This window comes from Methylomonas fluvii, assembly GCF_014850975.1.
Taxonomy (GTDB): domain Bacteria; phylum Pseudomonadota; class Gammaproteobacteria; order Methylococcales; family Methylomonadaceae; genus Methylomonas; species Methylomonas fluvii.
Window position 1 is genome coordinate 1,900,434 of the sequence record NZ_JACXST010000001.1, and the last position, 57,671, is coordinate 1,958,104.

General features: G+C 47.2%; 47 protein-coding genes (2 of these 47 cut by a window edge). 37 read left to right on the plus strand and 10 right to left on the minus strand.

What is annotated here, in order from left to right:
- Together EBB_RS08930 and EBB_RS08935 are read left to right on the plus strand one after the other, a co-directional pair.
- On the plus strand, window positions 1-683 hold the 3' portion of the coding sequence (locus EBB_RS08930; protein WP_225587286.1) for an HlyD family secretion protein. 478 nt of this gene lie to the left of the window's left edge; 683 of the gene's 1,161 nt are visible here — the last part of the coding sequence; the start codon falls outside the window, past its left edge; the stop codon is at window positions 681-683.
- 168 nt (window positions 684-851) lie between these two features.
- The gene (locus EBB_RS08935) at window positions 852-1,586 is read left to right on the plus strand and encodes a DUF5765 domain-containing protein (RefSeq protein ID WP_192393380.1); all 735 of its coding nucleotides are present in this window, start codon (window positions 852-854) and stop codon (window positions 1,584-1,586) included.
- 35 nt (window positions 1,587-1,621) lie between these two features.
- Here EBB_RS08935 and EBB_RS08940 read toward each other — a convergent pair whose 3' ends face one another.
- Window positions 1,622-2,503, minus strand: coding sequence for a PfkB family carbohydrate kinase (locus tag EBB_RS08940; RefSeq protein ID WP_192393381.1), 882 nt, complete (start codon window positions 2,501-2,503; stop codon window positions 1,622-1,624).
- 215 nt (window positions 2,504-2,718) lie between these two features.
- On the opposite strand from EBB_RS08940, the gene EBB_RS08945 reads away from it, so the two are divergent.
- From EBB_RS08945 to EBB_RS08965, 5 genes are all read left to right on the plus strand, one after another.
- Window positions 2,719-4,152 carry a circularly permuted type 2 ATP-grasp protein gene (locus tag EBB_RS08945; protein ID WP_192393382.1) on the plus strand — a complete coding sequence of 478 codons (1,434 nt, stop codon included), beginning with the start codon at window positions 2,719-2,721 and terminating at the stop codon, window positions 4,150-4,152.
- Window positions 4,146-5,090 carry an alpha-E domain-containing protein gene (locus tag EBB_RS08950; protein ID WP_192393383.1) on the plus strand — a complete coding sequence of 315 codons (945 nt, stop codon included), beginning with the start codon at window positions 4,146-4,148 and terminating at the stop codon, window positions 5,088-5,090. Before EBB_RS08945 ends, EBB_RS08950 begins: the two co-directional genes overlap by 7 nt.
- A 94-nt stretch (window positions 5,091-5,184) precedes the next feature.
- Window positions 5,185-6,438: a hypothetical protein gene (locus EBB_RS08955; protein WP_192393384.1), complete on the plus strand. Its 1,254-nt coding sequence runs from the start codon at window positions 5,185-5,187 to the stop codon at window positions 6,436-6,438.
- Window positions 6,435-9,746, plus strand: a complete 3,312-nt coding sequence (locus EBB_RS08960) for a transglutaminase family protein (RefSeq protein ID WP_192393385.1) — start codon at window positions 6,435-6,437, stop codon at window positions 9,744-9,746. Before EBB_RS08955 ends, EBB_RS08960 begins: the two co-directional genes overlap by 4 nt.
- A 153-nt stretch (window positions 9,747-9,899) precedes the next feature.
- Window positions 9,900-10,682: a PEP-CTERM/exosortase system-associated acyltransferase gene (locus EBB_RS08965; RefSeq protein WP_371741544.1), complete on the plus strand. Its 783-nt coding sequence runs from the start codon at window positions 9,900-9,902 to the stop codon at window positions 10,680-10,682.
- Between the two features lie 73 nt (window positions 10,683-10,755).
- On the opposite strand, the gene prsR is transcribed toward EBB_RS08965, so the two are convergent.
- The gene (gene prsR / locus EBB_RS08970; RefSeq protein WP_192393387.1) at window positions 10,756-12,132 is read right to left on the minus strand and encodes a PEP-CTERM-box response regulator transcription factor; all 1,377 of its coding nucleotides are present in this window, start codon (window positions 12,130-12,132) and stop codon (window positions 10,756-10,758) included.
- A complete protein-coding gene (gene prsK / locus EBB_RS08975; protein ID WP_192393388.1) occupies window positions 12,119-14,218 on the minus strand; it encodes an XrtA/PEP-CTERM system histidine kinase PrsK in 2,100 nt (699 codons plus the stop codon). The genes prsR and prsK overlap by 14 nt, the downstream gene beginning before the upstream one ends.
- A 97-nt stretch (window positions 14,219-14,315) precedes the next feature.
- On the opposite strand from prsK, the gene EBB_RS08980 reads away from it, so the two are divergent.
- From EBB_RS08980 to EBB_RS09100, 25 genes are all read left to right on the plus strand, one after another.
- Window positions 14,316-14,789 (plus strand): Crp/Fnr family transcriptional regulator, encoded by a 474-nt coding sequence (locus tag EBB_RS08980; protein ID WP_033155694.1) that lies wholly within the window; start codon window positions 14,316-14,318, stop codon window positions 14,787-14,789.
- 32 nt (window positions 14,790-14,821) lie between these two features.
- Window positions 14,822-15,559, plus strand: a complete 738-nt coding sequence (locus EBB_RS08985; RefSeq protein ID WP_192393389.1) for a PEP-CTERM/exosortase system-associated acyltransferase — start codon at window positions 14,822-14,824, stop codon at window positions 15,557-15,559.
- A gap of 80 nt (window positions 15,560-15,639) precedes the next feature.
- Window positions 15,640-18,039, plus strand: coding sequence for a tetratricopeptide repeat protein (locus EBB_RS08990; RefSeq protein ID WP_192393390.1), 2,400 nt, complete (start codon window positions 15,640-15,642; stop codon window positions 18,037-18,039).
- A 27-nt stretch (window positions 18,040-18,066) separates the two neighbouring features.
- On the plus strand, window positions 18,067-18,735 hold the full coding sequence (locus tag EBB_RS08995; RefSeq protein WP_192393391.1) for a polysaccharide biosynthesis/export family protein: 669 nt from the start codon (window positions 18,067-18,069) through the stop codon (window positions 18,733-18,735).
- 76 nt (window positions 18,736-18,811) lie between these two features.
- Window positions 18,812-20,359, plus strand: a complete 1,548-nt coding sequence (locus tag EBB_RS09000) for an XrtA system polysaccharide chain length determinant (RefSeq protein WP_192393392.1) — start codon at window positions 18,812-18,814, stop codon at window positions 20,357-20,359.
- A gap of 23 nt (window positions 20,360-20,382) precedes the next feature.
- Complete coding sequence (locus EBB_RS09005) at window positions 20,383-21,282, plus strand: XrtA-associated tyrosine autokinase (protein ID WP_192393393.1); 900 nt, start codon at window positions 20,383-20,385, stop codon at window positions 21,280-21,282.
- On the plus strand, window positions 21,260-22,939 hold the full coding sequence (locus EBB_RS09010; protein ID WP_225587288.1) for a TIGR03016 family PEP-CTERM system-associated outer membrane protein: 1,680 nt from the start codon (window positions 21,260-21,262) through the stop codon (window positions 22,937-22,939). The genes EBB_RS09005 and EBB_RS09010 overlap by 23 nt, the downstream gene beginning before the upstream one ends.
- An 11-nt stretch (window positions 22,940-22,950) precedes the next feature.
- Complete coding sequence (locus EBB_RS09015; RefSeq protein ID WP_192393394.1) at window positions 22,951-23,985, plus strand: XrtA/PEP-CTERM system-associated ATPase; 1,035 nt, start codon at window positions 22,951-22,953, stop codon at window positions 23,983-23,985.
- 2 nt (window positions 23,986-23,987) lie between these two features.
- Window positions 23,988-25,115 carry a non-hydrolyzing UDP-N-acetylglucosamine 2-epimerase gene (gene wecB, locus EBB_RS09020; protein ID WP_192393395.1) on the plus strand — a complete coding sequence of 376 codons (1,128 nt, stop codon included), beginning with the start codon at window positions 23,988-23,990 and terminating at the stop codon, window positions 25,113-25,115.
- A gap of 6 nt (window positions 25,116-25,121) precedes the next feature.
- The gene (locus EBB_RS09025; RefSeq protein ID WP_192393396.1) at window positions 25,122-25,985 is read left to right on the plus strand and encodes an XrtA system polysaccharide deacetylase; all 864 of its coding nucleotides are present in this window, start codon (window positions 25,122-25,124) and stop codon (window positions 25,983-25,985) included.
- 6 nt (window positions 25,986-25,991) lie between these two features.
- On the plus strand, window positions 25,992-27,011 hold the full coding sequence (locus tag EBB_RS09030) for a FemAB family XrtA/PEP-CTERM system-associated protein (RefSeq protein ID WP_192393397.1): 1,020 nt from the start codon (window positions 25,992-25,994) through the stop codon (window positions 27,009-27,011).
- Entirely contained in the window at window positions 27,011-28,216 is a 1,206-nt protein-coding gene (locus EBB_RS09035; protein ID WP_192393398.1) for a TIGR03087 family PEP-CTERM/XrtA system glycosyltransferase, read from the plus strand. The genes EBB_RS09030 and EBB_RS09035 overlap by 1 nt, the downstream gene beginning before the upstream one ends.
- Window positions 28,217-29,353 (plus strand): TIGR03088 family PEP-CTERM/XrtA system glycosyltransferase, encoded by a 1,137-nt coding sequence (locus tag EBB_RS09040; protein WP_192393399.1) that lies wholly within the window; start codon window positions 28,217-28,219, stop codon window positions 29,351-29,353.
- Window positions 29,354-29,373: 20 nt separating this feature from the next.
- Window positions 29,374-31,257, plus strand: coding sequence for an XrtA/PEP-CTERM system amidotransferase (locus tag EBB_RS09045; RefSeq protein WP_192393400.1), 1,884 nt, complete (start codon window positions 29,374-29,376; stop codon window positions 31,255-31,257).
- A gap of 106 nt (window positions 31,258-31,363) precedes the next feature.
- On the plus strand, window positions 31,364-32,152 hold the full coding sequence (locus EBB_RS09050; protein WP_192393401.1) for a hypothetical protein: 789 nt from the start codon (window positions 31,364-31,366) through the stop codon (window positions 32,150-32,152).
- A gap of 3 nt (window positions 32,153-32,155) precedes the next feature.
- Window positions 32,156-32,425 carry an HPr-rel-A system PqqD family peptide chaperone gene (locus EBB_RS09055; protein WP_192393402.1) on the plus strand — a complete coding sequence of 90 codons (270 nt, stop codon included), beginning with the start codon at window positions 32,156-32,158 and terminating at the stop codon, window positions 32,423-32,425.
- 5 nt (window positions 32,426-32,430) lie between these two features.
- A complete protein-coding gene (locus tag EBB_RS09060) occupies window positions 32,431-33,336 on the plus strand; it encodes an HprK-related kinase A (RefSeq protein ID WP_225587289.1) in 906 nt (301 codons plus the stop codon).
- Window positions 33,337-33,344: 8 nt separating this feature from the next.
- The gene (locus tag EBB_RS09065) at window positions 33,345-34,424 is read left to right on the plus strand and encodes a nucleotidyltransferase domain-containing protein (RefSeq protein WP_225587290.1); all 1,080 of its coding nucleotides are present in this window, start codon (window positions 33,345-33,347) and stop codon (window positions 34,422-34,424) included.
- Window positions 34,425-34,488: 64 nt separating this feature from the next.
- Window positions 34,489-35,706, plus strand: a complete 1,218-nt coding sequence (locus EBB_RS09070) for a TIGR04063 family PEP-CTERM/XrtA system glycosyltransferase (RefSeq protein WP_192393403.1) — start codon at window positions 34,489-34,491, stop codon at window positions 35,704-35,706.
- A 79-nt stretch (window positions 35,707-35,785) separates the two neighbouring features.
- Window positions 35,786-36,901: a glycosyltransferase gene (locus EBB_RS09075; protein WP_225587291.1), complete on the plus strand. Its 1,116-nt coding sequence runs from the start codon at window positions 35,786-35,788 to the stop codon at window positions 36,899-36,901.
- The gene (locus EBB_RS09080; protein ID WP_192393405.1) at window positions 36,898-38,247 is read left to right on the plus strand and encodes a phenylacetate--CoA ligase family protein; all 1,350 of its coding nucleotides are present in this window, start codon (window positions 36,898-36,900) and stop codon (window positions 38,245-38,247) included. Before EBB_RS09075 ends, EBB_RS09080 begins: the two co-directional genes overlap by 4 nt.
- A 14-nt stretch (window positions 38,248-38,261) precedes the next feature.
- Window positions 38,262-40,046, plus strand: a complete 1,785-nt coding sequence (locus EBB_RS09085) for an asparagine synthetase B family protein (RefSeq protein ID WP_225587292.1) — start codon at window positions 38,262-38,264, stop codon at window positions 40,044-40,046.
- A gap of 261 nt (window positions 40,047-40,307) precedes the next feature.
- Window positions 40,308-40,778 (plus strand): pilin, encoded by a 471-nt coding sequence (locus EBB_RS26440; protein WP_192393406.1) that lies wholly within the window; start codon window positions 40,308-40,310, stop codon window positions 40,776-40,778.
- 74 nt (window positions 40,779-40,852) lie between these two features.
- Entirely contained in the window at window positions 40,853-42,913 is a 2,061-nt protein-coding gene (locus EBB_RS09095; RefSeq protein ID WP_192393407.1) for a hypothetical protein, read from the plus strand.
- A 111-nt stretch (window positions 42,914-43,024) separates the two neighbouring features.
- On the plus strand, window positions 43,025-46,471 hold the full coding sequence (locus EBB_RS09100; protein WP_192393408.1) for an AAA family ATPase: 3,447 nt from the start codon (window positions 43,025-43,027) through the stop codon (window positions 46,469-46,471).
- A 44-nt stretch (window positions 46,472-46,515) separates the two neighbouring features.
- On the opposite strand, the gene EBB_RS09105 is transcribed toward EBB_RS09100, so the two are convergent.
- The 3 genes from EBB_RS09105 to EBB_RS09115 all read right to left on the minus strand — a co-directional run bounded on the left by EBB_RS09105 (window position 46,516) and on the right by EBB_RS09115 (window position 49,625).
- Window positions 46,516-46,896, minus strand: a complete 381-nt coding sequence (locus EBB_RS09105) for an exosortase system-associated protein, TIGR04073 family (RefSeq protein ID WP_192393409.1) — start codon at window positions 46,894-46,896, stop codon at window positions 46,516-46,518.
- 103 nt (window positions 46,897-46,999) lie between these two features.
- Window positions 47,000-49,276, minus strand: a complete 2,277-nt coding sequence (locus EBB_RS09110) for a Tex family protein (RefSeq protein ID WP_192393410.1) — start codon at window positions 49,274-49,276, stop codon at window positions 47,000-47,002.
- Between the two features lie 151 nt (window positions 49,277-49,427).
- A complete protein-coding gene (locus tag EBB_RS09115) occupies window positions 49,428-49,625 on the minus strand; it encodes a hypothetical protein (protein WP_020485057.1) in 198 nt (65 codons plus the stop codon).
- Between the two features lie 522 nt (window positions 49,626-50,147).
- On the opposite strand from EBB_RS09115, the gene EBB_RS09120 reads away from it, so the two are divergent.
- Entirely contained in the window at window positions 50,148-50,510 is a 363-nt protein-coding gene (locus EBB_RS09120) for a SirB2 family protein (RefSeq protein ID WP_192393620.1), read from the plus strand.
- 189 nt (window positions 50,511-50,699) lie between these two features.
- On the plus strand, window positions 50,700-51,104 hold the full coding sequence (locus EBB_RS09125; RefSeq protein WP_064010231.1) for a septal ring lytic transglycosylase RlpA family protein: 405 nt from the start codon (window positions 50,700-50,702) through the stop codon (window positions 51,102-51,104).
- A gap of 79 nt (window positions 51,105-51,183) precedes the next feature.
- Here the strand turns inward: EBB_RS09125 and purD are convergent, their stop codons facing one another.
- The 4 genes from purD to dusB are packed head-to-tail and all read right to left on the minus strand — an operon-like array spanning window position 51,184 to window position 55,343.
- Window positions 51,184-52,467 carry a phosphoribosylamine--glycine ligase gene (gene purD / locus EBB_RS09130; protein WP_192393411.1) on the minus strand — a complete coding sequence of 428 codons (1,284 nt, stop codon included), beginning with the start codon at window positions 52,465-52,467 and terminating at the stop codon, window positions 51,184-51,186.
- Between the two features lie 16 nt (window positions 52,468-52,483).
- Window positions 52,484-54,064 carry a bifunctional phosphoribosylaminoimidazolecarboxamide formyltransferase/IMP cyclohydrolase gene (gene purH, locus EBB_RS09135; protein ID WP_192393412.1) on the minus strand — a complete coding sequence of 527 codons (1,581 nt, stop codon included), beginning with the start codon at window positions 54,062-54,064 and terminating at the stop codon, window positions 52,484-52,486.
- A 37-nt stretch (window positions 54,065-54,101) separates the two neighbouring features.
- Complete coding sequence (locus EBB_RS09140) at window positions 54,102-54,365, minus strand: helix-turn-helix domain-containing protein (RefSeq protein WP_020485063.1); 264 nt, start codon at window positions 54,363-54,365, stop codon at window positions 54,102-54,104.
- Window positions 54,366-55,343: a tRNA dihydrouridine synthase DusB gene (gene dusB, locus EBB_RS09145; RefSeq protein ID WP_192393413.1), complete on the minus strand. Its 978-nt coding sequence runs from the start codon at window positions 55,341-55,343 to the stop codon at window positions 54,366-54,368. It lies immediately after the preceding gene.
- Between the two features lie 282 nt (window positions 55,344-55,625).
- Here dusB and cysC point away from each other — a divergent pair, with 282 nt between their 5' ends.
- The 3 genes in view from cysC to EBB_RS26665 are tightly spaced (at most 12 nt apart) and all read left to right on the plus strand, a layout consistent with a single transcriptional unit that may run on beyond the window.
- The gene (gene cysC, locus EBB_RS09150; RefSeq protein WP_192393414.1) at window positions 55,626-56,249 is read left to right on the plus strand and encodes an adenylyl-sulfate kinase; all 624 of its coding nucleotides are present in this window, start codon (window positions 55,626-55,628) and stop codon (window positions 56,247-56,249) included.
- Between the two features lies 1 nt (window position 56,250).
- Window positions 56,251-57,204 (plus strand): DHH family phosphoesterase, encoded by a 954-nt coding sequence (locus tag EBB_RS09155; RefSeq protein WP_192393415.1) that lies wholly within the window; start codon window positions 56,251-56,253, stop codon window positions 57,202-57,204.
- Between the two features lie 12 nt (window positions 57,205-57,216).
- On the plus strand, window positions 57,217-57,671 hold the beginning of the coding sequence (locus tag EBB_RS26665) for a VanZ family protein (RefSeq protein WP_192393416.1). Its footprint extends 1,942 nt past the window's final position; the window shows 455 of its 2,397 coding nt (coding positions 1-455); it begins with the start codon at window positions 57,217-57,219; its stop codon lies off the right edge, out of view.

Here is a 57,671-nt window from a genome sequence, read left to right on the forward strand (position 1 = left end):
AAAGCCACGAACTGGAGGCGGCGATTAAAGAAATTCGCGCCGAACAAAGCGGCGTCGAGGCGCAATTGCTGGATTCGGGTATCGATAATCATCCTGCGGTGGAAAAGGCTAAGAGCCGCTTGCGCCAGGCGTTTCTGGATTTTCAACGTCGGAATCTGGTGGCGCCGGTGTCCGGTTGCGTGGCCAAACGCAAGGTACAAGTCGGCGATATGCTCAAAGCCGGCGCACCGCTGCTGGCTATCGTGCCGCTGGACGATCTATGGATAGAAGCCAACTTTCTGGAAAGCCAGATCGCCGGGGTCAGGCCGGGGCAGGCGGCGGAAGTGCGCGTCGCGGCGTATGGTGACGACCGGGTTTATCACGGCCGGGTGCAAGGCATCAACCCAGGCACCGGCAGTATCTTTGCTGTGTTGCCGACCGATAATGCCACCGGCAACTTCATTCATATCGCCGAGCGTTTGCAGGTGCGTATCGCGCTGGATGCCGGGGAACTCAGGGCCAATCCCTTGCAGCCCGGTCTGTCTACGTTAACCCGAATCAACATAGAAAAAGCCGACGGTTTAGTATCGGCATCCTCGGTTACGCTGAATGGCAAGGCTTATCGCACCGATGTTTATGATCGAGAGTTGGATGGCGCCGAACAGTTGATAGAACAGATCGAGTTGGCCAATCGGCCGCACTAGTTCAGCGGCATTAAGGCGGCTAGCGATTAATTCCCACAAAATTGCTGCAATAAAGCGCCGCTCCGTGTATCTTTGCCTTCCGGCAAAAATGGCCGGCACTCATAAATCAAACCGGCGACTGCGATAAGGTTCGCGCCGCTTCTAAAAAATTTAAATGACGGATTAACCATGTGTTTTAGCGCCAATATGTCTTTGGGCCTGGGAGTGGCGGGGCTCGTTGCCTCCACGGTAACTTTCCTGGATAAGGACGAAACCTTTTGGGTGAAACTGGCTCGGGCTTACGCCATTTTTCACTTCTCGTTGATGGAGTTTATTCAGTATTTTGCTTATCCGGTAGCCGATCAGTGTGGCTATGGCAGCAATCTTTTTTTAAGCGAATTGTCGTCGGTGCATATCAGCCTGCAAGCCTTTGCCATCATGCCGGCTTTGGCGACGTATTCGTCGGACCCTAAAGCTTTGAAAAAAGCGTTTATTGTCGGCAGCTCTTTGAGCGGTTTGTTTTTGATTTTGACCCGTTTGCCGAACGACTGGCAGATGTTTGATATAGACCCTAACTTCATCGGCCGGATGAACTCCTGCCTGTTCATGGGGATTTACCACATCGGGTATGCGATCTCCAGCGCCTTTGGTTTGTTGGTGACTCATGGCTCTTTGTTTGCCCTGGCCTTCAGCGCGTTTGTTTGGAAAAACAATTGGCGTATCGGTATCTACCATTGCTTTGGGGCGTTGATGACCTTATTCATGCCGCAATGGTTGTTTGGGGTGAGTACTGGCGAGGCGGCGGCTATGTACTGTTTTTATTCGATTCCGATCACCGCCAGCTTTATGCCGCCATTTAAGAAGTTTTTCTCCGCCCAATCCGGCGATTGGTCGGACGGCGTGCCCGCCAGACAACAGTCTTGACGAGTGCGGCAGAGGCACAAGACATTACGCTTCTGCTATCGCCAGGCTTCAATAAATCCTTGATAAAACGCGGGGTCAGCGACGGTAGCGCCGCGCTGGCCTACCAACGCCGATGCAAAATCCTGCGCTCGTTTTAGTATCACAGGCATAGGCCAGTTTTCGGCAATCCCCAATAACAAAACCGCCGCAAAGGCGTCGCCGGCGCCGACCGTATCGATTATTTCAATCTGGCCTTCTGGGACGATATTGAACAATTCCCCCGACGAATTCAGCGCCAGCGCGCCTTGACTGCCGCGCGTAAGCACCACGCCTTTTAAATGATAGGTCTGCTGCAATAAACGCATTTTGGTGTCTATGCTCTGCTGGTCAGGCAGCAATAATTCCAACTCGTCATCGTTCAGTTTCAACCAATCCGCGCCGCCTATCCATCCCAAGACCTCATCCGCTTGCCACCAGGGTGCGCGCAGATTCACATCCAGAAACACCGGGCCATTCCAGGTTTGCTGCAAATCAAGACAGGCTTGCCTGGAAACGCTGTTTCGTAAGGCCAGGCTGCCATGATAGAGCAGGCCCTGTTTGCGGAGATGATGGAACGCCTCGGCATCAATGTAGTCGTAAGCTTGCCGGTCCAGAATCCGGTAGCTGGGCTGCCCATCTGTTATGCTGACCGCTACGCTGCCGGTTGGATGAGCAGCGTCGATCTGCATGGCAGATCGAGTCATGCCGACACTTTGCATGGCCGCGAGGATCTCGCGGCCGGCGTCATCTTCCCCTACACGGCTGATAAACAGGGCTGGCCGGCCCAAAGCTTGCAGATGCCAGGCGACATTAAACGGCGCGCCACCGAGTATTCGGCTGCCGTCCGGAAAGTTGTCGAATAGTATTTCGCCGAATATCGTGAAAAAATCTGTGTGCATTGGTCTTGCCTCGCCGCAATTGCTGGTTTAGAGCGATCACAATAATCAACGCGTACGGAAATGACAATGGCGTTTGAACGGCTGTGGTCGTTTTCAGGGCGCAGGCCGATGTGTGCTGCACTGATGTGGTGCGTAATGCGGTTTAGGAGATGCTGCGGCAATTTAACTTTTTGATAAATAGACATTAATAAGATTGGCATGTGGATTGCTGAAGGATGGTCATGAATATAAATACTTTTTTCGATGAAATGCGTACCTCAACCGGTAGTGTGCGGCGCCTGTACCAACCATTCGCGGAGTGGCTGAGCGGCACCGATCACGCCCAGTTGATGCAAAAGTCCCGCGAAGCGGAAATGTTGTTTCGGCGGGTAGGAATTACTTTTAATGTCTACGGTGACGAGGCAGGGGCCGAGCGCTTGATTCCGTTCGATGTGGTGCCGCGAATACTAGCCGCCACGGAATGGCGGGTGTTGTCGGCCGGCGTGATTCAGCGGGTCACCGCGCTGAATGCGTTTTTGAACGATCTGTATCACGATCAGGAAATCATCAAAGCCGGTATCGTTCCCGCCAGCATTCTGGAAAACGAGATGTATCGGCCGGAAATGCAGGGCGTGGACGTGCCGGGCGGGATTTATGCGCATATCGCTGGCGTCGACATCGTGCGCACTGCCGAGAACGAATTTTATGTGCTGGAAGACAATCTGCGCACGCCGTCCGGGGTTTCCTACATGCTGGAAGACCGCAAGATGATGATGCGTCTGTTTCCGGAGCTGTTCCGCCGTTATGCGGTAGCGCCGGTCGAGCATTATCCGCAGGTGTTGCTGAACAATTTGCGGGCAGTGGCGCAGCCGGGCGTTTACGATCCGACCGTGGTGCTGCTAACCCCTGGTGCCTACAACAGCGCGTATTTCGAACACGCGTTTTTGGCGCAGCAAATGGGTATAGAGCTGGTGGAAGGCCAGGATTTGTTTTGCAAGGACAATGGAGTGTTCATGCGCACCACGGAAGGCCCAAAGCGCATTGATGTGATTTATCGGCGCATCGACGACGATTTTCTCGATCCGCTGGCGTTTCGCGAAGACTCGATGCTCGGTGTGCCGGGCTTGGTCTCGGTGTATCGCAATGGCGGCGTCACGCTGGCTAACGCGATTGGCACGGGGGTTGCTGACGACAAAGCCACGTATACCTATGTACCCGAGATGGTGCGTTTTTATCTGGGTGAGGAGCCTATTCTGTCCAATGTGCCCACGTATAAGCTGGAAAATCCTGACGATTTGAAATATGTGTTAGAGCATCTGGAGGAATTGGTGGTCAAGGAGGTACAGGGTTCCGGCGGTTACGGCATGTTGGTGGGGCCGACCTCATCCAAACAGCAGATAGAGGATTTTCGGGCGCGGATTTTGGCTGAACCGGACAATTACATCGCCCAGCCGACTCTGGCTTTATCGACTTGCCCAACCTTGGTGGAACAAGGCGTTGCCCCAAGACACGTCGATTTACGGCCGTTCGTGCTGTCCGGCAAAACCACCACACTAGTGCCAGGTGGTTTGTGCCGAGTGGCGATGCGGGAAGGTTCGCTAGTGGTGAACTCCTCGCAAGGGGGCGGCACAAAGGACACCTGGGTATTGCACGGAGACTCAACATGCTAAGCCGCACCGCCGACCATCTTTACTGGATGGCCCGTTATATCGAGCGCGCCGAGAATATGGCGCGGGTGCTGGACGTCACCTATCGGATGTCACTGGTTGCCAATAGCGCTTATGACGAAACCGCACGCTGGAAGCCCCCGGTGCAGATTGCCGACGATATCGAGGCTTTCGAGAAAAACTACTCTGGTTATACTGCGGCCAATGTGATTCAGTTCATGGCGCTGGATGAACGTAATCCGTCCAGCATCGTCAGCGCCCTTAACTCTGCGCGAGAAAATGCGCGTGCGGTGCGGGTGGCGATGTCTTCGGAAATGTGGGAGACCGTCAATGCGTTGTGGTTGGAACTTAGGCAACGGATTCGACAAGGTTTACGGGAAGCAGAGATCAGCGAATTTTGCGATTGGGTTAAATCGCGTTCGCACCTGTTTCGCGGTGTTACCTTTGGCACCATGTTACGCGACGACAGTTACAAGTTCGTGCGTTTGGGCAGCTTTGTCGAACGGGCCGACAATACCGCTAGACTCCTGGATGCCAAGTATCAATTGCTGTTGCCGGCCGTGGAGGCGCCCGAGGGCCAGGTCGACTATTACGAATGGAGTTCCTTGCTGCGCTCGGTATCGGCATTTGAGGCCTATCAAAAAGTGTTTCGGGATACCATCGAGCCCTGGAAAGTGGCCGAGTTATTGGTGTTACGCGACGACATGCCGCGTTCCTTGCATGCCTGTTACGACGAACTAGCGCCTATCTTGGAGCAACTGTGTCGGCAGCGGGGGCGGGAGTGTCTGCGGTTGGCCGGCGAAAATCATGCGCGGCTGCATTACGGGCGGATGGCCGACATTTTTAAGATGGGCTTACATCAGTTTTTGCAGGATTTCATTTTGCGCAACAATGCGCTCGGCGTTGAAATTCAGCGGGCCTTTCTTAATGGGCCGGAATAAGTCCTTGCTTAAAAGGCGCCGTAAGTCATTGCCGCACCGACTGTTTAAGCAAAATTTTGGCGATTCAGCCTAACGGACAATTAGAGGAAAACGGATGATAAATTCACTGATCCACCCCAAACAGGGCGACAAGGCCAATTCCCCCTGGTTTGACGAGTTTCTGGTCAAATTGCTGGAAAACCGGGACCGTACTGGCTTGACCGAAATGATCCGCGAAATAGACGCGTTAATGTTGACGGTGGAGCCGGGCTGTTCGGCGGCCTATGTTAGCGAATTGGCCTTGATGACGCCTTACCACTATCTGGTTACCTTGGAGTCCGAGAGCCATTGGACTCACGTGCTGCGGATTGATATGAATTCGCCGGACCTGTTGGTGCGGGAAGTGCGGGTACCCGGCCGCGGCGACATTTTCCGTAGTCTGAACGAGGTGTATCCGATCGGCGCGCATAAGCCCAATTCGCGCTATATGGGTGAGATTTTTCGGGTCAGCAATCTGCATGAGGTGGTCGAGCAGCAAAAAGCCAGGGAAATTCGCTTTTTTAATCAGGATCAAATTCGCAAACTGGAATTGCCGGGCAATATGGCCATCGTCAAACCATCGCCGTATACGCACAATATTGTTGCATATTGGGAGCGGCCGCCGGAGGACATAAGAGTATATGCCTTGGGAAATAGCATCATTCTTGATGACGTCAATCGCGGCTATCTGCAAGCGAAGGAAATTCAGGAAGAACTGGGGCTGGATAAACTGATCCGCCCCATCGATCATCTAGCCACCCGGGTTTATAGTCAGAATCGGGAAGTGGCGATTTTGGAATATTTGACCCTCTCCAGTTATTACTATTGGGGGTCTTACGACATTGCCAATCAGAATTCATCGACCAACGTGACCAAAAGCATCCATTATCCCGAGGAACGCATTAGTCCGGCCAAAGTGTTTACCGCTGCCAATCATCCGTATTTTGTTAATCACCTGGTGGGCTTACCTTCGCCGACCGAGAGTTTCGTGCGTAATTATGGCCCGCGCTTGCATCATGTGGCTTTGGAAGTCGCGGACGGAGAGATCAACGGTCTAGCCAACATCGATTATGTAGTGCAGGCTATTCGGGCCAGAGGCAAGGACTTTCTGCTGGATGTGATCGGGTCGCGCGAAGAAGGCTTGAAGCAAATATTTTCCAGCGCGTCCGAGCATTCTTCGTTGATTGTGGAATACGTGCAGCGTTTTGGTAATTTTGATGGCTTTTTCACGAAGCAGAACGTTGCTGAATTAACGCATGCGGCCGGGGTAGAGGAAAATCTACGCTTGTTGCAGGCAGAGAGTGAAGCAGCCAGTCCGGTGTCAGCATGAGTATCAGAGTCGCGATCAATCACAAAACCAGTTACCACTACGATCATCCAGTCCAGTTGACGCCGCATGTACTGCGGCTGCGGCCGGCTTCACACTCGCGGACGGCGGTCAGTGCCTATTCATTGACTATCAAGCCGGATAAGCACTTCATTAATTGGCAGCAGGATCCGTTCGGCAATTATTTGGCGCGCTTGGTGTTTCCGGAAAAAACCACCGAGTTTTCGATAGAAGTGGATTTGATCGCCGATATGACGGTGATCAACCCCTTCGATTTTTTTCTGGAAGAGTACGCCGAACATTATCCGTTTGCTTATCCGGAGCAATTGGCCAAGGAACTGGCGCCGTACCTGGAAATTCGCGAGCAGGGGCCTTTGCTGCAAACCTTTTTGGCCGGCTTGAAGCGGGATAAGCAAGGCATCGTTGATTTTCTGGTAGGCATCAATCAAGCGGTGAACCAGGTCGTCAACTATGCAATCCGCATGGAGCCGGGTGTGCAAAGTTGCGAGGAAACCCTGGAAAAAAAGCTGGGTTCTTGTCGAGATTCCGGTTGGTTATTAGTACAGGTATTGCGGCACATGGGTTTGGCCGCGCGCTTTGTATCGGGGTATTTGGTGCAGCTGGTCGCAGATGTTAAATCGCTGGACGGCCCATCCGGTACCGATCACGATTTCACCGATCTGCACGCCTGGGCCGAGGTATATATTCCCGGTGCTGGCTGGATAGGTATGGATCCGACGTCCGGACTTTTTGCCGGAGAGGGTCATATTCCCTTAGCCTGTACCGCCGATTATGTCAGCGCGGCGCCTGTCAGCGGCGGCTTTATCGGCAAGGCAGAGACTACCTTCGATTTTTCCAATCGTGTCAGCCGCATCCATGAAGACCCACGGGTTACCAAACCATACACCGATAAGCAATGGACAGACATTGAACGGCTGGGAGAAAAGGTCGATGCCGAGCTGAAAGCTGGGGATGTGCGTTTAACCATGGGCGGCGAGCCGACTTTTGTGTCCATCGATAATATGGATGCGCCGGAATGGAACACCGATGCTGATGGTGAGGAAAAGCGCAAGTTGGCCGGAAAATTGGTCAGACGTTTGCGCGACAGCTTTGCGCCGGGCGGTTTGTTGTATTTCGGCCAGGGCAAATGGTATCCGGGCGAGCCGTTGCCGCGCTGGCAGTTGGCGTGTTTCTGGCGCAAGGATGGTAAACCGATCTGGAAGAATCCGGCCCTATTGGCGGATGAGACTCGCGATTATGGATTCGACCTCAAGCAGGCGGAAGCTTTTATCCGTGATTTGGTGAAACGGCTGGGCGTGGCCGGCGAATTCATTCTACCGGGTTTCGAAGATCCTCTTTACTATCTGTTACAGGAGGGATTGGTACCGAAAAACCTGGATCCTTTGCAAGTCGATTTGAAAGACGACTTAGAGCGTCGGCGCTTGGCCAAATTGCTCAGCGCGGATCTCGGTGCGCCGGTCGGTTATGTTTTGCCGCTGCACTGGAGCTATCAGGCCAGCGCTTGGAGCAGCAGTGCTTGGGAATTTCGGCGCGGGGCGATGTTCCTGGTGCCTGGCGATTCGGCGATGGGTTTGCGTTTACCTCTGAACAGTTTACCTTGGGTGCCGTTCGAAAAGCGCGATCACCCCCATGAACGTAGCCTTTACGAACCGGTGGAGCCTTTGGGCGATATTGATTCGGAAGTTAGCCGTCGTTACAGTCAAATGGCCAAGCAGGAACTGCATCCGACCGAAATGGACGCGGCCGACGATGAGAGACCGCGCGACCCGGAATGGGTGCCGCATACCGCTTTGTCGGTGCAAACCCGTGACGGCCGATTATATGTATTTGTGCCACCCACTACCGAGTTGGAACACTACCTGGACATTATCGCGTCGGTGGAAGCCACGGCAGCGGCTTTGAAAATGCCGGTGGTGATAGAGGGCTATCAGCCGCCGCACGATTTGCGTTTGGTCCGTCTGCCGGTGACACCCGATCCTGGCGTGATAGAAGTCAACATTCATCCGGCCGCCAGTTGGCAAGAGCTGGTGCATAACACCACCACTTTGTACGAGCTGGCCCGGTTGACACGACTCGGCACCGAGAAATTCATGTTGGATGGCCGGCATACCGGTACCGGTGGCGGCAATCATGTGACCTTAGGTGGCATTACGCCGGCCGATAGTCCGATTTTACGGCGACCGGATTTGTTGCGCAGCTTGGTTACTTATTGGCAGCATCATCCGGCCCTATCCTATTTGTTTTCCGGTTTGTTTCTCGGTCCAACCAGCCAGGCGCCACGCGTCGACGAAGCGCGCAATGACAGTCTATACGAGCTGGAAATTGCTTTCCAGCAGATGCCGGAGGGTGAGGTAGCCGCGCCTTGGTTGGTCGATAGGCTGTTCCGTAATTTACTGGTGGATATGACCGGCAATACCCATCGCAGCGAGTTTTGTATCGACAAGCTCTATGCGCCGGGTACTGACGCCGGGCGTCTTGGTCTGCTGGAGTTGCGTGCCTTCGAAATGCCGCCGCATGCCAGGATGAGCCTGATGCAAATGCTGTTGCTGAGAACCCTGGTGGCCTGGTTTTGGCGCGAACCCTACAAGAAGCCTTTGGTGCGCTGGGGAACGCAATTGCATGACCGGTTTATGTTGCCGCATTTTATTGCCAGCGACATTTACGATGTGGCGCGCGATCTGCAAGCCGCGGGGTACGAATTCAAGACAGAATGGTTCGCACCGTTTTTGGAATTCCGCTTTCCTAGGATCGGTAGTCTGCGGGTTAACGATCTGCAATTGGATCTGTATCAGGCTATTGAGCCATGGCACGTGTTAGGCGAAGAAATCACCAGCAGCGGTACTGCCCGCTATGTAGATTCCTCGGTGGAGCGCTTGCAAGTGTCGCTTAGTGGCGCAATGGGTGAACGTTATGCCTTAACCTGCAATGGTCGCAGGGTGCCGTTAAAGGCTACCGGCAAGCAAGGAGAGCTAGTGGCGGGCATCCGCTATCGGGCTTGGAATCCACCGTCGGCCTTGCATCCCTCCATCGGTGTGCAGGCGCCGCTGGTATTTGATTTGGTCGATACCTGGAACGGTCGGTCTATCGGCGGTTGCACATATCATGTCTCTCACCCCGGCGGCCGCAACTACGACACGCTGCCGGTTAATGCTTATGAGGCTGAAGGACGCAGAGTTAGTCGTTTTTGGCAGCACGGTCATACACCAACAGATACCGTGTTGGAATTACCTAGCGAAGAGCTAAATAAAGACTATCCGTTTACACTGGATTTACGTTGGAATGCGCGCTAATCAGAGTGGGGAAATTAAAAAATCTAATCAGTGAGTGTCGGTTTTTTTTACAAGTTATCTTGAAATTAACGCGATTTGCTATACCATCCTTGCCTGAGGGGCGAGGCAAATTGGCTATAGCTATTTGAACTTGTTAGAAATATTTTTTATAGGGTGGGGTGTCTCTTGAATCGACAGAAGCAGTATTTCGATAATTGTTTCGAGGTATTTTTAGCTGATACGCGGGAAAGTAAAAAAATTCATTATCAACTCAGATACCGGGTTTATTGTGATGAAATGGGCTTCGACGATAAGGAGCGGTTTCCGGCGCAGCAAGAAATCGACGAATGGGATAAAAGCGCGGTTCATTTTTTAGTTAGGCATAAATATACTCAACAGTGGTTGGGCGGGTTGAGGATGGTCACGCCCAAAGGTCACGTTTTTCCGTTTCAAGAAAGCAGTAGTTCACATCAACGGCTACCACGCGGCGGATACAAAAATTCCGTTGAAATTTCCAGGCTATGCGTTACTAAGGAAGCAAGGCGCTTTGCCTTCAGAAACCCGGCTATAGACCTAGCTGAAGAAAATCGCAAAATTAGTTTTCTGCACGATTATCGCAATATCAATAGAGACATAATGTGGGGGCTGTATCGGGCTGCAGCGGTTTATTCCGTCCGGCAGGGCATTAAGCATTGGTATATGTTAGCCAATCCGGCACTGGCATATAGTGTTAAAAAACAAGGCTTCGATATACAGCAAATAGGCGATGCCAGCCGTCAAAGTACACGTATGCTGTATTATTTGAGTACAAGGCAAGTGTTGGAAAATTCGTTATTGATTGAGGACTACCGACACGATTTCCGCTTATATTCGGATATTGCAACTGACGTTTCTGTTGATATGGGCGGGCGCCAGGTAAAGCAAATCGGGGTTATTTCTTATGTATCGAGAATCTGATTTATCCGTTTAAATCCGCCGAGCAAAACCCTCGCCTGCAATTTCAACCATTCTCGCTGGTAGGCCCTCTATGTCATTCCTGGTGTTCATCAGTATGATTACGCAGCAAAGCTTGCAGTCCGTATTTTTCAAATAAACCGTACAAGGTTGGTCTGGTAACACCTAACAATTTAGCTGCTTCGGATATGTTATTGTCGGCGTAGGTCAGCGCGCGTTTGATGGCGATGGTTTCTGCCGCTTCTCGTACCGACTTGAGATTCAGCGGCATAGACTTGTCGCTATCGGTACCAATTTCCAGCTCTTCGGCAGTGACGAAATTGTTGTCGGATAAAATGACCGCACGTTTGATTTTGTTCTCCATCTCCCGAATGTTGCCAGGCCAGTTATAAGCTTCAAGAGCACGAGCGGCGTCGTGGGAAAAATGTTTTTCTTTGGAGTTGTTTTCGCGGCAATACCGTTGCAGCAAAGCATTGGCTATCGTGATGATGTCGCCGTCGCGTTCGCGTAGCGGGGGAATGTCAACGACGATCTCACTGAGCCGGTAATATAAGTCGCCCCGGAAATTACCTTGCGCAATAAGGTCGGGTAAATGGCGATGTGTCGCACATATGATGCGCACATCCACGGCAATTTCCTTTCTACCCCCTAACCGTTCTATGACGCGTTCCTGAATAAATCGCAGCAATTTTGCTTGCAAGGCAAAAGGTAGGTCGCCGATCTCGTCCAAAAAGAATGTGCCACCTTGCGCATATTCGATTTTGCCTTTGGTTTGCGCTACTGCGCCGGTGAATGCACCTTTCTCGTAGCCGAATAATTCGCTCTCTAACAATGTTTCCGGTATGGCCGCGCAGTTTACCGCCACAAACGGTTGTGAGGCGCGTGCGCTCAGGCGATGTAAGGCTTTTGCCATTAGCTCCTTACCGGTGCCGCTTTCGCCGATTAGCAATACGGTTGCTTGAGTCGGTGCAATTTTTTCAATTATCCGCATGACCGCCTGCATTTGCGGGCTGGTGGCGATCACGCCGGTCAGGGGCTTTTGTTGCTGCAATATTTGGTAGTCGCGCTCCAATGCGTCGAGTTGAAACGCTCTTTCTATGATTAGCCCCAAGACGTCCGGGTCTACCGGCTTTTGATAAAAGTCATAAGCACCTAAGGCTACTGCATGAATCGCATTTGCTCGATCATCATTGCCGGTTACCACGATTATCTTGGTGGCCGGTGCTAATGCGAGAATTTCCTTGAGAGTGGCGAGTCCTTCAGTGGCGTTGGAGGGGTCGGGTGGTAAACCGAGATCCAAGGTAACGACGCTTGGCGTATATCGTCTAAGTGCTGCTATTGCTTCATCTCTATTGCTTGCTATTACTACTTCGTATTGTTCGAAGGCCCATTTCAGTTGTTTTTGCAAGCCTAGGTCGTCCTCGATAATTAACAGTACTTTAGAAGTGATCATTATTTCCTTGGTTTGCGGAAACTCGCTGAGCTAGTGGTAATTGAATGGTGAAAGCGGTGCCTTGGCCTGGATTGCTATCGACCCGTATGTTTCCAGACTGCTTTAGAATGTAATCGCGGGCTTCGTAGGCGCCGATGCCCATTCCGGCATTGCCTTTTGTCGTATCGAACGGCTTGAATAGGCGTTCCGCAATGAACTGTTGGTCCATACCTATACCGTTATCTATAATTTTGATGACAGCATAGTCTTGGTTTTTTGTTAATTCAAGCTTAACCCATCCATCGCTTGTCGCTATGGCGTCTTGAGCGTTTTGAACCAAATTAGTCAAGATATTGGTAAGTTTGATTTTGTCGGCCGTCACGAAGCACTCGCTGAGTGTTGTGTCCAGCTGCAATGGCGGAGTACCGAGATGCTGTTGAACGATGTTTTTAACCAATTCCACCAAATTGATGAAGGTATTGGCGGTGGTTGTGTGGGTCTCGCCTTGTTTTAACTGTTCGACAATATGGTGCATTTTTTTGACCACATTATTTAGCGTGTCTATGGTGTCGTCGAAGAAGTCCGGGTTATGTTTATGCTTTTCCGCGTTTTTTACGATCAAGGAGATCTGGGCTACCAGATTTTTGAGGTCATGTACCAAATATGCTGAAAGGCGGTGATAGGTTTCAAATTGACGATTATTGGCGAGTTCTTCACTTGTCCGGTTCAGAGCGAGGGCGTTGGCAAGTTGCATTCCCACCGTTTTTAAAAGATCGTGATCTTCCCAGTCAAGCTTTCGTGGCGCGCGCGCCTGAGTTAACACCACAAAAGCTTCAAGCTTGTTTAGGTGAAATAGCGGCACTATAAGCCACACTTGGCTATCCTCGTAGCACCAAGGCGATAGATCTATGTCGTCGTACACTTCCGGAGCATGAGCTAGTTCGAAAAAATCGATGACCCATTGCTTGTTCGCTAAATATTGAGGTAGGTCGCCTATGTTGTGCAAATATTCAATTTCTTGTGGAGTAAGTTTGAGGTTTTGTTCTGCAGCTAGAAAAAAATGGCCTTGATCGTTTTTTAACCACAAACCGCCCCCTGCGCTTTCTACTAAGTCCGTCAAAGTAGTTATGATGAATCCTTTCAGTTCCTCAAGCGACTCAAGTTTTGCCAATGATTTGCTGATCTTGAGCCACTCTTCGCGGTAATCGTAGCTATAGTGGAAAAAGTGCTTACTAAAATACACCTTGGAGATAGCCCTTATTTTTCCAGATGTAAACGGGATAATCAGCAGGAGAATGGCAAGGAAAATAAACAGAGTTTGTGCGGCCTCACCCCATTCGGTATTTGCGCGTTTGATATAAAAACCGGCAAATGACATAAGTATTAAATAGATGCCGCAACCGAGCAGGATCGTTGAGTAAAAAATAGTTTTGCGAGGTGTTGTCAGTTCCGTACTTTGGCTGTTAAGCTTTAGTCGGGTCAATGTGACTGCTAAAAGTGGTGTCATGAGTGCGTTAATGACACCTCGTGACTGCCAGAGCTCGAAGTCTAGGCTGCTGAATAGCAGTGATTTGCTGTAAACGAGCAAATCGAACGCAAATAGTGAACCAAGGCTTATGCACAGAAATTTGAGATTCCACCTTTGCTTCAGGGGGGTGCTGCGGTAAAGCTGCTCAACCAGGATGAGGCCAAATACAGCGGATACAACGTGCGATGCGAAACGGGGGTCGACGTTCAGATGTTCTCGGATTAGGGTTAGGTAGCCAGGGAAAATCTCAATACCTAAAACCAGCACTAAAGTCAGGGTAACGACCACGCTAACATTCGACTTAAATATTTGCTTGTGATCGTTGTATATCTGTTTGGACAGCAGTGTTCCAAGTTGAAGAAACCAAGATGCATTCCGGAGAGTTTCGTACGGTAGCGTGTCAGCGAAGAAGAAATGGCTGTTTTTTGTGGCGACTATCACGCTTGTGCACCATGCTAACGAGCACAAAACTGCTATTATGAAAGGCAGATGCCAGTTTTTCCTAAAGCAAGCGTATAAAAGTAAAAGACCATAAGCGATGGTTGCGCTCAAGTAGCTGTAATAAATGTAGCTTTGCATTTAGTGTCGATGTTTAAGTGTTTTTTACAATACATATAATTATTATACGACCTTATAAGCAGTAGGCAGGATCATTACTTTGCAGATTCAGGCTGACATGAAAGAATTATTTAGTGACGTACTAGCTAATGCGCAATTCTCCGACGGTTCCGGCTGGAAACGATATCGCCTAAATGCGGGTGAGACCATCGTAAAAAAAGGCCAGCAAGGAAATACATTATTTCTCATAGAAGAAGGTGTTGTTAGAGTGTTGGGCGGTGCAGAGCTGGATGGGAATCGGCGAATAAGCCCCGGGCTCTGCGATTTAGATGCTGGGGCGGTATTTGGGGATGTCTGTTTGTACGAGCCTAGGGAGAGAACGGCCTCTGTTGTTTCATTGACTGATGTGTGTTTACTTGAGGTTCGTAGTGATATGTTGAGCGTTTACTTGGACGATCATCCGGTGCAGGGTTATTTATTTTTGAAGGGCTTGTTTCAAGCTATGTCCAATCGTTTGGGGTTAGCAAATGATCGAATAGAGCATTTGCTAGCGTGGGGAATTAAAGCACATGACATCGATAAATATTTGTAGGTGGATGATGCTCGTGAAAATGAGAGGGCAAGATGGATGTGGGGCCTAAGTTATCACTGGCAGAAAGTTTTAGTCGTTACTTCAAGGTGGGGCTTGCTGAAAGTGACGCCCAAAAGGAATTTGTTTTTCAAGTAAGGTATCGTGTCTATTGTGAAGAGTTTAAATATGAACCTGTTGAACGTTTTGCTGATCACCTTGAAGTAGACGAATACGATCAATATTCCCGCCACTGTTTGATTACGCATTTGCAAACAGGTATCCCGGCCGGTTGTGTAAGAATGGTTCCTGCTATCGGAGAGCGACAGACTGAGCCATTGCCTTTAGAAAAGTACTGTGGAGTTAGTTTAGACAGCAAGCTTATAGATAATTTAAAGCTTCAAAGAAATACAGTATGCGAGATATCCAGATTAGCTGTGGATGGGGCGTTTCGTAGACGTACCGGCGAGACTCTAACGCGTTTCGGTGAAATTAACGGCTTACAGTTTTCGCCTCAAGAGCAGAGGACTTTTTCTTCAATAGCAGTTGCTTGCTTTTTTGCTGCCACAGTCCTAACAGAGGTTGATGGACGTACAAATGTGTTTGCGATGATGGAGCCGTTCTTGCCGAGGTTGATGCATCGGTCAGGTATAGATTTTCAACGAGTTGGTAAGGATATTGACTATCATGGTATACGTGCACCTTATTTCATTACTACTCAGGCTGTTTTGGAAAATATGCATCCCGATTTGCTAGAGTTATATTCCTGGATAAAAGAAAATATTGTTAATTAATATGATCGGATCGAATGTAGTTATATATTTCTCTGCGGTTAGTAGGTAGCCAGATAAAATATTGGGGTTTTGGTAATAGGATGAAAAAAAAAATAATCAGTTCCGTAGTACTCGTATGTACGTTTTTATTGCAAACGGCAGCATGTTCCTCGCCGGAGGAATCTGCTCGGAGTCATTTGCAAAAAGGTAAGGAGCTTTTTGAAAAAGGGGAATTTGATAAGGCCTTGCTTGAGTTGAAGACATCCAGTCAAAGCAGCGATAAGTTTGGTGAGACCTATCTCTATATGGCCCTATTGGACGAAAAAAATAATAATTTCAAGTCGATGCGGCAAAACCTGATTAGAGCCTTAGAATTAGAGCCAAGTTTGACTTCCGCAAAAATAAAACTAGGTAAGCTCGATATTGTTTTCGGAGATTTGGAAAAAGCATTGGAGCAAGCGGAGTCGGTTTTGGCAAGTGACTCAGGCAATATTGATGCAAAAATGATCAAGGCATCGGTTTATATTAAGCAGTTGAAAAAAGATCAAGCAACAGAAATAGTTGATTTCGTTTTAAAGGACAGCCCAGATAATGTTGAGGCTTTGTCATTGCAAGCGGCTTTATTTGCTGAAAAGAATGAAATAGATCAAGCTTTGGGGTCAGTAAATAAAGCGTTAGGAGTACAGCCCACAAACCTTCCTTTGCGCTTATTTAAAATAAAACTGGATGCAGGGCTGAATAACATAGATAGTGTAATAAAAGGGTATCAGGAACTCATTCAATTATACCCAGATGCCGGTAACTTTAAACTGAGCTTGGCTTCCATTTACTCGATGACTGATAAGCTTGAGGAGGCGGAGAGACTATTAAGGGAAATGGTCGAAAAATCAAATGATAAAGTTGAACCTGAAATAGTTTTGATCGAATTTCTAAATGCTCGTGCTAAAGATCGAGTTATACCAGAGTACAAGGCTATGCTTAACCGGCATCAAGGGCAGTCTAAGGTGCTGTTAGAACTCTCGAAATGGATGGTTGCGTCAGGATATGCTGAGACTGGTAAGGAAGGATTGGAGCAAGTTGTTCAGTTAGAAAAGAATAACGAAGCAGGCTTGTCAGCCCAAGTCATTCTTGCGGAAATTGCTCTAACGGAAAAGCAGTTTAGTGCTGTAGAAAGCTCTTTGAGAGATATTCTTAGTGTTAATTCAGAATTGATTCAGGCAAACTTGCTCAAAGGTCGCTTTTTGCTGGCCCAAAATAAAACGGATGAAGCCATTGAGTTTCTTAACAGGCTTATATGGAACAAAACTAATGTAGACGATGTTTTTTCCTTGTTAGGTGATGCCTATTTAATGAAGCAAGATCGGAAGCAAGCCGAGAAAAGTTTTAAGCAGGCGTTAGAATCTAATCCGGCTAATTTAGCTGCCTTTTCTCGGATATATGGTAATTACATACAGGCTGGGCAAAACGATAATGCTAGACAATATCTTGAAAAGGCATTGTCGATAAAACAAAACGATATTTTACTGCTTACCAGTAAGGCTGAGTTGGATATTTTAGAGAAAAAATGGGATGGTGCCCGAGAGGCTATTCAGCGACTAGCGCTTTTTTCTAAAGATAAGGCTATGCCTATATATCTTCAAGCTAATATGTTGCAGGGTAAAGGTAAGTATGCCGAGGCAATCAGCTTGTATGACAAGTTAATACAGCAGCATCCTAATAATCTCAATTCGCTGATAAATTTAGTTAGATCTTACGAGGCTCTTGGGCAAAGAGATAAGGCCGTTGCTTATTTAGAAAACCACCATGTTAAGTACCCTGATCAATTAAATACTGTCGGTGCCCTGAGTGATATATATATTGCAAGTAATGATTTTGTAAAAACTAAAAAACTGCTGACCGATCAGATTAAACGCACTCCAAAAGTAGTGTCGCTTTACCTTGCCCTAGCAAGGGTTGAAGCAATGATGAATAAAAATATTTCTTCATCTAAGGATGTATATTTGCGAGGTTTGGAAGTCAATCCAGACGATCCTCAATTAGCTATGGCTCTAGCTGCTTTGTATGAGCAATTAAAGGAAAAGGAAAATGCAATAAGGATATATAAATCAGTACTTGATAAGAATCCTGGCAATAACTTGGCTATTAACAATTTGGCTTCATTATTGGTAGAGTCAAACAGTCGCGACGAGATTAATCAGGGTATGGAGTTGGCAAAAATATTTAAATATTCCGATAATTCCTATTTTCAAGATACATACGCTTGGACATTAATTAAAACTGGTAGCAATGAGGAGGGACTTAAGTTATTGCAGTCCTTGATTCTAAAAGAGCCCAAACTGCCTGAGTTTAGATATCATTTAGGAATTGCACACATGAATGCTGGTAATAAAGCAACTGCAATAAGTGAGCTTAAACAAGCTATTAGTATGTCTGAAAAGCAAAAGCGCAATTTTTCAGGTAAAGATGTTGCAAAAAAGATCCTTGAAGAAATAGAGAATTGAGCAGGTAATTGGGTAACTACTTAGATTATGATTATGCCGATATTTAAAAAAAAGTTGTTGTATTGTTTGATAGCATTTGTCCTTGTTTCTAGTGTTGTTGGTTGCTCCCAGCCTCTACTTGAGGATGTGCAACAGACTGCTGACTATACTTATCAGATAGGACCTGGCGATAGTGTCAATATTTTTGTTTGGGGTAATCCAGAGTTATCTACATCAGCACCAGTGCGTCCGGATGGAAAGATAACTGTTCCTCTAGTAGAAGAATTGTTGGCCAGTGGTAAAACTCCATTTGAACTTGCTCGGGACATTGAGAAGGTGCTTTCGACTTATATTAAGAGTCCACAGGTAGTTGTTATGGTGAGCGGATTCAAAGGGATTAGCACTCAGCAAATCAGAGTCATTGGGAGAATTGGCGGTGGCGGTGGTGGAGCCGGTGGTGGAGCCGGTGGTGGTGTAGGACGTTACCAGGGTAAATCCATTCCATACGAGAGGGGAATGACGCTATTGGATGTTATTATTCAAATTGGTCTGAACCAATATGCTGATGGCAATAGAGCTAGTGTTATCAGGGATGTGAATGGAGAATTGAAGCCGTTTGGCGTAAGGATTGACGACCTGATTGATGATACAGATTTGTCAGCTAATGTCTTGATGATGCCGGGGGATATTTTAATTATTCCCGACGCCTATTTTTAGGTTTTTGTAAGAAGGTAGACTTTTTCTGTAGATAGTATGTCCATTAATTTTAGATTGAAAACAACGGCTAGTTAATATGCAGCAAGATCTTTCTGAAGTTTATTTTTATTTGAAAGGTACTTTAAAGTACAAGCGCCTTGCCATCGTTTTCGCTTTGGTTGTTTGTTCGGCTGCTTGGGTGTACATTTTTATGATGCCTGATAAATTTGAATCGAAAGCCAAAGTTCATATTGATTCAGCTACAGTGATTAGGCCTCTTATGAGAGGCATGGTTATAGAGCCTGATATATCTGCGCTGATCAGAATAATTCAGCAGCTAATGTTTACGAGGCCTAATCTGGAAAAAATTATTTCGTTATCTCAGCTAAGTAGATCGCAGGATAGCTCAGGATCTGCTACGGAATTGATTGAGAAACTTAAGAAGGACATAACAATTGCGGGAGGCAGAGGAGATATATTTGATATTGCTTATACTTCCCAAGATCCTGAAGTTGCGAAGAGTGTGGTCCAGGCTGTTCTTACTGTATTTTCTGAACAAACAGAGGGGAAAGCACTGGCTGACGCGAGTGATGCGCAGCGTTTCATCGAGCAGCAGATACGAGAATACGAGATTAGGCTGCAAGATGCTGAAAAAGCGAAAGAAGAATTTAAACGCGCAAACATTGATTTACTTAACGGCTCAGATCAATTTCAGAGTTTACAGAAAATGAAGGAGCAGTATCTAGATGCCAACACGGCTCTAGATCAAGCTATTTCTCGACGAAATGTTTTGGCGGAGCAAGTTGCTGAAATCCAAGAGTCTGAGGAAGACTGGGGTCTACCGACATCCACTCAGGAAGTATCTGCGGATAATGCAAGGATAGAATCTCTGAAAGATAAGCGCACTGAATTGTTGCTTAAATATACCGAACGCCATCCGGAAATAATTGAAATCGATAAGTTGATTGACACGCTGAAAACTCAAGAGAACCAAGCTAAGACGAGTCAGTCACAAGTAAATGGAGATATACAGGCAGGGCTTTCCGAAAGTATTGGTGCAGAGAAAATGGCGAATCCCTATGTTCAGGCGTTAAAAATGGGGTTTGACAATGCTCAGGCTGAAGTTGCTTCTAGTCAAACTTTAGTTGAGTCAATTCGAAGCAGGATAGCAAAACTTGAAGAAGGTTTGAATGAAAGATTGACCATAGAAACGGAAATGAAAAATCTTAACCGGGACTATGAAACGATAAGTGGCAAGTACGCCGAGTTGCTGGATCGGCGTGAACAGGCTCATATTACCGAACGCGTTGATGACCAGACATCTCGTTTGAAATTCAAAATTGCTGATCCCCCTAGTAAGCCCAACAAGCCTAGCTCCCCTAATAGAAAATTATTTTATTCTTTCGCGCTTTTGGTTGGGGTGATTTTAGGATTTGGTGTCGCGTTTTTGGTTTATTTTATACGGCCAGTGTTCATGTCAACGAGACAAGTAAGGATTGTGACCGGCCTACCATCTTTAGGTAGTGTGTCTCTTACTTCACAAGGCATAAGTCAGACTAATAATATTGACTGGTTACTTATTTCGACTTTTGCAATATTGCTAAGTGGTTATATCGGTATCATGATATTTGAGATACTTAAGTAAAGTCGTATTAAACAGGTAAACATATGAGCATTATAGAGAATGCGCTGAAAAAGGCAGGGAGCCAAGGGTTAGTTGTGGACAATAATAGTCAAGAGTCGGCTACCACAGCTAAGCTTGATAGGGGTTTCAGTGAAACCAATTTAGAATCGGCTGGGTTACGAGAATCTTCCAGCGCATTTTCGCCCGAGCAACAAGTTGTTGTTGATTGGGCTGGTTTGGCGGAAAATGGTTTTATAGATAATAATAACGCAAAATCTCAGCTAGCTGAAGAGTTTAGGGTTATTAAGAGGCCTTTGGTAAATAATATACAGGGCGCGGAAAATAATGGTATTAATCGTTCTAATTTAATTCTTATCTGTAGCAGTTTACCTGGAGAAGGGAAGACATTCGTTTCAATTAACTTGGCTTTGAGCATCGCTAACGAAAGAGATAAAAAAGTGTTGCTTATAGATGCCGATGTAGAAAAGCCAAGTATATCCAAACAATTAGGGATCAATAGCCCTCGCGGCTTAATAGAGTATTTAGAAGATGATAAGGTCACTTTTTCAGATATTTTGCTAAAGACAGATCTTCCAAATTTTAGTTTGATTACAGCGGGTAAAAGACATAAATACTCAACAGAGTTGTTATCAAGTCAACGGATGTATTTGTTTGCGGAAGAAGTGAGTCGGCGATACAAAGATCGAATAGTGATTTTTGATTCACCACCGTTATTAGTTGCTACTCAGGCTCAAATACTTGCAGAGCTTGTAGGTCAAGTGGTGCTGGTGATTGCGGCGGAAGTAACTCCTCAGAGCGTGGTTAATGAGTCGGTTGCAAAGCTTAGTAATTGCGATGTTGTTATGACTCTTCTGAACAAAACAAGAAAAGAGATAGATATATACGGTCACAATTATAGTTATGGGAAATATGGACATTTGTGACAGTAATCGTCTTTCCGGTTTGTCTCTAGCCACCTTGCTTTCTGGTTTAAGTGTCGGCATGGTTTTACATTCTAGCGTTGCAAAGGCGCTTGATTGGAGATTTAGTCCAAGTTTATCGGCCAGTGAAATATTTTCTGATAATTTGACACTTTCTGAAAATAACAAAAAAAGCGGTTTTGTCACTGAGATTAGTCCTGGAGTTTCCTTGTATGGGGATTCTCCTTGGAGTAATTTCAATTTAAATTATCGTATGCAAGGTCTCTATAATGCGGGCGGTAGAGATGCTATAGATATAAATCATCAGCTTAATATGAATTCTTTGTATCAAGCCGTTCGTAATACTCTTTTCCTTGAAACTGCAAGCTCAATTAGTCAGCAAAATATTAGTAATTCGTTTGTTACGACTGATAATATTTCTGGAAACGGAGGGCGGACTGAAGTAAAGACATTTAGTATTTCACCATATTGGACACCTCGTTTTGGTCAGTTTGCGACGGGTTTAGCTAAAGTTGGTTATAGTAAATCTTCCTTTGAGAATTTAAATGGATCTTCAGTCACGCCGCAGTTATCAAGTTTAGTGTCTGATTCAGATACTATTACGCGCCAGGCTAGATTGTCCAGCGGCAGTTATTTTAATAGAATTAACTGGGGATTAAATTATTCGTCGCAAGAACAGAGTAGGGCTGTCGGGCAAGATGTTCGGTTTGAACAATATCAAGGTAATGCCCGGTATTATATCAATAACAAGTTCAACCTTTTCGGGCAAGCTGGGTTTGAAAATAACGATTTTCAGACCTCGACAAACAGCATAAGTAATGGTTTTTTTTATACGGTAGGTGGTCAATGGACGCCAAGCAAGTGGTATTCACTTGAGGTCGGTATTGGCAATAACAAGCATGCTACGTTGCAGTTTAATCCATCGGAAAATCTTAGTTCGACTATTACGTATCGCAATAAAGATGTTGGGTTAAACACTGGCGACTCTTGGGATGCAAACTTTAATTATCGAGCTAAGCAGGCCAGTATTGCATTCAATTATTCCCAAGAGACCACGACGATGCAGCAATTGTTTGCCGAGCAAGGGTTTTTTCTTCGGGATGCTTCGGGTAGTTTAACTCAGGTGGTCAATACTCAAGATTTAGTTTCACGGGGATTTCTAACCCCTGGTCCAACTGATCCTATTACCGGAAGATCATCGTTAATTCCAGGTCCCAATTTTAACAATACTCAGTTAGTTTTCAATCCGTTTGATTTGGTCAATGACGTGATTATTAGAAAACGTGGAAATCTTTCTTTCTCCTACCAAACAGGTAAGAGCAGTTATACCGCTTCGGTATTTAACGAGCGTAGGACATATGAAACCCGTTCTGGAGAAGACATGTCGTATGGGGTTACGGGTAGTTGGCAATGGCAGTTTGCCTCTAGAATGGATCTTTATCTGAGGCCTTCTTGGCAGCATACCGATGGAGAGTTGGCCAGCAATTCTCGATATGATGTCGCTTTGGGGGTAAGCAGGGGCGTTCCGATTAATCTGGGTCGGCCCTTGTTAATGGATACCAGGCTTGAGTTTCGACATATCAATCAAATATCTGATTCGTCTCAATTTAACGGTTATGTTGAAAACAGGGCGACAGCCAATTTTAACGTACGATTCTAAATAGAAACTACATGTACGACGGATTTTATAATCTCACCCAAAAGCCGTTTCAGTTAAGTGCCGACCCAGATTTCTTTTTCCAGAGCTCGGTGCATAAACGTGCTTTAGCGTATATGCATTACGGCTTGACGCAAGGTGAAGGCTTTGTTCTCGTTATTGGCTCGCCTGGCACAGGTAAAACTATGCTGGTAAAGAGCTTGATAAAAAATTTGAATAAGGAGAAATTGTTAATCGGTGTGATGATGACTTCTCAAGTGGGCCCCGAAGACACCTTGCGGATGGCTGCATCGACATTTGGATTTTCATTTTCTCTGACGGATAAAGCCAGTTTATTATCGGGATTTGAAAAATTTATCGCTGAAAAAGCCAGAGAGGGAAGGCGATTATTGTTGATCGTCGATGAAGCGCAGAATCTGCCTAAACAGTCCTTGGAAGAATTACGTATGCTTACCAATTTGGATGTTAACGGCAATCCCGTTTTTCAGGTATTTCTGGTTGGGCAAACCGAATTAAAACGTACCATTTACTCTGCGGATATGGAGCAGCTGAAACAACGGATCGTATCCACATTTCAGCTTGATCCGTTGGATTTGGAAGAGACCAAAGAATACATACTTTTTAGGTTGCAAACTGCGGGTTGGACGGGAACTCCCGAGTTTACACCAAGTGTTTTCGAGGTGATTCATGAGTTTAGCGGAGGCATTCCTAGGCGCATTAATTCCTTGTGTGATCGTCTGCTATTGTTCGGTTATTTGGAGGAGTTGAAGCTGCTGGATGAGCAGGCGGTTACCAAAGTGATTGTCGAGGTTAAGGAAGAAATGTTACTCGAAGCCGCTGACGAGGAGTATGAGAATTCCATGCCGCCTTTGCATCGTTTCAGTGATGTTGACTCAGAATCTCTTGAGCATCGGATTGCCAGACTCGAAGATGTTGTCACCAATCTACGAAACAGTCTGAATAAAGAAAAAGCGCTGCTTAGAAAAGCAATTCTGCTGCAATTGGATATGGATGCTGTTTACAGCGATACAACAACCTCCTTGGATTAAAAATGTTCCCTAAAGTTTTGGTTTGCGTGGTTGGCGCGCGACCTAATTTCATGAAAATGGCGCCCATTATTAGGCAGTTGCAAGCAGTTAGGCATTTGATAACACCTTATCTGGTGCATACCGGTCAGCATTACGACCAAGCCATGAAAGATACTTTTTTCCAACAGCTCGGTATTCCAGAGCCGGACAAAGATTTGGGTGTCGGATCTGGTAGCCATGCAGTGCAGACTGCAAATGTTATGTTGCGCTTTGAGCCGGTTTTGGATGAGGTTAATCCTTTCGCGGTATTGGTTGTCGGCGACGTCAATTCCACCATCGCCTGCGGGTTGGTCGCAGTGAAAAAAAACATTCCACTGATTCATGTTGAGGCCGGTTTAAGAAGTTATGATCGGCAAATGCCGGAAGAAATTAACCGGATTTTGACCGATCAGCTGTCTGACTTGCTATTCACTACGGAACGTGCGGCGGCGGATAATTTGATTAGGGAGGGTATTGATGAACAGCGGATATGCTTTACTGGGAACGTGATGATCGATACGCTTTTGGCTAACTGCCAGCAAGCTTCTTCTTTGGCGGAAACATTGCAGCGATACGGTTCTAAGCAGGCTGTTTCGGAAAAAGCTTATGCCTTATTAACATTGCACAGGCCTTCAAATGTTGACGACCCCGAAACACTGGCGCGCTTGGTTCGGGTCGTGGGTGATATAAGCGAAAAACTCCCTGTGATATTTCCGGTTCACCCACGCACACAGCAAAAAATTGCCGAAGCGGGTTTATTGCAAATATTGCCACAGCAGAGGGTGATTATGTTGCCGCCGGTGGCATATTTGGAAATGCTCGGTTTGATGCAATCCGCCCAATTGGTTTTGACTGATTCCGGTGGCTTACAGGAAGAAACCACCGCATTGGGTGTGCCTTGTGTGACTTTGCGGGAAAATACCGAAAGGCCGATTACGATCACCGAGGGCTCGAATACTATTGTAGGAACCGATCCGGCCAAAATCATGCAATGTGTAGATGATATTTTGCACACTGGCGGTAAGAGCGGTCGCGTCCCGGAATATTGGGACGGTAAAGCCGCTGGTCGCATCGTCGATGAAATTGTGCGTCGTTATGAGTTGGCAGGGTAAAACTGTATGAATTTGCCTGTGCGGGTTAATGCCATGACTGTCGATGTCGAGGATTATTTTCAGGTCTCGGCTTTTGAGGCGAAGATTCAGCGTGACCAGTGGGATAGATTGCCGCACCGGGTAGAGCAGAACACCCAGAGAATTTTGGATTTGTTTGCTCAACATCAAGTAAAAGCTACGTTTTTTACCTTGGGCTGGGTGGCTGAGCGTTACCCTCAGTTGGTCAAGCGAATTGTCGATGAAGGGCATGAGCTCGCGTCGCACGGTTATCAACACACCCGAGTAACCGAGCAAACGCCGGAGCAGTTTCGGGAAGATATTAGAATTAGCCGGCAGATTCTCGAGGATATTGGTGGTCAGCCAATTGTGGGTTATCGTGCTGCCAGCTATTCTATAGGTGCAAAGAATCTCTGGGCGCTTGAGGTGTTGGAAGACGAGGGCTTTCAATACAGTTCTAGTATATATCCTGTAAAACACGATTTATACGGTATGCCGAGTGCCCCCCGCTTTGCTTATCGGCCGGATAACGCGCCTAAACTGTTGGAAATACCAATTACTACTTTGAACATACTGGATCGTAATATCCCCTGCGGTGGCGGCGGTTTTTTTCGATTATATCCGTATCAATTTTCGAAGTGGGCTTATCGTCACCTTAATAAACACGAAAACCAGTCAGGTATTTTTTATTTTCACCCATGGGAAATAGATCCAGAGCAACCGCGGCAGCATGACCTATCATTTAAAACCCGCTTCAGACATTATCTGAATCTGGGGCGAATGCAAAATCGGCTTAACAGCTTACTAACCGATTTTGCTTGGGATACCATGCGGAATGTGTTTCTAACCAAGCAAACTGACAAATCATCATAGTTAGTCATGATCAAATTACTTGAGCCAGCCCAAAGAGAGCGTTGGGATCACTATGTCATGGCGGCGGCCGATGGCAGTTTTTTTCATTTATCCGCTTGGCAGCAGGTGATAAAGCAGGCTTTTGGACACAACACATATTATTACTACACAGAGCAAGATGGCGAAATTACCGGTATTTTGCCCTTGACCCATGTCAATAGCTTGTTATTTGGCAATTCTTTGGTTTCAAACGCTTTTTGTGTTTATGGGGGAATTGTCGCGAGCAATGATGAAGCCTTCGTAGCGTTACAAAGCAAAGCGCAACAACTGGCTAGGGAATTGGGTGTGGATAGCCTGGAGATGAGAAATCGGCAACAGTATCACCCCGATTGGCCACATAAAGAACTCTATGTCACCTTTAGAAAAGAACTCGATCCAGACGTCGAAAAAAATCTAAATGCGATTCCACGCAAGCAGCGGGCAATGGTCCGGGCTGGCATCAAAGCCGGTCTTACCAGTGTCATCGACGATAATGTCGAACGTTTGTATCGCGCCTATTCCGAAAGTGTCCGGAATCTAGGCACCCCGGTATTTCCGAAAAAATATTTTCAAATTTTGCAAGCTGTATTCGGCGAGAGTTGCGAGGTGCTAACGATAGAGCACGAAGGTCAACTGGTTGCTAGTGTGATGAGTTTTTATTTCAAGGACGAGGTTTTGCCGTATTACGGCGGCGGCACCGATGCTGCCCGTGATTTGAAAGGCAACGATTTCATGTATTGGGAAGTGATGCGGCGCGCGGTGGAAAAAGGCTGTAAGATTTTCGATTACGGTCGCAGTAAAACCGGCACAGGCTCCTATCGCTTCAAAAAGCATTGGGGTTTCGAACCGGAACCGCTCTATTACGAGGTTGATCTGGTTAAAGCCAAACAAATACCTGAAATTAATCCGCTCAATCCTAAATACCGCTTGTTTATCGCCGCTTGGAAGCACTTGCCTTTGCCGGTTAGTCAGTTGGTCGGTCCTTGGCTTGCCAAGGACTTGGGCTAATGGAAAAGCCTAAATTACTTTATTTAGTCCATCGTATTCCTTATCCCCCTAACAAGGGCGATAAGATTCGTTCCTTTCATTTTTTGTTGGCGTTAGCGGCTGAATACCGGATATTTCTCGGTACCTTTATCGATGACCCGGATGATAAGCAGCATATCGACGCCTTAGATTCTTTCTGTGCAGATACTTGCTGTATCGAATTAAATCCCCAGAGCGGTAAAATTAAAAGTCTGACAGGTTTGCTGAGTGGAGAAGCCTTGAGTTTGCCCTATTACCGTAACCGCGGATTACAGGAATGGGTAGATAAGACCATCGAAGAACAGGGTATCGAGCGGGTAATGATCTTTTCGTCGCCAATGGCGCAATATGTTGAGAAATATACCAACTTGCATTGGGTAGCCGATTTTGTCGATGTTGATTCCGATAAATGGCGGCAATATGCGCTTAGCAAGCATTGGCCCGCAAGTTGGATCTATCGGCGAGAAGCCGAGAAATTGTTGAGCTATGAGCGCCGTATCGCCGGTAGGGCCGATGCGACAATATTAGTATCCGAACAAGAAGCAGGTTTGTTTAAAACTTTGGCGCCTGAATCGGCAAGCAAAATTGGTTTTGTAAACAACGGAGTGGATACGGATAAGTTCGATCCGGATTTGTCATGGCAAACGCCTTTCCCGGCCACCCAGCAGGCTATAGTTTTTACGGGGGCGATGGATTATTGGGCTAATGTCGATGCGGTCAAATGGTTTGCCGAGCAGGTTTTTCCTACTATTAAAAGCCGCTTGCCTGGCGTACATTTTTACATAGTGGGTTCCAAGCCTGCCAAAGAAGTGTTGCAACTGGCGGATAAAGACTCCGCCGTCATTGTGACCGGTCGGGTTGACGATGTGAGGCCCTATGTTGCTTACGCTGACGTTGTCGTCGCGCCCTTGCGAATTGCCAGAGGCATTCAAAACAAGGTGTTGGAAGCGATGGCGATGGCGAAGCCCATAGTGGCTACTTCGGCGGCTATGGAAGGTATACCCGGTGGAGCGGATTTGCAGGTGGCGATAACCGACGCTCCGGAAGACTTTGCCAGCCAAGTTTTACAGTTTTTGGACCAGCCGGTCGAATCGGCTAACGTCAATCGCCGCTATGTAGAAAGCGATTTCAGTTGGGAGCAAAACGGCCAACGCTTGTGCCGATTGATAGCGGGCGAGTCTGCATAAATGTCCAGACAGTTGCCGCCCTTAATCGTGCATATCATTTATCGGCTAGGCATTGGTGGTCTGGAGAACGGTCTGGTCAATATCATTAACAATTTGCCGGAATACAATTACCGGCACGCTATTATCTGTTTAGCGGATAGCACCGAATTCAGCCAACGTATCAAGCGGCAAGATGTGATTGTTCATCAGTTGCATAAGCGCCCAGGGCAGGATTGGGCATCGTTTTATACGGTCTATCGCTTGTTGAAACAATGGCAGCCGGCTATTGTGCATACCCGTAATTTAGCGGCTATCGAATATCAGGTTAGCGCGTTGTTTGCCGGCGTGCCTTATCGAGTTCATGGCGAGCATGGCTGGGATGTCTTCGATCCGGATGGCAGTAATGTCAGATATCAATGGTTAAGGCGGGGTTTAGGTTTAATCATCCATCGCTTCATTCCTTTGTCGCAGCATTTGCAGGATTATTTGCTGAATCGAGTTGGCATTCCTTCGGCTAAAATTACGCGCATCTGTAACGGCGTCGACACCAAAACATTTTACCCTCGTGTCGGAATTAGACAAATACCGGACGGTTGCTCGCTGAGTTTGGATGAAAAGCTGGTGATCGGTACGGTCGGACGCATGCACGGCGTGAAAGATCAATTGACTCTGGTTAGGGCGTTTATCGATGCTTGTCAAAAATCCCCGGAATTTGCCCAATTTACCCGCTTGTTTTTGATTGGTGACGGGCCTTTGCGAGCCGAAGCGCTTGAGTTATTGAGTGCCGCCAGCCTTACCGATAAAGCCTGGTTGCCCGGCGAACGTAACGACATTGCAGAAATCCTGCGTAGTCTGGATATTTTCGTATTGCCTTCTAAGGCGGAAGGCATTTCCAATACTATATTGGAAGCGATGGCTAGTGGTTTGCCGGTTATAGCGACTCGTGTCGGCGGTAACCCCGAGTTGGTGCTGGATGGCAAGACCGGATGCCTGGTAGAAAAAGAGGATGTAGCGGGCTTGTCATTCGCGATGCGTGATTTGGCGTTGGATGATAGCAAACGGCAGCAACTGGGCGAAGCTTCGCTGAGGCGGATTCAGGCGGAATTTTCAATCGATAGCATGGTGGATCGCTATCGGCAAGTTTATGACAAGCAGTAAATGATCCAGAGAGAACTCATATGTGCGGCATAGTCGGTATTTTCGATATTACAGGTGCTAGTGAAATAGACCGCAATTTGTTGTCGCGGATGAACGAATCCCAGTTCCACCGGGGGCCAGACGAAGGCGGTTTGCATACCGAGCCTGGTTTGGGTTTTGGTCACCGCAGACTGTCCATTATTGACTTGTCCAGCGGTCAGCAACCCATGCATAGTCAGGATGGCAATGTGGTGCTGACTTATAACGGTGAGGTCTACAATTTTCCTGAATTGCGAGAAGAGTTGGAGGCATTGGGCTTTAGCTTCAGGACGCATTGCGATACAGAAGTCATTCTCTATGCTTGGCAAGCGTGGGGCGAGTCGTGCGTGGAACGCTTGCGCGGCATGTTTGCCTTTGGGATTTGGGATAGGCCGCGGCAGACCTTATTTTTGGCCAGAGATCGTCTCGGCGTAAAGCCGCTGTTTTATGCCGAATTAAGTAACGGTCAGTTCATTTTTGGTTCCGAATTGAAAGCATTGAAACAACACCCTTTACTGCCAAAAAATGTTGACCCTACAGCGGTAGAAGACTATTTCGGCTTTGGTTACATTCCCGATCCAAAAACCATATATAAAGGTGTTTATAAGCTTGAGTCCGGATATTGTTTAACGATTAAACGAGGACAGAACGGCTTTCGGCCTAAACAATATTGGGATGTTAAATTTCAGACGGCTTCTGCGGGCAACCCAGCAGAAGCTGGTGAAGAGTTAATCCAGCGCTTGCGCGAGGCAGTGAAAATTAGAATGGTCGCTGATGTGCCATTGGGCGCATTTCTGTCTGGCGGCGTCGATTCCAGCGGTGTCGTGGCATTGATGGCGGGACTATCCAAAGATCCGGTCAATACTTGTTCGATTTCCTTCGGCGATCCTAAATTTAACGAAGCGCAATTCGCCGCCCAAGTTGCGGAGCGTTACCACACCGCACACCGAGTCGAACAAGTCGATCCCGAAGACTTTAGTTTGATTGATCAATTATCCGGTTTGTATGACGAGCCATACGCCGACAGTTCTGCGTTACCTACTTACCGAGTTTGCGAATTGGCCAAGAAACAGGTCACTGTGGTGTTATCTGGCGACGGCGGCGACGAGAATCTGGCTGGTTACAGGCGCTATCGCTGGCATACCTATGAAGAGAGGATGAGGGCATTATTGCCTGATGCGTTGCGGATGCCTTTGTTCTCGACCTTAGGCAAGGTATATCCGAAGCTGGATTGGGCGCCCAAGGTATTAAGGGCAAAAACAACTTTCGAGTCTATTGGTAGAGATTCGATGGCAGGTTATTTTCACAGCGTGTCGGTACTGTCCAACGGCATGCGCAGCCAATTATTTAGCGATAGTCTAAAAAGCGAGTTGCAGGGTTATGAGGCTATTGAGGTATTCCGTCGGTATAGCCAGCAAGCTCCGGATCATCCTCTGTCAATGGTGCAATATTTGGATTTGAAAACTTATTTGGCTGGAGATATTCTGACTAAGGTTGATCGGGCTAGTATGGCTCATGCTTTGGAAGTTCGGGTGCCGTTGTTGGATCATAAACTGGTGGAATGGATGGCGACCTTGCCTCCTGATTTAAAACTACATGGGCGAGAAGGTAAATATCTATTCAAGAAAGCATTGGAGCCTTATCTACCTAATGATATTCTTTATCGACCCAAAATGGGTTTTGCGGTGCCATTAAGTAACTGGTTTAGAGGGCCGTTAAAGGGGCGAGTGCAGCAGGCCTTGCTGGGGGAAACTCTGAAAAGCACAGGGTGGTTCGATGACGCTTATTTGCATCATTTGGTTACTCAGCATCAGTCCGGGCTGCGCGATTACAGTGCGTCGATTTGGTCTTTGCTGATGTTTGAAGCGTTTCTTCGAAATAGTTAAATGATCGACTTTCAAATTCTGGATCTGTACCTGTGTGCAATAGACAGATACAAGGTATTTTGCTAGAGTGCGAACCAATTCAAAGTTTAATTTAAGAGGGTTCCAGATGAACAGAATAGATGAACAGAAACGTACTGCAGAAGAATCCCAGAACGTTGGTAGATCACTTGATAAATCCAGAAGGTCTTTCGCGAAAGCTGGTGTGATTGCGCCAGTTTTAATGACACTCACAAGTAAGACCGCTTTAGGCAGTGTGTATCAATGTACTATCTCAGGAGTGCAATCAGGTAATGTGTCGAGTCATTCCGAGGATATGTCGGTTTGTAGGGCTGGACATACAGCGTTAGCCTGGAGTGGTAATGTCGATACCGTTGATGTAAATACTCAGTCTGGCACCCATCCAAATATCAACGACTGGATCACCGCGAGAATCAATCCTTTTTTGGTTAGTAAATCGTGGCCGAAAAACACCACAAACTATACTTACAAGTATTACAAATCTAATAGTTGGGTAAACGCTTCAACATCTGCCCAAATTAAGATGTGTCAACTGATAGTCAGTAATTTTCCTAAGACCGGCACTAATGTAGATAGCTCAGGAAAGACCACGGAAACGTATAGTGCAACTACTTTTTCATCCGTATTCGGTTCGGCGTCGGCTACGACCACGTTTTTTGAAACATTACTTTATAGTCCTAGTGTGGACATCCGCGGAGCCGCTAGTGTTGATTATCTAAACGCTAGTTTAGGGTTAATACCTGATGTAAGCGGCGAAGACATCAAAAAACTTTACCTTCTGGGAATTAATTCAGCAAACACTTTTTATGACGGGAGTTTGTTAGTTTCTAATTCTGAAGCGGCTAAGGAATTACTTAGAAGTCTGGTTCCTCTTTAATTTGTGGCTTGGACTCTTTCCTCAAGTTTTCCTATTCAGATAGCATTGCTTGATAAGCAGGCCATAGTTTTTCATCACGGTAGTGGAGAAACTCATTGTTTAGATGAGGAGGCGAGCTTAATATTATTGACAATTATGCATTCTCAAGCACCGATTAGTGAATCAACCTTGCTAGGTATGGCTGTTGATGCAGGCCTGCAGAGAGTTGATCCGCAATCTTTAGCGGGCATGTTAGGCGTGTTGCAGAGCATTCAAGTTGTTGAAAATATATAAATATTTTGAGCGAACCTAATTCCACTTCACCTTTGATAGCGTCTGGGCGGTTTGTTATCAGAATTGGCCCTTTTTCAATTAGAATCCATTCTGCTATACCGTCAGTTCAGCAGGGTATCCTTGAGCTTTACTCTGCCTATCCGATATTACTCCCAGATACTTTTTGCGACTTTTATGTCCGCTTAATTCAGCCTGCGGGCGTAAGGCGTTTCTTTCGCAAACAGGTGCTATTTGCCTTTGATCAATTTATTCCTTTCAAGCCTTTGCCTTATGCGCAGGCATTTCCATTCTTTGAATGGGGGTTGAACTGGTGTATATCCGGCTACTCACACCGGTTTCTAATTATTCACGCCGCTGTGGTGGAGCGAAACGGTAAAACATTAATTTTACCTGGCGCGCCGGGGTCAGGTAAGAGCACATTGTGTGCAGCATTAATCAACAACGGTTGGCGACTATTATCTGATGAATTAACTTTGGTGGATCGAGCAACCGGGTATGTTGTTCCAGTACCGCGTCCAGTTAGTTTGAAAAACGAATCTATATCGGTGATCGCGGATACTTTTCCATTTTGCCAATTCAGCCCTGTTGTTCACGATACTTTGAAAGGATCGGTTTGTCTGATGAAGCCGCCCTCCGAATCGGTGTCAAAAGCTGATCAAACCGCCCTACCATGCTTGGTTGTATTTCCGAAGTATCGAGCAGAATCGTCTTTGAGTTTATCTGCGGTGCCGAAGTCTGAGGCGTTCATGCGGCTGGCGGACCTTTCATTCAATTACAGTGTACTAGGTGCGCAGGGTTTTGAGACCTTGGCGGGCCTGGTAAACAGCTGTCAGGCGTATGATTTTATTTACGATGGCGATTTTAACCACGCGTCTGATTTATTTGTGCAATTATTGGATGATGTACGCTAGAGAGTCGCATGATGCCTGATTTGTTGAATGAATACTTGATGGTCAAGGCGAAGGATAGTATTGACTCGAATTCCGATTGGGAGCTGTTGTTAAGGCAAGCAAGGAGCGCCGGAGTATTGGCCAGACTGGCATTTTTCCGGAAAAAATTTCGATTGTTCAGCCCACCACAGCCTTTTTCTTATCATCTTGAATCAGCCGAGACTTATTGGCTGTCTCAAAAGCGCATCGTCAATTGGGAACTGCATAACCTGTTGCAGGTCTTTAAACTTTTGAATATTCGGTTGATTTTGTTGAAAGGCACCGCTTATTCAGCAGCCGGATTGAATGCTGGTTTGGGGCGCGTATTCAGCGATATTGATATACTGGTGCCGAAGACTCAGTTGAAACAGGTCAAAGATGCGTTGAAATGGCACGGATGGCTTCCTGAGCCGATGGATAATTACGATCAGCGCTATTACGAGCAGTGGATGCATGAATTGCCGCCGCTTAGGCATATCAAGCGTGGGACTTCGCTGGATATTCATCACAATATACTCCCGCAAACCTGCAATTTATATCCTGATGCCGAGTTGTTGCTAAAAGCGGCTGTTAAGATAACTGATACCGATTATTGGGTTTTGGCCCCTGAGGATATGGTTCTCCATAGTGCCAGCCATTTATTCTGGGGAGGAGAGTTTGAAAATGGTTTGCGCGATTTGAGCGACATAGATTTGCTCCTACGCGAATTTAGTGGCAACGATCCGAGTTTTTGGGAAAACCTGCATAATCGAGCAGAAATGTTGGGATTGGGTAAGCCCTTGTTTTACGCCCTCCGCTATGCCACTAAAATATTGGCAACGCCGGTTCCTGATAATGTCATTAAGGCTTCTAACATCTATGCGGGAGGCGGAAAAAACAGAGTTATGGACTATCTTTTCTCGCAAGCCCTAAAACCACACCATTGTAGCTGCGCGGACAGCCTGACCGGCTTTGCTCGTTGGCTGTTGTTTCTTCGCTCGCATTGGTTAAAAATGCCCTTGCATATACTAGTGCCGCATTTAATCAGAAAGGCTTGGTTTCGGCTGGCTGACAACACTAAAACAACATAAATCATGGCAATCATGTCGAACCCGGCAAGTTGCCAATAGGAACATTCCTTAACCCGTTCTTGACATGAAGATATTACACATATTGGATCACTCCATTCCTTTGCACAGCGGATACACCTTCCGTACTCGCGCGATTCTCGAGCAACAACGCAAACTGGGTTGGGAGACGTTTCATGTCACATCCGCCAAACATCAAGTCGCGGAAGCTCCCATTGAAACCGTTGATGGACTTACCTTTTATCGATCTGTTATCCCACAAGGTTTAGCGGCGAAATTGCCGGTTTTAAATCAATGGGCCATCGTACAGTCGTTGGCGGAACGGCTGGATGAAATTATTCCGCAGATCAAACCGGACATTCTGCACGCCCATTCGCCCGCGTTGAACGGGCTTGCGGCCTTAAAAGTAGCTAAAAAATATGGGTTGCCGTTGGTCTACGAATGCCGGGCATTTTGGGAAGATGCGGCCGTCGATCATGGCACCACCCATGAAGGTAGTTTACGTTACCGATTGACTAAGGCATTGGAAACACATGTTTTTAAGCATGCCGATGCGGTCACGACTATTTGCGAAGGTCTGCGCCGGGATATTATCGGCCGCGGAGTCGCAGCAGAGAAAATTACCGTGATTCCCAACGCCGTTGATATCGATAAATTTACCTACGGCGACGCCGCCGAGCCAAACTTGCAAGCAGAGTTAGGATTGAGCGGCAAAATTGTGCTCGGTTTTATCGGGTCTTTTTATGCTTATGAGGGGTTGTTGCTATTGCTGGATGCATTGCCGGCGATTATCCAGCAGCAGCCTGATGTGCGTTTATTGTTAGTGGGCGGTGGGCCGCAACAGCAACAAATCGTGCAGAAAATTGAGGCGCTGGGCTTGCAGGATTGGGTCATTCTGCCCGGCCGTGTTGCTCACGATCAAGTGCAGCGCTATTACAATCTGGTCGATATCTTTGTTTATCCGCGCTTGGCGATGCGCTTAACCGATTTGGTGACCCCTTTAAAACCTCTGGAAGCCATGGCGCAAGGTCGCTTATTGGTGGCCTCGGATGTCGGTGGGCATCATGAGTTAATTCGAGACAGGGAAACTGGCTATCTCTTCAAAGCTGGAGATAAGACAGCTTTGGCACAAACGGTGTTGGCGGCCCTCGATCAGCAAGATCAATGGGAGCAAGTGCGGCTAGCCGGTAGGCGCTATGTCGAAGAAGAGCGTAATTGGCAGCGCAGTGTCAGTCATTATCAGGCTGTTTACGGCAGGATAATGGCGGGTAACAATGGCAGATAACTCGCCAAGGCTGATTGTTTTCAGTTCTTTGTATCCCAGCCGTGTCAGACCTAACGCTGGCGTTTTTATTCGAGAGCGTATGTCCAAAGTAGCCGGGCTTTGTTCTTTAGTTGTCATTTCCCCGGTGCCCTGGTTCCCACTGCAAAGCCTGATTCAATGGTTTAAACCGAATTACCGGCCGCAACCGGATAAGTACGAAAATCAAGACGGTATTTCTGTCTATTTCCCGCGCTTTTTATCGATACCCGGAATCGGACGCTCTTGGGACGGCTTTTTTATGGCGTTGTGTAGTTTGGTGACTTGTCGACAATTAAAAAAGAGCTTCGCATTTAATTTGATCGATGCACACTTCGCATACCCTGACGGTTATGCGGCCACGTTACTCGGCAAATGGTTTAAGGTGCCGGTCACCATCACTTTACGCGGCACAGAAGTGCCATTGTCTAAAATTCCCAGTCGCCGCCAACGATTATTAAAAGCTCTCAATGATGCCGCCCGAGTATTTTCGGTATCGGATTCTTTAAAGCGGCACTTAGTGAATTTAGGCGCCGACGCTCAGAAAATCCAGGTGGTGGGCAACGGCATCGATACCGCAAAATTTTTTCCTATCGATAAAAAGCAGGCAAGGCAACATTGGCAAATTCCTGAAGACGCCCAGGTACTGATCTCGGTCGGCGGATTGGTCGATAGAAAAGGTTTTCACCGGGTGATCGAAGTTTTGCCTGCATTAATCGAAAAATACCCGCGATTGCTATACTTGATCGTCGGAGGCGCAAGTCCGGAAGGCGATATTCGCAGTCGCTTGGAGCAACAAGTTGAAACGCTGAATATTGGCCGGCATGTTCGTTTTCTTGGGGCTTTGCCTGCTGAACAATTGTACGGCCCATTATCGGCAGCTGATTTATTCGTCCTGGCAACGGCCAACGAGGGCTGGGCCAACGTGTTTTTGGAGGCTATGGCTTGCGGCTTGCCGGTGATTAGTACCGATGTTGGTGGCAATCGCGAGGTGGTTGCTAATGAAACATTGGGTACTATCGTGCCCTTTGGGGATGCTGACGCATTGTTACTGGCGCTTGATCATGCTTTGCAACGGCAGTGGGACCGGCAAGCTCTTGTAAATTATGCGGCTGATAACTCTTGGGATAAGCGGGTGGATATTTTGTTGGCAGAATTTAAAAAACTGGTGGAGTCATGAGCTTTTATACGTCTTTTTGTTCAACGGTAATCTTTCCGCTTCACGAAGCCTTAAAAAAGCACACTACCGTCAAAGTAAGGCGCGGCATGGAGCGCAGTCAGTGGCTAAAACCCGACGAGATTAGGCAGTTGCAGCTGCAAAATTTACGCGCATTTCTGCAAGATGTACAAGTGCATGTACCTTACTACAGGCAGTTGTTCGCCAACTTGAGGTTTGATCCGGCGAACCTTGATAGTGTGCAAAAATTAGCCGAGCTACCGTTGTTAAGTAAGCCGGAAATCAGGCAGCATCTTGATGAAATGAAAGCGGACGATGCCCAAAGACTCGCGCGTTTCAACACTGGCGGTTCCAGTGGAGAACCATTGATTTTTTACATCGGTAGCCGCCGAGTTAGTCATGATGTCGCGGCAAAGTGGCGGGCTACCCGTTGGTGGGGTGTCGATATAGGTGACCCGGAAGCAGTAATTTGGGGGTCTCCAATCGAACTAGGTGCGCAGGATAAAATTCGCTTGTTACGCGATAAATTGTTGCGTACGCATCTGATTCCGGCGTTCGAAATGTCGTCGGAGAAGTTGGACGGCTTTATTCGACAAATCCAGCAGATTCGTCCGAAAATGTTATTTGGTTATCCTTCCGCGTTGGCCCATATTGCCAGTCATGCTGAGAAGAGGGGCGTGGCATTGAATAACTTGGGGATTAAAGTGGCTTTCGTGACATCGGAACGGCTTTACGATCACCAGCGGACAAAAATAGAAAGCGTGTTTGCTTGTCCGGTCGCGAATGGTTACGGCGGGCGTGATGCCGGTTTTATTGCCCATCAGTGTCCCGGAGGCAGTATGCATATTACCGCTGAGGACATTGTCGTCGAGATTGTTGACAAACAAGGTCAGCCTTTACCTAACGGAGAGCTCGGTGAAATCGTGGTTACGCATATGGCGACCAGAGATTTTCCGTTTATTCGGTATCGTACCGGCGATATGGGAATATTGTCGGATAAAGTCTGTTCTTGTGGGCGCGGACTACCAGTGCTGGAGGAGATTCAAGGTCGAACCACCGATTTTGTAGTTGCTCAGGATGGAACGGTATTGCACGGCTTGGCATTGATTTATGTCTTGCGAGATTTAGAAGGCGTTGATTCCTTTAAAATCACCCAATACAGTTTGGATAAAACTACTGTGCAAATTGTTAAAACCCTGAAATATCAAGCGGCTTACGAACAAAAAATCGTCGACGAATTTAAAAAACGTTTAGGACCAGCAGTTACCATCAATATCGAATACACCGATTACATTCCCAAGGAACGTTCAGGAAAGTTCCGTTATGTGATCAGTCACGTCAAGGCATAACTATATCGATCACTATGACAAAATTTGCAGGATGGATGGGGAGCGGTCTCCAGAAAGATGAATCTATCGCTTTGCTCGGGCAAATGACGGCGGCAGATTCGATATTTAATGTTCAGCATGGTCAGAACTACGCTTTTTCAACCGCCGCGACCGATATGACGAACAGCAATGGGGTATTGTTGCTTGCCCCGCAGTCCGGTTCGCGACTAGGTCGCTCACAGAGTTTGTGGGATGCCTATTTAAGTCGCGGTGTCGATTTTTTAGACGGTTTCCCGGAAGCTGATACCTTGTTGCTTATCGATACCAATCAGCAGCTGCTGATGTTGGCTACCGATCCGATTGGTCTCAGTAATATCTATTACGCAGAAATTGCCGGTGGCCTAATATTTGGCTCAAGTGCTGATTTTGTAGTGCGTCATCCTCAGGTCAGTAACGACATTGCGCCGCAAGCGGTATTTGATTACATCTATCTCAACCATTGTCCCAGCCCTACAACGATATATCGGCAAGTTAAAAAGCTGGAAGGTGGGCAGTGCTTGGTTTATCACAATGGACGAATCAGCTTAAAACGCTATTGGCTACCGGTATTTCGTGAGCAATCCTGTGATTTGCAGCAAGCCGGCCTGGAATTGCAGCAGCAGTTGATCGAAGCGGTTAGAAGTATGGCCGATAGCGAGGACAATACCGGTGCGTTTCTGAGTGGCGGGCTGGATAGTTCCAGTGTGGCGGGGGCCTTGGCAAAGGTATTTCCAGGCAAGGCGAAAACCTTTTCCATGGGTTTTGACGCCGATGGCTATGATGAAATCGAGTACGCCAATATTGCAGTGCAACGTTTCAACGCGCGGCAACACCAGTACTACGTCACTCCCGAGGATACCGTTAATGCCGTGCCGGCAATAGCGGCTTACTATGATGAGCCGTTTGGGAATGCGTCGGCTTTGGCTGCGTATTATTGCGCCAAGTTGGCGAAGGATCACGGTGTTGACCGTTTGCTCGCTGGGGATGGTGGGGACGAGATTTTTGCTGGTAACGAGCGCTATGCCAAGCAAATGTTATTCGAGAGTTATCATCGCCTGCCAAAATTCCTCAGTGCTGGCCTTGAGGCAACATTAAATGCCTTACCGGATGTAATAGCCAAACAGAAACTACCGTTTAAGGCAAAACGCTATATCGATCAGGCGAACGCAGCGATGCCGGACCGCCTCCAGGATTACAATTTTTTGCATCGGCATGCTGCAGCAGATATTTTTCAAGCTGATTTTTTAGCGGAAATTGATACTTCTGCGCCCTTACGCCAGTTTAGGGAAGACTATTGGCGGCCGGAGTCCGCTAGTACCTTGAACCGTATGCTGTATCTGGATTGGAAAAATACGCTCCACGATAACGATTTGGTCAAAGTCAACAGAATGTGCGAAATGGCAGGTGTTGAAGTTTGCTACCCCTTATTGGATCGACGTATTCTCGACTTATCTTGCCGAATTCCCTCAAATGACAAGTTGCGAGGACAAAAACTGCGTTGGTTTTACAAACAGGCTATGACGGGTTTCCTCCCGGAGCGGATTATCAATAAGCCCAAGCACGGCTTTGGGTTGCCTTTCGGCGTTTGGCTGAAGGATCATCAGCCGCTTAAGCAACTGGCTTATGGCGCAATAAACGATTTGAAGCGGCGCGAGTTTTTTAAACCGGACTTTTTGGATCATGCTATCGAGATGCATCAAAGCGTGCATGCTGCCTATTACGGTGATTTAGTATGGATGTTGATGATGCTGGAGCTTTGGTTTGCCGGTAAGAGTTTGTAGTCAACCAAGCCCCGAGTTATTTAGCGATTTATAGGGAGTGACAAAAAACGTCAGTTATGAACAAAAACTACTTTTTTGACAAGGTTGTGGCTACAGGAATATTGCCTTTTTTTATTTGTAAGGGCGTTGTGTAAGGCTTTGAAATGTATGTGGAATAGGCTTAATTTTATCGTTTTATTCTGTTCGGAAGATAATTGGCATGCTAATTGTTAACAAGTTTGAGAGTTTTAAGTTCCGTTCATCATAAAAAAGAAGGTGGTTATGAATAAGCAAATGCAAAAAGTACAACAAGGTTTTACCTTGATCGAGTTAATGATCGTGGTCGCCATTATCGGTATCCTGGCAGCCATCGCGATTCCGGCTTATCAAGATTACACCGTTAAATCTAAAATCTCGGAAGGACCAAGCTTAGCTTCACCAGCATTTACTGCTGCCGGTGTGTCTTGTAGTGAGCAAACCCTAGGTTCAGGTACTAATACGAGTAGTAACTTTAATTTGCCGGCAGCTGCTCTTATTTGGGGGAAATATGTTAAATCAGTCGCCCTTACATCAGGCTCTACTAGTAGTGCGACCGTAACAATTACTTATAGAACTATTGGTCAAGCGGTTACCCCCGGGACTGACAATATTCTTGAGTACGATGGAGCATGTACAAGTGGTGCGGGCATGAGATGGACTATAAACGGCGGCGTGACAAACACTGTCCAAACTAAATATCACCCTAAAACCTAACTGATTCGTTTCGAACTTAATGAAAGGGGCTGCGAAGCCCCTTTTTTTATGGCATTGCTTAAATTGGAAAAGATATGGCTAAGGTTAATAGATTTACCGGATCAAAAGCTATAAATTCTGGTGTGCTGGCACTGCTGTTAACGGTAGTGATAGTAAGCGTATACCTTGCCGGAAAATCAGGTCCTTTTCTGGCTGACGACTATCCGAATATCATTGATAACCAAGGCGTTGCTTTGCAGGGATTGAGCGCAAAAGAACTAGCTGCTGCTTGGAGCGGGAATACCAGTGGACCTTTCAAGCGCCCTTTAGCCAGTCTAACTTTTGCGCTAAATTATTTTTACGCTGGACAGCAATTTGACCCAGTCCCATTCAAGTTGGCCAATATTGGGATCCACGTCATCAATAGCTTTTTAGTTTTCTTGCTAAGTTGCCAACTGTTTCAGATTGCCTCACCTAATTCTCCTGTTAGAAAACTAGCTTTCCTTTCCGCTCTAATTTGGGCGGTGCATCCGTTACAACTGACTTCTGTGCTGTATGTCGTCCAGCGTATGAACAGCATGGCCTGCATGTTTATGCTGAGCGGATTTTTAGTGTTTTTAAAAGGTAGGTTGCAGCTAGAAAAGCCTGCTGGCCTTCCGTTTATGGTGCTGGGCTGTGTGCTTGGTACGGGCTTAGGGCTTTTATCCAAGGAAAATGCATTGCTTTTGCCGCTATTGATTTTTGTCAGTGAAGTAACCTTGTTACCGCCGATCCCAATAGCGTCCCGCTTTAAAGTGTACAGCTATTACCTTGTCACCGTCATATTGCCGGTATTGTTTGGCTTGGCGTACTTGCTGACTCATCCGGAATATGTGCTGGGCGGTTATTTGACGCGCGAATTTACGCTGGCAGAGCGTTTAATGTCCGAAGCCAGAATACTGTTTTACTATCTGGGGCTGCTGTTCTATCCGGATAATACCCAGCTAAGTTTGGCGCACGATGATTTTGTTTTGAGCAAGGGCCTGTTTCAGCCTATTGGTACTGTGCTGTCGATTACCGGTATTGTAGTGTTGATAGTGGTAGCGATTTATAACACTTGTCAAAACAAAACTCGTTTTTTGAATTTTGCGGTTCTTTGGTTTTTTGTCGGACACGCTATGGAGTCCACTATATTTTCTTTGGAATTGATATACGAACATCGTAATTATTTGCCCAGTATCGGAATTGTTTTAGCGCTAGTGGCTTTGTTGTACGAGCTACTAACGAAGCAAATCAGCAGTGGGCTACTCAATGGATTGTATGCCTGTATCATTGGCAGCTTGGCTTTGGCTACGCATACCCGTGCCGCAATCTGGTCAAATCTCGACAGTTTTAGTTACTTTGAGGTGCGTAATCATCCCGGCTCCGTGCGGGCCAATAGCGCTTATGCCAACAATCTCGAACTCAAACGCGGTCCCAACGCAGAAACCTATCAGTATTATCTGACAGCCTCCAAACTAAACGTTTTTGAAGTGTCAACCTTGATTGAAATGTTCATGGAACTCAACAGATTGATAAATTTTCAAGGTGTAGCTAAAAATCAAAAATACGCTGCGTTACCTATGCGATACGATGAGCCCTTGGTGCTTGATGTTAAGTATATGGAAGCGTTGAGAGATTTGGTGCACAAGGAAGTTCTGCATAGAATATCGGATAAGTCTCATCCGTTGCGTACCATGGATTCGATACGGACTGCTGCTACTTGTTTGATCAATGGCGATTATGAATGCAAAACGATTGCAGTAAATGTTTTGGAATGGTCAGACGCGGCGTTGATGCAGCCAAACTTCACCGATAAACCGATGATGCATCTTATCAAAGCAAAGGTCTATTTCACTCAAGGGCAAACAGAAAGCACATTTGAGGAAATGGATAGAGCTATTGCGCTGGATCCAAATAGAATGTATTTCCGCGCCGAAAAAGCCTACTTGTTTATCGAGTTAAACGAATACGACAAAGCGGAGGATGTAATCCGTGAAGCTGAATTGCTGGGTGTGGCAAATGGTTTTGATGCGAAGGAATTTCAAAAACTCAGAGATGCGATTGTTTATAAAAAAGCTATCGCCCAGACTACAAAAGCCATAATTTCGCCCTCCGATATTATTCAGCATCCCTAGTTCAAATTCACTAAAATACCCGCATAGATTTTCAATCTGGTTTGCTAGGATTAGCTTAATGCTATTCGAGTTTGAGCAAATTGCCACCAACAGCCCTTAAAGCCTGGGATTATGCGGATACTCAATATAGTCTTCAAAAATATCAATTCATTGGAAGGCGAAGGCCGAGTCGATTTCGACCAAGGACCTATCGCCGACAGCGGTGTGTTTGCGATCACTGGCCCCAACGGCTCAGGCAAAACCAGTATCCTCGATGTCATCACGCTCGGTCTATACGGAGAAACTTTTCGTTTCGACAAGCCCGCCGAACATGTAATCACCAAACAGGCACACGATAGCTTCGCACAAGTTGAATTTGCTTTGGATGGGGAGAGGTTTCGTTCCTCATGGCAGGTAAAACGGCCTGCTGATGCTAATCAAGATCAGGTCTTACAGCCGGAAATGAGCTTGACTAAGCTAAATGATGATTCGGAGTTACTCGCCAGGACACCAAATACAGTACGGACCAAAATTGCCGAGTTGACGGGCATGGACTTTCATAAATTCAGCAAATCCATGGTCTTGCCGCAGGGCGACTTTGCGGCTTTTCTAAATGCGCTGGATAGCGAGCGCATGGACATTCTCGAAAAAATCAGCGGTACCCACATCTATGTTGAGTATCGGCAACGGACCGAAGATAACTTTCATACATCGCTCAATCGTTTAACCCAGCTACAGCAGGATATCGATCTGATTCCTTTACTCAGTCCGGAAGCCTTGCAAGCCGGCGAGCAAGACTTACAGGATTTCAAGGACCAAGTTGCGGAGTTAAAAAACCAACAAAAACAGTTGCAACAGCAACTACTGACAATTGAAAACATTCATTCGCTAGAAGGGCGCCAAAGACAACTTCTAGAACAGTCAAAGAAAGTTGAAGCGCAAATTAAGCTATTACAAGACGATTTACAGAAAATTGCCGATTGTCAGCAAGCGACGCAGTTTCGCGAAGAAGTAATTTTATTGGATGGTAAGCAGGGACAGATTGTTCAAAGTCAGGCTACCTTGGATGCTTATCGACAGGAGTTGCATGCTCTACAGCGCCAACTTGGTGAAGATGTCAGTAATGCAATCGTACCAAGCCTGAACGGTAAAAGCATAGAGGAGCAAAAACAGGCTATTGATGCGCTGAAATTGAAAGTGGGTGATCTGAAGCTGGAGTTGCCGCGTGAAGCGGAACTGGTGCAGACGCTGCAACAGCAATTGGATGAGAGAAAGGCCAGTCTTGCGGAAATAGACGGCTGGTTACAAGATCATCAGGTGGATGCTAGTTTGCAGTCTGACTTTCCCGATGTCGTACAGTTACGTAATCTCCGGACAGAATTGGCGGAACTGGCCGGTAAGCAGAAGACACAAGCCAATTGGACTAAAAACACGACAGCGGCGCTGAAAAAAAACCAAAAAGCTTTGCGCGATACGAAAACGGCGGTTGCCGATTTGAATGAGCGTATTGAAGCTGCACGCAAAACCCTGCTGGAGTTGGCGCAAGGTAAAAGTTTCGAGGAGTTGAAGGAATTACTGGTAGACCAGCAAACACGGGTGAATGATTTTCGGGAGCTGCACTCGCTGGCTGCGGTTAACGCCAAATTTACCAAAAAAAGTTTTTTTAGTTGGTTCTCGCGCAATAAAGCGCCGGAGCTGCCCGATGAAGTGAGCTTGCAAGCCAAATTGGATGCGCTGCGAGACGAGATGGATCGTGAAGAGAATATCGGCAAAGCGCTGGAGCAAGCGGTACTTAATGAGGCATTGCTGAAAAAATTTAGCAGTGATCGCGGCAAGTTGGTTGATGGTAAGCCGTGTTATTTATGTGGCTCCTTAGATCACCCCTATGTCTCTAAACCGCCAATCCAAACCAACTCTAAAAAAGCCTTAGTCGATCAGCGCGGCAAGATGCAGGCTTTAAAAGCGGCTATCGATAGTGTCTCCGGTCAGTTGGCAGTGGCAAAAAAGCAAGGTACACAATTGTCGGCACGGCAGCAAAGATTGCAGCAAATGCGCTCGCAATGGTTGGTTTTGAGCAACCGTTTAAATGTCGTCAGTGCAGAGTTGGATATCAATAATTTGTCTTTGCAAAAACGTTTGTGGGACGAAGAAGCCCAGGAGTTGGAGAAAATCAAAAACCTGGTCAATGATCACGCGCAATTGCAGCGTAATGTGGCTAAGTGGACGGCCGAGGTAGAAGCCAAGCAGGCTTTGGTGGAAAAATTAACGGCGTCGGTGGAGCAGCTTGATGCGACCTGGCGTAATCGGCCGCAGGAATATATCGAATCGGAACAGCTTTTCGCTAGTCGTACGGCGGAACAAAAGGCGCTTGTCGATAAACTGGAAAAACAGTTGGCTTTATTGGGTGAGAAACTCCCTGGAAAAGGCAAAGAAAATATAGTCTTCGATAAGCTTAATAGCCGGCGCCAGGATTACCAAATCCGCGAGTTACGTCAGAAAGGCTTGCTTGAGGAAATTGCTAGCTTGCAAGAGAGACTGCACGCCAGTCAGGTAAAAATAGCCAGTTATCAGGAGCAGATGGTAGATGCTTTGACTAGCTTGCAAACGGAAGAATCGCTGGGTTTGCATCTGCTTATCTTGGAGAAGCAAAAACTCATCGTCGAACTGGAACGGCAAATAGCCACCCAGCAACTCGAACTAGATGCGATGCGGCGAGTGCTGGTTAATAAAATTGCGGGCGGCGTTTTTGCTGATGTCGATAGTTTGCGGTCGGCTTTAGAGCTGATTGATAGACAGGCGGAAATTGAACAAAAGCTGGAACAGCAAAATACGCAATTGGCCGCAATCGGCGAAGAATTGGCTAAACTGTCAGCCGATTTACAAAATGAATTGGCGGTTATGCCGTCCCATTTAAACGAAGCCGATCTTTTGCGAATGCAGCGTCAGCTATCCCAAAAAATCGATATTGCCGAACAAGAAGTGGCTACGTTGGAAATTAAGCTGAATAAACAGTCAGCTTATCAAGAAAAACATCAGAGCCTTCAGGCGCTTTTGGCTGAGCAAAGGGTGATACACGCGCTAGCCGAAGCGGAATTGAAATTGATTAATGACGAGCAGGGCGGTTTCCGGCGGCGTATTCAACAGGTGTTGGTGGATAATTTGTTGTCGCAAGCCAACCGGATTTTGGAAAAACTAAGCGGACGTTACTATATTCGCAGTTTGGCCAGTGATAATGGTTTGGCGCTAGAGGTTGAAGATACCAAACAAAAATATCTACGGCGATTGCCGAAAACCTTGTCTGGTGGCGAGAGCTTTGTGGTGAGTTTGGCCTTGGCTTTGGCGCTAACCGAGATTGCCAACAACGGTAGGGCGATCGATTCGCTGTTTCTGGATGAGGGCTTTGGCAATTTAGATGCGGAAGCGCTGTATCTGGCAATGAGTGCTTTAGAAGGTTTGAAGACTCAAGGGAAAACGGTCGGTGTAATTTCCCACGTCGAAGGGGTAAAAAAGCGCATTAAAACGCAGATTGAATTGGTAAAAAAAGCCAACGGCATGAGCGAGCTGAAGATGGTTGCGTGATATGACGGTGGAGTGGGTGAGCGCTCCACCACAAAATTAAGTAATTAATTACTTGGACGGAAGGCTTTGCCGTAGGTGGTTTCCGCGTTGAAATTATCCCAAACATATAAAGGATGGACGATAGGCTGCGTAGGGATTGGCGAGGAAACCAAATCCAGCACGCCGACGCCGATTCTTCCACCCATGTTCAATAACCCTTTAAACGTACCGCCGATAAAGCCGTAAATAACATTGCTTTGATTGTTGATTAAAATAATGTTTTTCGGTATTTCCAGAGAAGATGTGGCGATGTTGGCAAGGCCGGTAGTCAGTTTTCGCCCGAAGGTTTCGCCATAGGTTTCGGTCTCTTCCGCCAGGCTTGGCAAACTGGTCAATAGAAAAGCTGCCGATAAAACAGTGGCCAGGGTGCGAGTATTTCGATTCATGACTGATCCTGTATATTAGAACGGATGTGAGTATCTGTTGGTCGAGTCGGATTTACCGCTTCGACCGACAATCGCTCGAAAGTATAGCAGAGCCCTGAACGGTTTACTTTTTCAACGCCTTGGCAAACGCACTGCTCATGCTGTTCTGTAGTGCGGGTTGCTGTTTAGGTTTATGAACGGTTTTTTGCGGTTTTTCTTTTGGAATAATCTCACCGGCATCCACGTTTTTTCGCATGCTTAGAGAAATACGCTGGCGTGCCACATCCACTTCCAGTACGCGCACTTTTACCATATCGCCGGTTTTTACGACGCTACGCGGATCTTTAACAAATTCGTCCGCTAGATGAGATATATGCACCAAACCGTCTTGATGTACGCCAATATCGACAAAAGCACCGAAATTGGCAACGTTGGTCACCACGCCGTCTAAAGTCATGCCAGGTTCAAGATCGGTAATCTTCTCCACGCCATCCTTGAATTGTACGCTTCTAAACTCCGGACGCGGGTCGCGGCCTGGCTTTTCCAACTCCTGCAAAATATCCGAAACGGTGGGAACGCCAAAATTGGCATTGGCATAGTTTGCCGGGTTCAGGCCGCGTAGAAACTGGCTTTGGCCGATCAAGTCGCGGATTGATTTTCCTGTATCATCAAGGATTGCATTGACCACGGGGTAGGCTTCCGGATGTACGGCAGAGGCGTCTAGTGGGTTGTCGCCGGTCATGATTCTGAGAAAGCCGGCGGCTTGTTCGAACGCTTTATCGCCTAGGCGCGGGACTTTTTTCAGCTGATCGCGGTTCGCAAACGGGCCGTTGGCATCGCGAAATGCAACTATATTTTCACTGATGCTGCTACTTAGTCCGGATACCTGTTTCAGCAAAGCTACCGACGCTGTATTTACGTCTACGCCGACCGCGTTCACGCAATCCTCTACCACGGTATCGAGCATACGGGCCAATTGCACTTGGTTGACATCATGTTGATATTGACCCACGCCTATCGATTTTGGATCGATTTTTACCAGCTCTGCCAGTGGGTCTTGTAGTCGGCGGGCGATCGATACTGCGCCGCGTAACGATACATCGAGGTCAGGAAACTCCTTAGCAGCTAGTTCCGATGCCGAATATACTGACGCGCCGGCTTCGGAAACGGTGATTTTTTGAAAATACAGCTCTTTATGTTGCTTCATCAAGTCCGCAACCAATTGATCCGTTTCCCGAGAAGCAGTGCCATTACCGATACTCACCAACTGTACTTGGTGCTGCTTGATCAATTTAGCCAGAACCGCTATCGATTGATCCCACTGGTTTTTGGGTTGATGCGGGTAAACGGTTTCTGTGGCCAACAACTTGCCGGTTGCGTCAACCACTGCAACTTTGACGCCTGTGCGAATGCCGGGGTCCAGTCCCATGGTTGCTTTGGGGCCGGCTGGCGCCGCCAGCATCAAGTCGCGCAAATTGCTGGCAAACACTCTAATGGCTTCTTGCTCGGCGGCTTCGCGCAGTCTCAGATTTAGATCCATATCGATACGGGTAAACAGTTTGATCTTCCAGGCAAAGCGGGCAGTCTCGGCTAGCCAGGCATCGGCGGGTTTTGCTGTGTCTTTAATTTGCAGGCGTTGGCTGACGAATTGGGCGCATAATTGATGCTCTTCTTGATCTAGTTCTGCCGGTTTTAGGGTTAAAGACAGTAAATCTTCGTTGCGGCCCCGGAACAAAGCTAATGCGCGATGCGATGGAATTTTATTGATCGCTTCGCTGTAGTCGAAATAATCCTTAAATTTTACCGCCTCTGCTTCTTTGCCTGCCAATACGCTAGCGTGCAGGATGCCCTTATTCCAAACGCGTTCACGCAATTCGGTGAGTAATTCGGCATCTTCGGAAATGCGCTCCATGATGATCTGACGGGCGCCCTCCAGGGCCGCCGTGACATCCGCGATACCTTTTTCAGCATCGATATAGCTAGCTGCGACTTGCTCGGGGATTAAGTTGCGATTATCCAGGATGGCGTCGGCCAATGGTTCAAGGCCCGCTTCGCGAGCAATTTGCGCTTTAGTGCGGCGTTTGGGTTTATAGGGCAGGTAGAGATCTTCCAGAAGCGTTTTGGTATCGGCGTCGAGTATCGCTAGTTCCAGTTCTCGGGTGAGCTTTCCTTGCGAGCGAATGGTGTCGAGAATTGAGTCGCGGCGGCTATTAAGCTCTCGCAAATAAATCAATCTTTCCTCAAGGTTTCGCAATTGCGTGTCGTCCAGGCCGCCGGTTACTTCTTTGCGATAGCGGGCTATGAAGGGCACCGTGGCTCCATCGTCCAATAGGGCGGCGGCGGCAGCGACTTGTTGCGGCTTAACTGAAAGTTCTTCGGCAATGCGTTGGATAACGTCCATCTGTAGCTTAAATAAAATTGGTAAAAGGCCCAATTCTACATTAGCGTGGGTTCTTGAAAAAGCGAACTATCAGAAATGGAGTGAGAAACTTGCGGGCATAAAAAAGGCACCAGCTGAATTCTCAGCTGGCGCCCAAATCGCTAAGCAAAAATTATTTTGCTTGGCTTAAAACGTCATTGTTAAAGTCTTTGTGCTTCGCCAAAACTTGAGCTTCAGCTTGAGCAGAAGTTTCGCCGCCGTATTGAAGATGTTTGGTTTCGTCTGCTTTCAGCATAACGACGCCGGCAATAGCAATTGCAGTAACGACAGCAACTACAGTAAAGGTATTGTCTTTTTCTTGTTCAGCCATTTTTATAATCCTCATCTTGTTGTTGTAATAATTAGCCCTAAAAGGGGCAACTCGAGTTGTATGTCGAAGTTAGTATTATTGTTGGTCGACGGTGCATTTTTTACACTCAAAACTGTTTTGTGTCAAAACAATATTTTTGCGATTAATTTTTTTGTTCTACGGTTGTTTTTGTTGTTTAGTGAAATCAATTGATTACGTGTTTTTCTTCTGGTTAAAAAGTATCCAATCTTGATGCGATGTAGTTGTTGAATATCTGTTTTGGTGCGGCTTGCGATGCATTTGTTCAGTATGCCCCAAGTCGGCAATACAGGGTAGAAGTCTAGGGATGCTTCGGGGAATCCCAGCCGCTTGTCGAGTGTTCGGCAAGGCGATGAGAGGGCGGGGTATTGTTAACTTCGGCCATCGTGTAGGTTGCATGATAGGATTGGACTTTAAATCTGGCAGTCTGTTTCTTCCCGCAGAGTTGTGTTGTTCGAACAGGTACGGCTGGAAAATAATCTTTATCTAAATTTGGTGGTATTCATGCTTAAACACATACATCTTCTTTTCGTGGCAGTTTTGGTCGTCAGTTTTATCGGGCGAGTCGCGCTTGCCGAGCTAAAGCCAGCCCTGTTGGAGCAGAAATGGCTAAAAATTGCTCCGCACATTATTGCGAGTTTGGTCTTGTTGACCGGATTTGCCTTGGTTTTCCAAGGAGACTGGTTATCAACCGAATTTGCTTGGATTGTCGCCAAGCTATTGATGTTGTTGGTTTACATAGGCCTGGGAATTTTGACGCTTCGCCAATCGGGACCCTCGCGATGGCTGGCTTTCGGTGGTGCGTTGTTTTGCCTGTATTACATCTCTAAGGTCGCTGTAACTAAGCAAGTTTTTTTCTTTTTTTAAGTATTGTTCTGTGTGTCTTGGTTTACCCTCGGAGGCCATGTTTCTCGGAGGGGTTAGATAATTTTGGGCCTGCCAAAAATAGTTATTGACAGTTGGTGAAACCTGTAGACTAACGAAAAAAGCTTGTCAAAGCGTTTTTATTCGGATAACCTCGAACCTCCTGTCAATACTCAACGTAAGGAGGGTAGGATGCGAAAAACGAAATTGACGGCAATTTTATTGCTTTCAGCGAGTCTAGCGTCTTTTAGCTCTGTAGGTTTAGCGAAAACAGAAAGGAACGGTTTTCTTTCCCTTGAACAAAGCGGAGTCGCATCGTATTACAGCGACAAAATGCATGGTCAGCGGACAGCAAACGGTGAATTTTATGATAAAAACGCATTAACTGCGGCTCACGCGAGCTTGCCGTTTGGTTCTTTGGTGCGTGTCGTTAATCTTAGTAATAATCGTAGTGTCGAGTTGCGGATAAATAGCCGCGCTCACAAAGCCAATAAGCGGCTGCTTGATGTGTCAAAAAGGGCCGCCAGCGAACTTGGTTTCATTCAAGCAGGCTTGGCGAAAGTCAAACTTGAAGTTCTGCGTGTAGGCGACGCCTAAGCTGTCCGTCACGATGTAATTCGGTCTGTGGGCCGGATTACATCGTCACTTTCTATTCTGAAATCTCCCAAACTTACTGTTAAGCGGTTTGTTTAATCGCTTTAAAGCCAATGTCTGTTCGGAAATACACATCCTGCCAGTCGATTTGTCGGCATAGCTTGTAGGCTTTTTCTTGGGCTTGAGCGATGCTGTCACCCAATGCGCACGCGCATAATACTCGGCCTCCAGCTGTGATTACTTGGCCTGCAACTTGTTTGGTGCCGGCATGAAACACTTTAAAATCGTCACCAATATTGCCCGGTAATCCGCTGATTGGATGGCCTTTGGCGTAATCGTCGGGATAGCCGCCGGCTGCGAGTACGACACCTAATGAAGGGCGTTCGTCCCACTCCGTAGTCGTATGATCAAGATTTTTATCTATGGCCGCCAGACAAAGTTCAACCAAATCGCTTTTTAAACGCATCATGATCGGTTGGGTTTCCGGATCGCCAAAGCGGCAATTGTATTCCAGCACTTTGATACTACCGTTCTTGCCTATCATTAGGCCAGCATAGAGAAAGCCGGTATATTCGTTACCGTCTTCACGCATACCTTGCAGGGTGGGTAAAATTACCTCATCCATGACGCGCTGGTGAATCTCCGGCGTCACGACAGGTGCGGGAGAATAGGCCCCCATGCCGCCAGTGTTGGGACCTTGGTCACCGTTATCGCGAGCCTTGTGATCTTGAGATGTCGCCATGGCCAATGCATGCAAACCGTCGGCGATAACGATAAAACTGGCTTCTTCGCCATCCAAAAATTCTTCAATCACCACCCGATGCCCGGCCGAGCCAAGCGTATTACCGGCTAACATGTCTTGAACCGCGGCAATTGCCTCTTGTTCGGATTGGGCGACGACCACACCTTTACCGGCTGCCAAACCATCGGCTTTCACAACGATGGGGGCGCCATTTTCGCGGATATAAGTGATTGCCGGTTCAGCTTCTGTAAAGCTTTTGTATGCGGCTGTGGGGATGCCGTGGCGGATCATAAAATCCTTACAGAACGATTTGGAGCCTTCCAACTGCGCGGCTTGAGCGGTCGGTCCGAAGCACTTCAAACCAGCGGCGGAAAATCGGTCAACGATGCCTTTGACTAAGGGTACCTCCGGTCCAATGATGGTTAGCTCAATGTCTCGGGCTTGAGCGAAACTTAGCAAGCCTTCAATGTCGTCGGCTTGAATGTCGACATTGTCAATGCCGGGTTCAAGAGCTGTGCCGGCGTTACCCGGCGCAACGTAGACGTTGCCGGCTTTTGCGGATTGCCTGACTTTCCAGGCCAAGGCGTGTTCTCGGCCGCCACTACCTACTATCAAAATGTTCATATTAGGTTGTCCCGTATTAATGTCTGAAATGCCGCATGCCGGTCAACACCATCGCGATATTGTGTTCGTCGGCGGCGGCAATCACTTCTGCATCGCGCATTGAGCCACCTGGATGAATTACCGCGGTTATGCCGGCCGCCGCGGCCGCGTCGATGCCGTCGCGGAACGGAAAAAAGGCGTCGGAGGCCATGACCGAGCCCGGCACCGTTAAGCCTTCGTCGGCAGCCTTGATGCCGGCGATTTTTGCCGAATAAACTCGACTCATTTGTCCGGCACCAATGCCGATGGTTTGGCCGTCTTTGCCGTAGACAATCGCGTTGGATTTGACGAATTTGGCGACTTTCCAGACAAACAGTAGGTCCGCCAATTCTTGTTCAGTCGGTGCGCGTTTGCTGACTACTTTCAAATCGGCAGCGCTGATCTGGCCGGTATCCTTGTCCTGAACTAATAAGCCGCCTGCGACGCGTTTAAAATCCAGGGCTGATTCATGGGTATTTGCCCAATAGCCAGTCTCCAGCACCCGAACGTTCTGCTTTTTAGCCAACGCCGCTTGCGCTCCCGCTGATATGGTCGGTGCGATGATCACTTCGACGAACTGGCGTCCCGCGATTTCCGCCGCAGTCTTTTCGTCCAATTCGCGGTTGAAAGCGATAATGCCGCCAAATGCGGAGGTCGGGTCAGTTGCGTACGCCAGATTGTAGGCGTCGAAAATGTCACCGCTTACCGCAACGCCGCAAGGATTGGCGTGTTTGACGATCACGCAGGCCGGTTGGTCGTTAAACGCTTTCACACATTCCAATGCCGCATCGGCGTCGGCAATATTGTTATAGGACAGTTCCTTGCCTTGCAATTGCTTGGCGGAGGCTATGCTGCCAGTTGGTGGATTTTTTTCACCATAAAAAGCCGCGTTTTGATGGGGATTTTCGCCGTAACGCATGCTCTGCAGGCGGTGGAATTGCAGATTTAGGGTTTCCGGGAAATCGTCGCTATGGACGACTTTGCTGAGGTAAGCGGCAATCATCGTGTCGTAACGCGCGGTATGCTCGAAGCTCTTTAGCGCCAATTTAAAACGGGTGTCGTGGCTTAGGGCGCCGGCATTCGCTTGTAACTCGGCCAAAATTTTCGGGTAATCGACTGGAACGACAACGATAGCCACGTCGTTATGGTTCTTGGCTGCGCCTCGGATCATGCTTGGGCCGCCAATGTCGATATTTTCTATCGCGGTTTCCAGGTCGCAATCGGGTTTTGCGACGGTTTGTTCGAACGGATACAAGTTGACTACCACCATATCGATAGCTTTGATGCCGTTCTCAGTCATCACTGCGTCATCGATGCCGCGCCGACCTAGAATCCCGCCGTGAACTTTGGGATGCAGGGTTTTAACGCGGCCGTCCATCATCTCCGGGAAGCCGGTGTAGTCGGAGACTTCGGTAACGGCAATATTATTGTCGGCCAGCAGTTTAGCCGTACCGCCGGTAGATAACAGCTCAATGCCCAGGTGGCTGAGTTCTCGGCAAAATTCCAGAATACCGGCTTTGTCGGAAACGCTGACCAAGGCGCGGGTGACTTTTTTGTTTATGCCCAAAGTGGGATTCATGCAAACCTCAAGAAAGGGTAAAGAGAAGGGGTGGAAATTAACCTATGCCGTAATGTTCAAGCTTTTTGCGTAAGGTGCTGCGGCTAAGGCCGAGGATAATCGCGGCTTTGCTTTGATTGTAATCGCAGTGTTTCAGCGTGGTTTCCAATAAGGGTCTTTCCACTTCTGCTAACACCAAATGGTATAAGCCGCTGGAGTCGTGACCGTTTAGGTGGGCGAAATAGTCTTCGACGCAATGACGGACATGGTCAGACAGCGTTTGCTCGCTGCCGGTGACTTTATGTGTAAGATGTTTTCCCATCTAGGCGGCTCGTGGTGTCAGCAAATTGAAAGAGGCATTGACGAGCGCGAGTTGCCGCGCAGCGTGTTGGGCTTGGTTAATTGCAGTCTTTTGGTCGGCAGGCAGAGTGCCGAGATGATCGAAATACCAGCCGATGTGCTTGCGGGCGATTCTAACACCACTGTCGTTGCCATAAAAACTGTATAAATTTTCCAGGTGCCGGTTGATAACGGCTTTGATGTCGGTCAAGCAAAGTGGTGAATATGTCGTGTTGCTGAGATGGGCGACTAGGTCGTTAAATATCCAGGGATTGCCTTGTGCTGCTCGCCCTATCATCACCGCGTCGGCACCCGTATATGCCAAGACTTGCCTAGCTTTGGCGGCGCTATCGATGTCCCCGTTTGCGATAATCGGAATACTGACGCTTTGTTTGACCTGTTTGATAGTGTCGTACTCGGCATTGCCGGTAAATTTGCAGGCTCGGCTGCGTCCGTGGATGGTGAGCGCTTGGATGCCGCAGCTCTCGCCAATCTTGGCGATGCTTGGCGCGTTTCTATTAGCTAAGTCCCAGCCCGTGCGAATCTTGAGGGTTACCGGGATTTCCACGGCATTGATTACCGCGTCTAAAATTTTAGCCACCAAGGACTCGTTTTTTAGTAGCGCGGAGCCCGCAGCCACCGAGCAAACTTTTTTTGCCGGGCAGCCCATATTAATGTCGATAATTTGGGCGCCTCGGTCTTGGTTTAATTTGGCCGCTTCCGCCATTTGCCGAGGATCGGTACCCAAAATTTGTACCGAACGCAGGCTAGCGTCGCCGTTGTAATCGAGCTTTTTAAGAGTGCGCGGGTGATGTTGCAAGCTGCGATTTGAAATCACCATTTCCGACACCGTGAGGCCCGCTCCAAATTCGCTGCAGATTTGCCGGAACGGCGCGTCTGTAATGCCCGCCATCGGTGCTAATAATACTGGGTTGGGAAGTTCGTAAGGGCCAATTCGCATGAAAAGCCAAGCTAGTCGAAAAAGGCGGCAAATGATACCCGAAAACGCGCGGATTAACGATGGTTACAGGAAAGTTCTTGAAAATCGTTGTTGGCGTTGAGTTAGGGGCAAGTCCCGAGTATCAATTTGGCGCTTAAATCTGTTATGGCCATTATTGCCGCGAAATCCAGGGATGAAGTAGAAGCGTAAGCAATCGGCGAGATTTCCGGATTTGTTGAAGAGGATTGCAACGTTTGCCCGCGATGAAGTAGTCTTGGTCGAACAATTATGGAGTTAGATTCAATGGATAAACAAAGCTCAAATACTGTTTGGCATCATGCCACGGTAACGCGTAGCCGCCGAGAGATATTAAACGGGCACAAGTCTGCCATTTTGTGGTTTACCGGTTTATCCGGGGCCGGCAAGTCGACCTTGGCTCATGCCGTCGAGGAGCGTTTGTATCAATTAAAGTGCCGAACATTTGTATTGGATGGCGATAACGTTCGCCAAGGCTTATGCGGCGACCTGGGGTTTAGTCATCAAGACCGGCAGGAGAATATCCGTAGAATTGCCGAAGTCGCCAAGTTGATGCTGGAAGCCGGTACGATAGCGTTAACTGCCTTTATTTCGCCCTTCCGGGCCGAACGGCAATATGCGCGAAATTTGGTACCGCACGGCGATTTTATCGAAATTTACTGCAACTGCGAGTTGTCTGTTTGCGAACAGCGCGACGTAAAAGGTCTTTACAAAAAAGCTCGACAAGGCGATATCAAACTATTCACCGGTATATCTTCGCCGTATGAAGTGCCGGAAAACCCGGAGATGATAGTAGGTACCGGGATATATGAGTTGGAAGCTTGTGTCGACCAAGTGATGAGCATGCTCGAGCAGCGCGGTGTTATCGCCTCTACTAAAAGCGAAATGTAAAGTGAATATCGACGTATTTAATGGCGATGCGGATGGTATTTGTGCGCTGTTACAGTTGCGATTGGCTTTTCCCATGGCGTCTAAACTTGTTACTGGGGTCAAGCGCGACATTGGTTTATTAAGTGGAGTTTGCGCTGAGGCAGGCGATCAGATAGTTGTGCTCGACATATCTCTCGATAAGAATCGCTTACCGCTATGCGAGCTTCTTAACAAAGGTGTCAGTATTTTTTACATGGATCACCATTATTCAGGTGAGATTCCAGTTCACCAAGGTCTGACCTCTTTAATAATCACTGATGCGAATGTTTGCACAAGTTTATTGATGAACATTTATTTGAAGCAACACTTTGCCGAATGGGCTGTGACGGGGGCTTTTGGTGATAATTTGGATGCTTCGGCAAGCGAAGCCGCTAAGGTACTTAATTTAACGGCCCAAGAATTGCTTCAACTAAAGCAACTGGGAATCGCTATCAATTACAACGCTTACGGTACGTGTATCGATGATCTATATTTTGCTCCAGATGAGCTCTATAGGCAGCTGGAAGGTTATATATCGCCGTTTGATTTTATCCGGGATAAGGCGGAAATTTATCAGCAATTATTTAATGGTTATAACGAGGATATGAGTCTAGCTGCACAAGTTGACGCTGAATATCAGACAGACAGCATCGCGGTTTATATTTTGCCTGATGAAAAATGGGCAAGGCGGGTATCTGGTGTGTGGGGTAATCAACTGGCTAATCAATATCCGGATAGGGCTCACGCAATCGTTAGCAACAATCAAAGGGGAGGTTATCAAATTAGTGTTAGAGCCCCTTTGAATAATAAAGTTGGTGCCGATGTGTTATGCGCCTTATTTTCCGGTGGCGGCCGTAAGGCAGCGGCGGGTATTAATCATATTCCCTGTCAGCAGTTGACCAATTTTGTAGCGGCTTTTCAAATCCAATATCAATGAGCCAAGTTTTTTGTGAAAAATAGCTTATTAATTGCTTGTGTTGTTTATACGATTTTTGTCGTTTACGGCAGCTTGGTGCCATGGCAATTTAATAGTATTTCGTTAAGCGATGCTTGGTTTCGTTTTCATAATATTGAATATTTGACCCTAGGTATTGCGTCAAGAGCAGATTGGGTTGCCAATATTCTGTTATTTATACCGCTTGCCTTTCTTTGGCTGGGTACGTTTTCCCTAAGGCAGCAAATTGTTGGCAGGTGCGTGTCGTCAGTTTTTGTCTTGATAGTCAGTTTTTTGCTTTGTTCGACTATCGAGTTTACTCAGTTATTTTTTCCTCCCAGAACAGTGTCGTTAAACGACATAATAGCTGAAACGTTGGGCGCCATAATTGGCGTTTTTGCTTGGTGGGTTTTTGGTGAAAGATTTGCCAATTGGTTGAAAAATTGGCAAATAAATAAAAGAAATTCAGT

What these genes read in the sequence shown, in the direction of transcription:
- EBB_RS08935 (WP_192393380.1), top strand. Translation starts at nt 852, where the DNA reads ATGTGTTTTAGCGCCAATATGTCTTTGGGCCTGGGAGTGGCGGGGCTC.
- EBB_RS08940 (WP_192393381.1), bottom strand. Translation starts at nt 2,503, where the DNA reads ATGCACACAGATTTTTTCACGATATTCGGCGAAATACTATTCGACAAC.
- EBB_RS08945 (WP_192393382.1), top strand. Translation starts at nt 2,719, where the DNA reads ATGGTCATGAATATAAATACTTTTTTCGATGAAATGCGTACCTCAACC.
- EBB_RS08950 (WP_192393383.1), top strand. Translation starts at nt 4,146, where the DNA reads ATGCTAAGCCGCACCGCCGACCATCTTTACTGGATGGCCCGTTATATC.
- EBB_RS08955 (WP_192393384.1), top strand. Translation starts at nt 5,185, where the DNA reads ATGATAAATTCACTGATCCACCCCAAACAGGGCGACAAGGCCAATTCC.
- EBB_RS08960 (WP_192393385.1), top strand. Translation starts at nt 6,435, where the DNA reads ATGAGTATCAGAGTCGCGATCAATCACAAAACCAGTTACCACTACGAT.
- prsR (WP_192393387.1), bottom strand. Translation starts at nt 12,132, where the DNA reads ATGATCACTTCTAAAGTACTGTTAATTATCGAGGACGACCTAGGCTTG.
- prsK (WP_192393388.1), bottom strand. Translation starts at nt 14,218, where the DNA reads ATGCAAAGCTACATTTATTACAGCTACTTGAGCGCAACCATCGCTTAT.
- EBB_RS08980 (WP_033155694.1), top strand. Translation starts at nt 14,316, where the DNA reads ATGAAAGAATTATTTAGTGACGTACTAGCTAATGCGCAATTCTCCGAC.
- EBB_RS08985 (WP_192393389.1), top strand. Translation starts at nt 14,822, where the DNA reads ATGGATGTGGGGCCTAAGTTATCACTGGCAGAAAGTTTTAGTCGTTAC.
- EBB_RS08990 (WP_192393390.1), top strand. Translation starts at nt 15,640, where the DNA reads ATGAAAAAAAAAATAATCAGTTCCGTAGTACTCGTATGTACGTTTTTA.
- EBB_RS08995 (WP_192393391.1), top strand. Translation starts at nt 18,067, where the DNA reads ATGATTATGCCGATATTTAAAAAAAAGTTGTTGTATTGTTTGATAGCA.
- EBB_RS09000 (WP_192393392.1), top strand. Translation starts at nt 18,812, where the DNA reads ATGCAGCAAGATCTTTCTGAAGTTTATTTTTATTTGAAAGGTACTTTA.
- EBB_RS09005 (WP_192393393.1), top strand. Translation starts at nt 20,383, where the DNA reads ATGAGCATTATAGAGAATGCGCTGAAAAAGGCAGGGAGCCAAGGGTTA.
- EBB_RS09010 (WP_225587288.1), top strand. Translation starts at nt 21,260, where the DNA reads ATGGGAAATATGGACATTTGTGACAGTAATCGTCTTTCCGGTTTGTCT.
- EBB_RS09015 (WP_192393394.1), top strand. Translation starts at nt 22,951, where the DNA reads ATGTACGACGGATTTTATAATCTCACCCAAAAGCCGTTTCAGTTAAGT.
- wecB (WP_192393395.1), top strand. Translation starts at nt 23,988, where the DNA reads ATGTTCCCTAAAGTTTTGGTTTGCGTGGTTGGCGCGCGACCTAATTTC.
- EBB_RS09025 (WP_192393396.1), top strand. Translation starts at nt 25,122, where the DNA reads ATGAATTTGCCTGTGCGGGTTAATGCCATGACTGTCGATGTCGAGGAT.
- EBB_RS09030 (WP_192393397.1), top strand. Translation starts at nt 25,992, where the DNA reads ATGATCAAATTACTTGAGCCAGCCCAAAGAGAGCGTTGGGATCACTAT.
- EBB_RS09035 (WP_192393398.1), top strand. Translation starts at nt 27,011, where the DNA reads ATGGAAAAGCCTAAATTACTTTATTTAGTCCATCGTATTCCTTATCCC.
- EBB_RS09040 (WP_192393399.1), top strand. Translation starts at nt 28,217, where the DNA reads ATGTCCAGACAGTTGCCGCCCTTAATCGTGCATATCATTTATCGGCTA.
- EBB_RS09045 (WP_192393400.1), top strand. Translation starts at nt 29,374, where the DNA reads ATGTGCGGCATAGTCGGTATTTTCGATATTACAGGTGCTAGTGAAATA.
- EBB_RS09050 (WP_192393401.1), top strand. Translation starts at nt 31,364, where the DNA reads ATGAACAGAATAGATGAACAGAAACGTACTGCAGAAGAATCCCAGAAC.
- EBB_RS09065 (WP_225587290.1), top strand. Translation starts at nt 33,345, where the DNA reads ATGATGCCTGATTTGTTGAATGAATACTTGATGGTCAAGGCGAAGGAT.
- EBB_RS09070 (WP_192393403.1), top strand. Translation starts at nt 34,489, where the DNA reads ATGAAGATATTACACATATTGGATCACTCCATTCCTTTGCACAGCGGA.
- EBB_RS09075 (WP_225587291.1), top strand. Translation starts at nt 35,786, where the DNA reads ATGTCCAAAGTAGCCGGGCTTTGTTCTTTAGTTGTCATTTCCCCGGTG.
- EBB_RS09080 (WP_192393405.1), top strand. Translation starts at nt 36,898, where the DNA reads ATGAGCTTTTATACGTCTTTTTGTTCAACGGTAATCTTTCCGCTTCAC.
- EBB_RS09085 (WP_225587292.1), top strand. Translation starts at nt 38,262, where the DNA reads ATGACAAAATTTGCAGGATGGATGGGGAGCGGTCTCCAGAAAGATGAA.
- EBB_RS26440 (WP_192393406.1), top strand. Translation starts at nt 40,308, where the DNA reads ATGAATAAGCAAATGCAAAAAGTACAACAAGGTTTTACCTTGATCGAG.
- EBB_RS09095 (WP_192393407.1), top strand. Translation starts at nt 40,853, where the DNA reads ATGGCTAAGGTTAATAGATTTACCGGATCAAAAGCTATAAATTCTGGT.
- EBB_RS09100 (WP_192393408.1), top strand. Translation starts at nt 43,025, where the DNA reads ATGCGGATACTCAATATAGTCTTCAAAAATATCAATTCATTGGAAGGC.
- EBB_RS09105 (WP_192393409.1), bottom strand. Translation starts at nt 46,896, where the DNA reads ATGAATCGAAATACTCGCACCCTGGCCACTGTTTTATCGGCAGCTTTT.
- EBB_RS09110 (WP_192393410.1), bottom strand. Translation starts at nt 49,276, where the DNA reads ATGGACGTTATCCAACGCATTGCCGAAGAACTTTCAGTTAAGCCGCAA.
- EBB_RS09115 (WP_020485057.1), bottom strand. Translation starts at nt 49,625, where the DNA reads ATGGCTGAACAAGAAAAAGACAATACCTTTACTGTAGTTGCTGTCGTT.
- EBB_RS09120 (WP_192393620.1), top strand. Translation starts at nt 50,148, where the DNA reads ATGCTTAAACACATACATCTTCTTTTCGTGGCAGTTTTGGTCGTCAGT.
- EBB_RS09125 (WP_064010231.1), top strand. Translation starts at nt 50,700, where the DNA reads ATGCGAAAAACGAAATTGACGGCAATTTTATTGCTTTCAGCGAGTCTA.
- purD (WP_192393411.1), bottom strand. Translation starts at nt 52,467, where the DNA reads ATGAACATTTTGATAGTAGGTAGTGGCGGCCGAGAACACGCCTTGGCC.
- purH (WP_192393412.1), bottom strand. Translation starts at nt 54,064, where the DNA reads ATGAATCCCACTTTGGGCATAAACAAAAAAGTCACCCGCGCCTTGGTC.
- EBB_RS09140 (WP_020485063.1), bottom strand. Translation starts at nt 54,365, where the DNA reads ATGGGAAAACATCTTACACATAAAGTCACCGGCAGCGAGCAAACGCTG.
- dusB (WP_192393413.1), bottom strand. Translation starts at nt 55,343, where the DNA reads ATGCGAATTGGCCCTTACGAACTTCCCAACCCAGTATTATTAGCACCG.
- cysC (WP_192393414.1), top strand. Translation starts at nt 55,626, where the DNA reads ATGGATAAACAAAGCTCAAATACTGTTTGGCATCATGCCACGGTAACG.